Here is a 57,290-nt window from a genome sequence, read left to right on the forward strand (position 1 = left end):
CCCCCCGCCCCCTCGCCTCCGGGCTGATCGCGCTCGTCGCGACCGGTGCCCTGCTCTTCGGCGCGACCCCGGCCCTCGCCGCGGAGAACCCGCAGAAGCCCCTCTCCTCCTCCGAGGAGGCGCCGGCCGGCCTCGCCCCCGCGAGCGAGTCGCCCGAGGCCGCCCAGCAGACCGCCCGCGCGGCCGTCAGCTACTACAACGCCCTCGTCGGCGGTGAGGAGCTGGCCGCCGGCCAGCGGATCGTCTCGGGCACGAACGGCTACTCGTTCCGGATGCAGACCGACGGCAACGCCGTGGTCTACGACCCGCAGGGCCGCCCCACGTTCGCCACGAACACCCAGGGCCGCGGCGACCACCTGGTGATGCAGACCGACGGCAACATGGTCGTCTACTCCGCCAAGGGCGGCCCCGTGTGGAGCACCAACACGATCAACGAGGCGGGCGCCTCCGTGATCATGCAGCCCGACGGCAACCTCGTCGTCTACCGCGAGAACGGCTCGCCCGCCTGGGCGAGCAGCGTCCGCCGCGTCATCGCCGAGCCGGTGACCGACACGCTGTTCACGGAGCAGACCCTCCGCCCCGTCCACCAGCTCACCTCCGCCGACGGCCGCTTCAGCGCCGTCATGCAGAACGACGGCAACTTCGTCGGCTACGGCCCCCAGGGCGCCGTCTGGGGCACCGGCACCGGCGGCTCCGGCAACCGCATCACCATGCAGAAGGACGGCAACGCCGTCATCTACGGCTCCGACGGCTCCGTCAAGTGGTTCTCGGGCACGCGCGGCAAGGACCTCCGCCTGGGCATCAACAACGCCGGCTCGCTGATCATCGTGAACTCGTCCGACGACGTGATCTGGACCAGCCAGGCCGCCTTCCCCTCGACCACGCTCTACGCGGCGAACTCGCTCGAGGCGGGCAGCTTCCTCCGCTCCGCGAACGGCGTCTACCGGGCGGTGATGCAGGCGGACGGCAATTTCGTCGTCTACGGCAAGAACGGCCCGATCTGGGCGTCGAAGACCACCCGCGCCGGCGGCTTCTTCGCCATCGACACCAGCGGGCAGATCGCCGTGGGCACCGAGACGACGAGCGGATGGTCGGTCGTCCCGCCCGCCGCGTCGGTCGGCCCGTACAAGCTCGTCATGCAGGACGACGGCAACCTCGTCGAGTACGACAGCCGCCGCGCGGTCTGGGCCAGCCGCGGCTGACGCCCGTCCGCCACGACGCCCCCTGGTCCCCGGACCGGGGGGCGTCGTGGTCTCCCCCGCCGTGGGACGATCCCCCCGACCCCGCCGCCCTCCTCGACAGGACCCCTGCGATGACGCACCTCCCCTCCGGCCGCTCCCTGGCCGTCTCCCTCGCGGCGATCGCCGCCACAGGCGCCCTCCTGCTGGGGTCGCTGTCCGCCTCCGCGCTCGAGGTCCCGCCCTCGGCGCCCTCCGCCGTCGCCTCCGCCGCGGTCCTCCGCGCCGGCGAGCAGCTCGCGCGCGGCGAGCGCCTGGTGTCCCCCGACGGCGCCTCCTCCCTCGTGATGCAGAACGACGGCAACGCCGTGGTCTACGCCGCCGGCGGCCGTCCCACCTGGGCGTCGGGCACGCAGGGGCGCGGCGACAGCCTGCGGATGCAGGACGACGGCAACCTCGTCGTGTACGCCGCGGACGGGCGCCCCGTCTGGGCGAGCGGCACGGTGGCCGACCCGGGCGGCGAGCTGCGGATGCAGGACGACGGCAATCTCGTGATCTACCGCCGCAGCGGCTCGGCCGCCTGGGCCAGCAGCATCGGCGGGCGGATCGACGAGCCGCGCACCGACACCCTCCGCCGCGGGAGCACCCTCTACGCGGGGAACCGGCTCGCCACCCAGGGAGGCACCACGGCGGTGATGCAGGCGGACGGCAACCTCGTCGTCTACGGGCAGGGCGGAGCTCTCTGGGCGAGCGGCACCCGCGGCCGGGGCAACGTCCTCCGGATGCAGGACGACGGGAACGCCGTGGTCTACGCCGCGGACGGCGCACCCCTGTGGGCCTCGGACACGTCCGGCGAGCCGGGCGCCACGATGGTCCTCCGCGAGGGCGATCTCCGGATCGCGGACGACTTCGGCGTCCTCTGGAGCAGTGCTGCGCTCGTCGTGCGCGACTCGCTCTCCCCGAGCGGCCTCGTCGTCGCGGGCTCGCGGCTGACCTCGGCGAGCGGGCAGTGGCGGGCCGAGATGCAGCGCGACGGCAACTTCGTCGTCTACGGGCCGAACGGCGCGGACTGGGCGACGAACACCTCCTCCGCCTCCGGTGCCGCCTTCTCGATGAGCTCCGAGGGCCGGCTCGACGTGGCCGACTCCCGGATCCTCTGGCTGCGGTTCCCGAGGATCTCGTTCGGCATCGGCCAGAGCGGCGTCGCCCTGCCCTACCGCCTGGTGCTGCAGAACGACGGCCGCCTCGTCGAGTACGACGGCCTCGGACGGGCCGTCTGGGCCAGCCGGGGCTGACGCGCGACGCATGATGGAGGGGTGAGCGACCCCGGCGACTTCATCCGCTCGGCCCTGGAGTACGAGGGCGACGTCTGGCGCGCGCAGGACGTGCGCGAGCGCCTGGGCGCGGGGCTGGACTCGACGGGAGCCTCCGTCGGGGCGGTCCGCGGCACCGTCCGCGACGCGCTGAGGAAGTTCCGCTCGCTCGAGCACGACGACCTGACCGCCCTCTCCTCCGAGCTCTGGGAGACGGCGGTGTTCGAGCCGCGGCTGGCGGCCGTCGTGCTGCTGCAGTCGCGGGCCGAGTGGCTGCGAGGCTCCGACCTCACCCGGCTCGAGGGCTTCGTCCGCGACTCCCGCGTGGACGAGCTGAGCGACCCGCTGGCCCGCGACGTCGTCGCTCCGCTCCTGGCCGGGCTGCGCGGTGCGGCGCGGACCCGGGCGGACGCGGTACTCGACCGCTGGGAGGCGGAGGGCGGGCGCCTGGCGCGCGCGGCCTCCCTGGCGCGGGCGCCAGCCCGGTCGGACCGCGGCTGAGGGCCCCTCGACCCGATCGCCCTCGCGGAGCCGGACCCCTGCTCAGGCGGCCCCGTGCTCCTGGATCGCCGTGCCGTCCGCCACCCGGATCCGCGTGTCGAACACCAGGCCGGGATCGACGCGGTGCGCGATCAGGACCACCGTCCGCCCCTCGGCGGCGCGGAGCAGATCCGCGAGCAGCGCATCGGCCACGGGAGCGTCCACCGACGCCGTCGGCTCGTCCAGCACCAGCACGCGGAAGTCGGCCAGGAGTGCGCGCGCGAGCGCGATCCGCTGCGCCTGGCCGCCCGAGACGAGCGTGCCCCGCTCCCCCACCCGCGCGTCGAGACCGCCCCGCGCAGCGGCCCAGGGCCCGAGCCCGACCCGCTCCAGCACCGCCTCGAGCACGGCGTCGGCGGCGTCGGGCCGTGCGAAGAGGAGGTTCTGCCGGATCGTGTCGTCGAAGAGGTACGGCTGCTGCTCCACGAGCCCGACCCGCTTCCGCACTTCCGCCTGCGGCAGCGTGCGCGCCTCGACTCCGCCCAGCACGTAGCTGCCGGTGTGGTCGAGGAAGCGCACCAGAGCGTGCGCGAGCGTGGTCTTCCCGGAGCCGCTGCCGCCGGTGACGAGCACGCGGGAACCCTCCAGCAGGTCGAGCGAGACGCCGCTGAGCGCCGGCGAGTGCGCACCGGGCCAGCTCACCGACAGGTCGCGCAGGACGATGCCGGCACCCCGGGGGGCCGGCGCGTGCGGGTCCACCTCCGCATCGGTCGCGAGCGCCGGCGACGCCGCCTCCGCGTCCAGGTCGGCCAGGCGCTGAGCGCTCGAGAGCGCGGTGCGCGCCGCCTGCACGGCGAGCGGCGCGGCGGCGGCGACCTCGAAGACCGCGAGCGGCACGAGCGCGACGACTCCGAGGGCCGGACCGCCGAGGTCGCCGATCGCCGGGATCCCCAGCGCGAGGCCCGCCCAGACCGCACCGCCCGAGCAGAGGGCGAGGACGGCCGCGGCCAGTCCGGCGGACGCGGCCCGTCGTCGCGCCGCCCGGGCGAGCGACTCCTCCGCGCGCGCGACGTCCGCCAGAGCGTCACCGGCCGCATCGAAGGCGATGAGCACGTCGAGGCGGGTGACCAGCAGGTTCAGGCGCTCGGCGAGCTCCCCGCGCAGCGGCGCCAGCTCGCGGTCCGCCTGCGCGGAGAGCCGGCCGGCGCCCAGCGCCCCGCCGGCGAAGGCGAGGACGAGCAGCGCCAGCAGCACGGCGCCCATCGCCGGCAGCAGCAGCCAGACGCCGACCACGGAGACCGTCGCGACCAGCGCCGCGACGATCAGCGGCTGCACGACGCGAAGCGGCACGTCCTGCTGGGCGTCGACGTCCGACACCACCCGTGAGATCAGATCGCCGCGGCGCACGCGGCCCAGCCCGTCCGGCGCGACCGGCACCAGGCGCCCGTAGACGCCCGCCCGGAGCTCTGCGAGCGCGCGGAAGGCGGCGTCGTGGCCGGTCAGCCGCTCGAGGTAGCGGAAGAAGGCCCGCGCCAGTGCGAAGGCCCGCACGCCCACGACGGCCATCGAGAGGAACAGGATCGGCGGCTGCTCGGCCGCGCGGACGATCAGCCAGGCCGAGCAGGCCAGCAGCGCCACGACGGAGGCGGAGGAGAGCAGCCCGAACGACAGGCCCGGCAGGAAGCGGCGCGGCCCCGGCATCGCGGCGCGGAGGACGTCGGAGCGGTTCACCTCGCGACCACCCCCGACGGCGCCAGGGCGATCACGGCGTCGGCCGCCGCGACGGTCGCGGGCCGGTGGCTGGCGATGACCACGATCGTCCCGCTCTCCGCCAGCGTCCTGAGCCCGGCGAGCAGGGCCCGCTCCGACTCCTCGTCGAGGGCGGCGGTCGGCTCGTCCAGGGCCAGCACGGCGCACTCGCGCTCGAGCAGGCGGTGCACGGCGCGGGCGACGGCGACACGGGCGCTCTGCCCGCCCGAGAGGCCTGTCCCCTCGGCGTCGAGCCGGCGCTCGGGGTCGACGTCGGCCGCGGCGATCGCCAGGGCCCGCCGCACGCGCTCGGGGTCCGGCGAGAGCGCTCCGAGCCCGACCGCGGACGCGACGCTCCCCGCGAGCAGGTCGGGCCGCTGGCCCGCCCAGGCGAGCGTCGACCGCAGATCCGCGACCGGCGACCCGCCGAGCAGCAGCGTGCCCGAGAAGGGCACGAAGCCCGCGAGCGCGGCGAGCAGCGTCGACTTCCCGGATCCGCTGGGCCCGGTCACCACGGTGATCGACCCGACGGGGAGCACCGCGTCGACAGGAGCGAGCGTCCGCCCGCGTCCGTCGTCGACCGCGAGTCCCCGCAGCTCGAGCGCCCCTCTCGCCGCCGGGGCCTTCCCGCGAGGGGGCAGGGCCGCCGCGCGCTCGAGGACGGCGAAGGCGCGGTCCGCCGCCTGCACCCCGTCGGCCGCCGCGTGGAACTCGGCACCGACCTGGCGCACCGGCAGGAACACGTCGGGCGCCAGCACCAGGACGAACAGCCCGACGGCCAGCCCCAGCGAGCCGTCGACGAGCCGCAGCCCGATCGAGACGGCGACCAGTGCGACCGAGAGCGAGCCGGCGAGCTCGAGCACGAAACCGCTGACGAAGGTCACCCGCAGCACCTTCATCGTGTGCACGCGGTAGTCCTCGGTCAGCGCGCGGATCCGCGTCGCCTGCCGCTCGGCCCGCCCGAAGATCTTGAGGGTCGCGAGGCCGCCGACGGTGTCGACGAAGCCGGACGCGAGGGCCTGCAGCCGCTCCCACTGCCGCGCCTGCACGGCCTGCGTCGCCCAGCCGATCAGCACCATGAAGACCGGGATGAGCGGCAGGGTCACCACCAGGAACAGCGCGCTGAGCGGATCGGCGAGGAAGACCGCGAGCGTCAGGAGCGGCGTCGCCACCGCGGTGGCGATCAGCTGCGGGAGGTAGCGGGCGAAGTAGCCGTCGAGGGCGTCCAGACCGCCGCCCAGCAGCGCGACGACCCCGCCCGAGCCGCCCTCGGAGCGGCCCGCCGGGCCGAGCTCGACCAGCGCGGCGAGGACCGCCTGCCGCAGCTGGGCCTTCGCTCCTGCTCCGTGGCGCACCGCGTTCACCTCGGTCGCCCAGGCGAGACCCGCCCGCACCGCGACGACCGCGAGCAGGGCGGCCAGCAGCGGCGCGAGGTCGTCGGCGCTCCTTGCGTCCACCGCACCGGCCACCAGCTGCGCCACCAGCCACGCGAAGGCGACGATCGCGAGAGTCCTGGCCAGCGCGAGCGCCCCGCCGAGCAGGAGGAACACGCGGGCCGCCCGGGCGTAGCGGAGCAGGCGCGGATCGAGGGGCTTCACGTCAGTGGGCGTCGACTGGGATGTGCGCGCGGCTGATGCGCTTGCGGAAGATCCAGTAGGTCCAGGCCTGGTAGCCGACGATGAGCGGCACGAACACCAGCGCGGTCCAGCTCATGACGGTCAGCGTATAGGGCGTGCTGGAGGCGTTCTCGATCGTCAGCCCGTAGGCGGGGACGTTCGAGGCGGGCATCACCGCGGGGAACAGCGTCGCGAAGAGGGCGAGCACGGCCAGCGCTGTGGTGCCGGCCAGCAGCGCGAAGGCGCGTCCCTCCCGGCCCCGCGTGAGGGCGAGCCAGCCGCCGACGAGGGTGGCGGCCGCCCCCGCCGAGAGCGCCCAGGAGGCGGTGCTCCCCTGGCCGAGGTTGGTCCAGGCCAGGAAGACCGCGGCGACGACCACGGTGAGCAGCCCCGCGCGGGTCGCCAGGCGGCGCGCCCGCTCGCGGATCTCCCCCTCCGTCTTCAGCGCGACGAAGACGACTCCGTGCGTGAAGAAGAGCAGGAGGGTCGTCGCTCCGCCCAGGAGCGCGTAGGGGTTCAGCAGGTCCAGGACGGTGCCGATGTAGTTGTGGTCGGCGTCCATCGGGACGCCCTGCACGATGTTCGCGAAGGCCACGCCCCAGAGGAAGGCGGGCACCGCGGAGCCGACGACGATCATCGTGTCGAAGCGCCGCTTCCACTGCGCCTCCGGACGCTGGTGCCGGTACTCGAACGAGACACCGCGGGCGATCAGCGCGAGCAGGATGAGCAGCAGCGGCAGGTAGAACCCGCTGAAGAGCGTGGCGTACCACTCCGGGAACGCGGCGAACAGGGCGGCGCCGGCGACGATCACCCACGTCTCGTTGAGGTCCCACACCGGGCCGATCGTGTTGATCAGCACGCGGCGGTCGGTGTCGTCGCGCCCGAGGAAGGGGAGCGACATGCCGACGCCGAAGTCGAACCCGTCGAGGACGAAGTAGCCGATGAAGAAGAACGCGACGATCCAGAACCAGAGAACGGCGAGATCCATGGAGGTGCCTCCTAGTAGACGGTGCCGACGAGCTGCGGGCGACCGCTCTCCTCGTCGACCTCGGGAGCGTCGTCGGGGCCGGCCTGCGCGGCCCGCTTGATCAGGCGGAACTCGACCACGGCGAGAGTGCCGTAGATCGCGGTGAAGGCGAGCAGCGAGATCAGGACTTCGACGCCGCTCACTCCGGGCGAGACTCCGTCGGCGGTCTTCAGCAGCCCGAACACGAGCCACGGCTGGCGGCCCATCTCGGTGAAGACCCAGCCCACGATCATCGCCATCAGGGGCAGCGGGGCGGCCCAGATCGCGACCTTCCACATCCACTGCTTCGGCTCGCGGCCCTTCCGGGTGAACCACAGACCCGCCGCGGCGACCCCGATGGCGAGGACGCCGAGCGCCATCATCCAGCGGAACGACCAGTACGTGACCCAGATGATCGGCGTGTAGTCGCCGGGTCCGTAGACCCGGGTGTACTGCGCCTGGAGGTCGTCGATGCCCTCGACCGTGCCGGTGAAGGTGTGCGTCGAGAGGAACGAGAGCAGGTAGGGGATGCGGATCGAGAACAGCTCGCTCGAACCGTCCGGCGTTCCCCAGGTGAAGACGGAGAAGGAGGCGTCGACGCCCGTGGAGGTCCGGTAGAGCGCCTCCGCGGCCGCCATCTTCATCGGCTGCGTGTCGACCATCGCCAGGCCGAGCGAGTCTCCGGTGAACAGGGTCAGGCCGCCGCTGACGAGCATCATCCAGGCGCCGAATCTCAGGGCCGGACGCATGGTCTCGAGGTGCTGGTTCCGCGAGAGGTGGTAGGCCGCGACGCTGATGATCACGGCCGCGGAGACCATGAAGCAGGCGAAGATCGTGTGCGGGAAGGCGGCGAGCGCGACCTTGTTGGTCAGGAGCGCCCAGATGTCGGTGAGCTCCGCACGGCCCTTGGTCTCGTTGATGCGGAAGCCGACCGGGTTCTGCATGAACGCGTTCGCCGCGATGATGAAGTAGGCCGAGAGCGTGGTGCCCAGCGTGGTCAGCCAGATGGTGGCCAGGTGCAGCTTCTCGGGGAGCTTGTCCCAGCCGAAGATCCAGAGGCCGATGAAGGTGGCCTCGAGGAAGAAGGCGAGCAGGCCCTCGAACGCGAGGGGCGCCCCGAAGACGTCGCCGACGAAGCGGGAGTAGTCGCTCCAGTTCATCCCGAACTGGAACTCCTGGACGATCCCCGTCACGACGCCCATCGCGAAGTTGATCAGGAAGAGCTTCCCGAAGAACTTCGTCAGCTGCAGGTAGTGCACCTTCCCGGTGCGCACCCAGCAGGTCTGGAAGATCGCGACGGTGAGCGCCATGCCGATCGTGAGCGGCACGAACAGGAAGTGGTAGATCGTCGTCAGACCGAACTGCCATCTCGACAGCAGGAGCGGATCCAGGAGTTCGTTCACAGCTCCGAGAGTAGGTCGGCGGGAGAGGTCCGACGGCCTCCGATCCCAGTACTGGGGCGGATGTGCGGCCTTCCACGAGCTCCTGACGACACCCTTTCCGGGGTGGCCCCGGGAGCCCCGCCGAGCACTCCCACCGACCGGTCGCTCGACGTCGAGACGGACCCTCTCGACGTCGAGGGAGTCTTCCGTGCGGCGACTGCCGAGCAGGGCTCGCCTCCGTCGGACGTGCTGCCGCCGATTTCTCGACGCCGAGCGATCGGGCGGACGGCGACCCGCTGAGGGATCGTCTCACCCACCTTCAGTGGATTCTCAGTCGCACATCCGCGAGATCGGCGGTGGGAATCCGTTCAGGGCGCGCCGTCGGCGACGGACACACCCGCAGCAGGCGCTCGAGGAGGCCCGTGCGGAGGCGCCGCCGGTGGGCGACCCGCGGTCAGCCCGCGTCGACGCGCGAGCGGGAGCCGGAGAACCAGGCGGGCGCCTGGAAGCCGTACTTCAGGACGGGCAGATCGCGCGTGAGGCGCCAGTAGCCCAGCGCCGCCGCGACGCCGGACCCGCAGACCAGGAGCGGCACGACCGGCCCGATGACGTCGAGCCAGCGCTGTCCCTGGAAGAGCAGCAGGGCGCTCGTGGCGAGCGAGACGAAGAGGACGTGCACCACGTACACCGGGAGCGTGTTGCGACCGATGAAGGTGATCCAGCCCGCGCCGCGCCGGTTCGAGAGGAAGCGGGCGACCACGAGCCCGGCGAGGACCGCCAGCACGCTCACCACGACCAGCCCGATCGTCAGCAGCGGGAAGCGGACGCGGGCGGCGAGGATCACGCCGGCGAGCACGAGGAAGAGCACGCCGAAGCCGAGTCCGCTGACGATCCCGCGGCGCTCCACGAACGCGATCACCGCGTTCCGCAGGTACAGGCCGAGCAGGAAGAACATCAGGTAGCGGGCCATGCCGTCCCAGGCGATGTTCCCGGTGCCCTCGGAGGTGCTGGAGCGGACGGCGTACCAGACCACGGCGATCGCAGTCGCGATGCCGATCTGCACTCGCCAGTCGATCCGGCCCTGCGCGAGCTTGGCGGCCACGAAGAAGATCGTGAGGGCGTAGAGGAACCAGAGCCCGTTGTGCGGCATCACCGGCTGGAGGAGCAGCGCCAGCGGGTCGGACTCGTCGGTACCGCCCGGGTTGGGCACCACCAGGAAGAAGAGGAACCGCACCACGGACCAGAGCAGGAAGGCCCAGACCAGCAGGCTCAGCCGCGAGCGCCAGAGCTCCGACCACGACCGGGTGAGCACCGAACCGGCGAACAGCCCCGAGGCGAGGAAGAACAGTGGCATCCGGAAGGTGATGAGGAGCAGGTTGATGTCGTTCCACGAGTCGGGGGCGATCCCGGCGGTCGTGGTCCACTGCACGGAGTGGGCCAGGGCGACCAGGATGATCGCGATGCCCTTCGCCGTGTCCACCCAGGTGATGCGTGCGCGTGCCATGAGTCCTCGTCGTGATCGTCCATCGGAAGTCGGCCGGCGGCGACGATGACGATGGCGATGTGCAAGTGTGGCACGGCTGTGCATCCTCTGTGACGTTCTGGACGGATCCGATCTCGGCGATCCGGTGACGCGGAGACGGCCATCGGGTGCTCCGATCCTCGGCCGGCCTCCTCGTGCACGACGCGCGCCCGCCGATGCCCGAAGATCGAGCCATGACTCGAGCGACGACCTCCGGCTCCGCGCCCGGCCCCCGCCGCATCCGCCTCCGCCTCCTGGTCGCGCTGCTGGTGCTCGCGCTGATCCTCGCCGGCGCAGGCATTGCCCTCTCGCTCGCCTCCCGGAGCGGTAGCGCGGGCGCCCCGGCCGCGGGCTCCCCCGAGCCCGGACCGACCTCCTCCGTCGACATGGCCGAGCGCGTCGCCGGTCTCGAGAAGCGCTTCGCCGCCGGGTTCCCGCAGCACAGCATCGTCCTCACGGGCAGCTCCACGATCGGCCGCTGGACGACCTCCAAGGAGGACCTGCGCCCGCTCGAGACCTACAACATCGGGATCGGCGGCACGACGGTCGCCGACCACCTCGCGTGGCTGGACCGCATGGTCGCCCCCTTCGATCCCCGCGCCGTGATCGTGTACGTGGGAGCGAACGACATCAGTGGCGAGGAGGGCTCGCGGACCGGCGCGCAGACCGCCGACTCGGTCGTCGAGTACCTCCAGCGCGTCGAGGAGGTCGCCCCCGACGCCGAGCTGTTCTACGTCGAGATCGCGGAGACGCCCGCCCGCGCCTCCGTCGGCGCCGAGGTCCGCGCCGCGAACACCGCGGTCAGCGCCTACGCCGAGACGGACGACCGCGTCACCTTCGTCCCCACCGCCGACGCGCTCGTCACCTCCGACGGCGCGGTCGACCCCTCCCTCTTCGTCGACGACGGCCTGCACTTCGACGAGGCCGGCTACGCCCGGTTCTCAGAGGCGGTCCGCGCGGTGGTCCTGCCCGCTCTGGAGTGAGCAGGCGGACCGCCGTACTGCGGCCCGCTCCGCGTGAGCGGTCCGGGGACACCGCGCCCGGAGCCCCCAGTGTTGACCCTGAAGGGGGACACGGCCACTCCCTCGCGCGCGCCTATCCTGGCCCCGCGTCATCGCCGACAGCGCCCTCTGCACCGCCGCAGACCGCCGCTCGCTCAGCAGCGCCGACCGTCTCGGAGTCACCGATGCCCCGCTCGAGGATCCGCCCCCGTGGTCTCGCCCTGCTCGCCGTCCTGGCGGTCACGGCCGCCGCGCTCGTCGCCGGGCCCGCGGCTCCGGCGTCCGCCGCTCCCGTCGTCCCCGCCGGCTTCACCGACTCGCGGGTGGCGGCCGTCCCCGCACCGACAGCCCTCGCCTTCACGACCGACGGGCGCACCCTCGTCTCCTCGCAGACCGGCGCGATCCGGGTGATCCGCGGAGGCAGCCTGGTCCCCACCCCGGCCCTCGACCTGCGCTCGAAGATCTGCGCCAACGGCGAGCGCGGTGTGCTCGGCCTCGCGGTCGACCCGGCGCCGGGATCCCGGACCGTCGTCGTCTACTACACCGCGAAGGGCTCCGACTCCTCGTGCCCGACCAACGCCGGCGGCACGGTGAATCCCGCGGGAGCTCCGCGCAATCGCGTCTCCTCGTTCCAGCTCGGCACCGACGACCGCATCGACCCGGCCTCCGAGCGCGTCCTCCTCGACGGCATCTACTCCCCCGCGAGCAACCACAACGGCGGCGACCTCGCCATCGGCAAGGACGGGCTGCTCTACGTCAGCGTCGGCGACGGCGGCTGCGACTACCGCGGCGGAGTCGGCTCGCCGGGCGGCAGCGGCTGCGGCGGCCGGAACGACGCCGCCCGCGACCCGAACATCCTGAACGGCAAGATCCTCCGGGTCACCCTCACCGGCGGCGTCCCGGCCGGCAACCCGTACCTGGGCACCGGGACCGCCTCCTGCCGACTCGCCCCGGCCGCCGCGGGCGTGCGCTGCCGCGAGACGTTCGCGAGCGGCCTGCGCAATCCGTTCCGGATGGCGTTCGACCCGAACGCGACCGGCACCGTCTTCCGCATCAACGACGTGGGCCAGGACGCCTGGGAGGAGATCGACCAGGGCGTCGCCGGCGCCGACTACGGCTGGAACACCCGCGAGGGCCACTGCGCGAAGACCGGCTCGTCCTCGAACTGCGGAACCGCGGTGCCCGCCGGGCTCACCGACCCCGTCTTCGACTACCCGCACAGCAGCGGCTGCGCCTCGATCACGGGCGGCGCCTACGTCCCCCGCGGCGTCTGGCCGGCCGCCTACGACGGCGCGTACCTCTTCGGCGACTACGTGTGCGGGAAGATCCGGACCCTCGGCCGCACCGGCGCGGCCGGCGACCTGGTGACCGGCCTCGGCGGCAGCAGCGCCGTCGCCATGGCCTTCGGCCCCTCGCGCGGGACCCAGGACCTCTTCTACACGAGCTACGCGAACGGCGGTGAGGTCCGGCGCCTCGCCTACACCGCCGCGGCGAACCGCGCCCCGACCGCGGCCCTCTCCGCCGCCCCCTCCTCCGGTGCGGCTCCTCTCGCCGCGCGGCTGAACGGCTCCGGCAGCAGCGACCCGGAGGGCGGGGCCCTGACCTACCTGTGGTCGTTCGGCGACGGCACCCCCGACCGCATCACGACCGGCCCGACCTTCACCCACAGCTACGCCGCCGGCAGCTGGACCGCGTCCCTCCGCGTCCGCGATCCGAAGGGAGTCGTCTCCGCACCCGCGACGACGAGGATCACCTCGGGAGACAGCGCGCCGACCGTGAGCATCACCGCACCCGCCGACGGAGGGGTGTTCGTCACGGGCCGGAGCTACGGCCTCCGCGCCACGGCGACCGACGCCGAGGACGGGGCCCTGCCCGCCTCGGCGCTCACGTGGACCGTCCAGCGCCGCCACGCGCAGCACACGCACCCCTTCCTCGGCCCGCTGACGGGGAACGACCTCTCCTTCGTCGCCCCCGGCCCGGAGGACCTCGCCGCCGCCGCGGACAGCGACCTCCTGATCAGCGTCACGGCGACGGACTCGAGCGGAGTGTCGACCACGGCGACGCGGACGTTCTCGCCGCAGAAGGTCTCCGTCACCCTGGCCACCGCTCCCGTCGGCCGGACGGTCGTCGTCAACGGCACCGAGGTCGCCGGCGGCACGACGGTCGTCTCGTGGGCGGGCTCGGCACTCCAGCTGGAGGTCCCGGACCAGACCGACGCCTCGGGCACGGCCTACCGGTTCTCCTCCTGGTCCGACGGCGGCGCCGCCTCGCACAGCGTCGTCACTCCCGGGAGCAGCACCACGCTGACGGCGACCCTCGCCGCCACCGGGCTCCCCGGCGCTCCGACCGCGGTCACCGCCACGGCGGGCTCGGACGGCACGGCGACGCTCGCGTGGTCGCCCCCCGCGGGCACCGGGGGCTCGGCGGTCACCGGCTACCGGGTGTCGCGCGACGGGTCCGACACGAGCGGAGCCGGAGCCTGGAGCGCCGTGGTCGCCGCGACCAAGCGGTCGCAGACCTTCACGAAGCTGGTCCCGGGCAGCAGCTACACCCTCTCCGTGCAGGCGGTCACGGCGAACGGCACCGGCCCCGCCGCCTCCGCACGGGTCGCCGTCCCCTGAGCGCTCCACGCCCACCGGCCTCCCGGGCGCAGCCCTGCCGCCGCCCAGCCGTGCGCCCCTACGATCGAGCCATGCCGAGCATCCGGAGCCGCTGTCGGCCCCAGCCCCCGATCGAGTCCGCGGCGGGCGGGGGCGCCCGGTGAACGACACCCTCACCGGGATCCTGGACTTCGTGGTCGGCGTCCCCCCGGTCTGGCGGACGCTCCTCGCCGGGCTCGCGATCTTCTTCGAGACCACGATCCTGGCGGGCCTCGTCGTCCCCGGCGACACGATCGTGATCGTCAGCGCGACCGGCGTCACCAGCCCGCTGCAGTTCGTGGCGCTGGCCGTCACCGTCGTCATCGGCGCGCTCTGCGGCGAGTCCGTCGGCTTCTGGCTCGGCCGCTGGTTCGGGCCGCGGATCCGCGCATCGCGTCTGGGACGCCGACTCGGCGAGAAGAACTGGCTGAAGGCCGAGCGCTACCTCGCACGGCGCGGCGGGTTCGCCGTGTTCCTCTCGCGCTTCCTGCCGGTGCTGCACTCGCTGATCCCGCTGACGGTGGGGATGAGCGGGATGCGCTACCGGACCTTCATGGCCTGGACGATCCCGGCGTGCGTGCTCTGGTCGTCCGCCTACGTCGGCGTCGGCGCCGCGGCGGCCGGCAGCTACCGGGAGCTCTCGGAGAGCCTGCACGGCGCCGGCTACGTCTTCGTGGGGGTCATCGTCGTCTTCGCCCTGCTCGTGCTCCTCGGGAAGAAGCTCCTGAACAGAGCGGAGGCGCGCCACCTCGACGAGTGACGCGCCTCCGGGCGTGGATCCGGGGAGGATCAGTCGACGAGACCCGCCGACTTCAGCCACTCGCCCGCGATCGCGGACGCGGACTTCTGCTCGTTGACGCTCTCGGAGTTGAGGGCGACCAGGTCGTCCGCGGTGAGCTTCGCGCTGACCGCGTTCAGCACCTCGGCCGCGTCGTCCGTGATCTTGCTGGAGACGATCGGCACGACGTTGTCGGCGACGAACAGTCCGTCCGGGTCCTCGAGAGCGACGAGGTCGTTCTTCTGGATGTTCGGGTCGGCCGTGTAGACGTTCGCCAGCTGGATCTGGTCGCTGGTGAGCGCGTCGACGGTGGTCGATCCGCCGCTGTCCTCGATCGCCTGGAAGGTGGTCGTGATGCCGTACTTCGACTGCAGGGTGTCGGGCCCGTAGGGACGCGTCTGCAGCTCGGAGTTGCCGCCGACCACGATCGGGTCGGTGACGTTCTTGAGCGACGCGATGTCGGTCAGGTCCCACTTGTCGGCGAAGGCCTGGGTGACGGTGTAGGAGTTCTGGTCGCTGGCCTCGGCGGCGTCGAGGGCGCGGAGACCGTCGGGCAGCGCGTCGCCGAGCGCGGAGTACACGTCGTCGGCGGTGGTGGCCGTCGCGTCCGGCTCGAGCGCCTGCAGGAGGCTGCCGTCGTACTCCGGGAAGACGTCGATGGATCCGCTCTCGATCTCGGGCAGGTAGATCTCGCGCTGGCCGATGCGCAGCTGGCGGTCGACGGTGAAGCCGTCGTTCTCCAGAGCCTGCGCGTAGATCTCGGCGAGGATCTCGTTCGAGTAGTAGTCCTGCGAGCCGACCACGATGGTCTCGCTGCCCGCAGTCGCACCCGATCCCTCATCGAGCGGATCGCTCGAGGAACACCCTGCCAGTGCCACGACGGCACCGACCGCGAGTGCGCTCAGCGCGACACGGCCCTTCGTGAAATGTGCTGTGAACATTGCTATTTCCCTTCTTCGATGGGGATTCCCACCACCGCGCGTCGTCGGGGCGACGACGTGCGGGAACCTGTGCGGCCGGCGGTGCCGGCCAGGCCGAGCACGACTCCGCGCGGCACGGCGAGCCGCTGGAGGAGGGCGAAGAGGACCTCGCTGAGGAGCGTCAGCACGATCACCAGGATCGAGCCGGCGAGCATCTGCGGGTAGTCCCCCGACTTCACTCCGCGGAAGATGTACTGGCCGAGTCCGCCCGCGCCGATGTAGTCGGCGAGCGTGGCGGTCGCGATGATCTGCAGCGCGGCCGAGCGGAGTCCGCCGATCAGCAGCGGCAGCCCCAGCGGGATCTCGACCTTCGTCAGGATCTGCCACTCGGTCATGCCCATCGAGCGCGCCGCGTCGACCGTGCGGCGGTCGACCGCCTCCAGTCCGGAGTACGCGCCGGCGAGCACCGATGGGATCGCGAGCACGACGAGGGCGATCACCGGAGCGCCGAGTCCGAGCCCGAGGCTCATCGCCGCGAGGACGAGCACGCCCAGCGTCGGCAGGGCTCGCAGACCACCGGCGACGGGCACCGCGATGCCCTTGCCGCGCCCGGTGTGCCCGATCAGGTACCCGATCGGGATAGCGATCGCGGCGGCGATGACGAGCACCAGCAGGCTGATGCCGACGTGCTGGGCGACGCGGGTCGGGATCGCGTAGACCCCGGTCCAGTGCGCGGGATCGGCGATCCAGGCGAAGGCCTCGGCGATGAGGTTCACGACGTCACCGCCCTCTCGACCGCGAGCGGCCTGCGCGAGCGGCGCGTGCGGTCCAGGGCCGTCCAGGGCATGAGGAGACGGCCGATCAGCACCAGCAGCCCGTCGAGCACCAGCGCGAGGACGATCGTGAGGACGATGCCCGTGACGATCTCACCGGTGATGCCGCGCTGGAAGCCGTCGGTGAAGAGCAGGCCGAGGCTCTGGATCCCGAGCACCGCGCCGACCGTCACCAGGCTGACCGTGCTGACCGTGACCACCCGCAGGCCCGAGAGCAGGACCGGACCCGCCAGCGGGAACTCGACCCGCCAGAAGCGCGCCCAGCCCGAGTAGCCCATCGCGGTCGCCGACTGGCGGACGTCGTCCGACACCGCGCCCAGTGCGTCCGAGGTGGTGCGGACCATCAGCGCGACTCCGTAGAGGGTGAGGCCCGTGATCACGTTGGCGGTCGAGCGGAGCGGGATGCCCAGCAGGACCGGCAGCAGGATGAACATGGCCAGCGACGGGATGGCGTAGAGCACGCCGAGCCCCGTCAGCAGGGTTCCGCGGCTCCAGCGGTAGCGGTTCGCGAACCAGCCGAACGGCAGCGAGACGAGGAAGCTGAGCAGGATCGGCGGAACCGACAGGGCCAGGTGCGCCAGCAGGTTCGCGACGATCGCGTCCGTGTTGTTGACGACCCAGTTCACGCGGCGGGGCCGTCCTGCGAGCGCAGCACGCCGGTCGGGCGCCCGTCGCCGTCGACCACGATGCGGGCGCCGTCGCGCTCCTCGATCCGGAGCGAGCGCTTGCCGCGGTCGGCGCCGACGAAGCCGGCGACGAACTCGCTCGCGGGGTTCGCCAGGATCTCGGCGGGCGAGCCCTTCTGCGCGATCCGGCCGCCCTTCTCGAGGATGACGACCTGGTCGCCGAGCAGGAACGCCTCGTCGATGTCGTGGGTGACGAAGACCACGGTCTTGTCGAGCTCGTCCTGGAGCCGCAGGGTCTCGCGCTGCAGGTCGGCGCGCACGAGCGGGTCGACCGCTCCGAACGGCTCGTCCATCAGCAGGATGTTCGGGTCCACCGCGAGGCCGCGCGCCACGCCGACGCGCTGCTGCTGGCCGCCGGAGAGCTGGCTGGGGTACCGGGCGGCGAGCCCGCGGTCCAGTCCGACCGTGTCCATCAGCTCGAGCGCGCGGGAGTGCGCCTGCTTCTTGGCGACCCCGTTCAGCCGCGGCACGGTCGCGATGTTGTCGATGACCTTGCGGTGCGGCAGGAGTCCGGAGTTCTGCATCACGTAGCCGATTCGGCGGCGGAGGGCGACGGCGGGCAGAGAGGAGATGTCCTCGCCGTCGATCTCGATGGTGCCGGACGTCGGCTCGATCATCCGGTTGATCATGCGGAGGATCGTGGTCTTCCCGCAGCCGGAGGAGCCGACGAAGACGGTCGTCTGCCGGGAGGGCAGCACGAGCGAGAAGTCGTCGACCGCCCGGGTGCCGTCCGGGTACTGCTTGCTGACGTTGCGGAACTCGATCACGAGGCCGCCCGCCGTCCGGCGGTGTGCGCGCCGATCTGTCCCTGGTCCACGACTGTGCCCGCTCTCGCTCCGCGCGTCCGGCCGCTGCGCGGCCCGCGGCCCCGAACGGGGCCAGGCGGCAAGGAAAACACCAATAGCAGCCGCCTGCCAACCCGGACCGCGAAGTGTTGCGGGATGTTCCGGGAGCGACTAGGGCCTTGACAGCCCGGGCGGGTCAGGACTCCTCGACGGCTCCGTAGTGCGAGGTCATGTAGTGGCGCAGCAGCGAACGGCTCTCGTCGATGAAGCGCTGGTCGCCGTGGGGGTCGATGAGGAACGCGCGGGTGAGCAGCGCGTCCGCGACCTCGATGGTCACCTCGAGGCGGAAGGACAGCTGCGCGCCGCCCGGGAGGCCGTACTCGGACGCGAGGATCTCGGCGAAGCGGCGCGCGAAGAAGCCGGCCTCGAACGCCTCGCCCGCGACCTCGGGGGCGTGGATCGTGTCGACGAAGCGGATGGAGCGGAAGCCCGGCTCGTTGCGGTGCATCTCGCAGAAGGCGTCGATCGCGCAGTCGACCGCGCCCCACCAGTTGCCCGGGTGGGTGTCGCGGATCTCGGTGATGACGCGTCGGCGGAAGCGCTCGAGGGCCCGCTCGCGCAGCGCCTGGAGGACGGCGATGCGGTCGGGGAAGTAGCGGTAGACCGTGCCGATCGCCGCTCCCGCGCGCTCGGCCACCATCGCCGTGGTCAGGCGGTCGAAGCCGACCTCGTCGACGACGGCGGCCGCCGCGTCGAGCAGCGAGGCGAGACGGGCGGCGCTGCGCACCTGCACCGGCTCGTTGCGGACCTGGGACGATTCACCGAACGGTCGGTCGACGAGGTTTCCAAGAGGCACGGCGGGCTCCTTCGGTCGTGGTTCCTACAATCGTACGCACGCCGACCGCCGGTCGGGGTCGTTTCATCGAAAGTCCCTCGTGTTTCGCGCCCCCGGACGGGCGACGGCTCCGCGGGTCCGATCCACCCGGGAGAAACCATGTGCGGACGCTTTGTCCTCTCGCAGACCACCGCCGACCTGGTGGCGCTCTTCGACATCGACGAGCCGGGCGCCGACCTGCCGGAGCCGTCCTGGAACATCGCGCCGACCCAGCGGATCGCCGTCGTCGCGGAGTCGATGAAGGGGGTCGAGGAGGGCAGCCCGCCGCGGCGCCGGCTCGCCGGGGCCCGCTGGGGCCTGGTGCCCCGCTCCGCCGCCGACCCGTCCGCCGGGCCGCCGCTGTTCAACGCCCGGATCGAGTCCGTCGCCGAGAAGCCGTCGTTCCGGGAGTCCTACGCCTCCCGGCGCGCGATCGTGCCCGCCTCGGGCTGGTACGAGTGGCGGGTCGGCGCGGACGGGGCGAAGGCCCCCGTCTACGTCTCGCCGGGCGAGGGCTCCCTCCTCCTCTTCGCCGGTCTCTACGAGTGGTGGCGCTCGGCTCAGCCGGGCGCTCCCTGGCTGCTCTCGGCGACGATCCTCACCCGCCCCTCCGCCGGGCCGCTCGCCGAGGTGCACGAGCGGATGCCGGTGCTGCTGCAGCCGGAGCTGATCGAGGACTGGCTGGACCCGGCCTCCCCCGGGGACGGCGAGCTGCTGCGCGCGGCCGCCGAGGGCGCGGCCGAGCTGGCCGAGGAGCTCGAGGTGCACGGCGTCGGGGCGGCCGTGGGCTCCGTCTCGGCGAACGGCCCCGAGCTGATCGAGCCCGCCGACGCCTGACGATCGCGTGAGAGCGCGATCCGCGGTCCGGCATCGGGTCTGACAGACTGGGCGGATGCCGCTGACGCCCGAGAGCAAGCCCCTGAGCGCAGGCAAGGCCGAGGTCATGCACCGCGCCGCCCGCCTCGAGGACCGACTCCACTCCTTCCGGATGAGGCGCGTCAAGCGCAAGGGCTACGTCCCGCGGGTCATCCCCTACACCGGCTACGGCTCGACCACGCAGCTGCGCGTCCTGGCCCGTGTCCTCTACACGCGGCCGACCCCTCCCGGGGCCGAGGAGGTCCGCCCCGTCGAGGGCGTGCGCGGCTGGCGGAGCTTCACCAGCGTCTTCGTGAGCGGGGCCGTCGTGACCGTCGAGGCCGACGGGCAGACCCATCGGGTCACGGCCGACCGAGGCGGAGTCGTCGACGCGGACCTCCCGATCACGCTCGAGCCCGGCTGGCACACCATCACCTTCTCGACCGCGGGCTCGAAGCCCGTCGAGGCGCCCGTCCTCATCGTGCGTCCGGAGTCGCGGCTCGGAGTCGTCTCGGACGTCGACGACACGGTGATGGTCACCGCGCTCCCCCGCCCCTTCGTCGCCGCCTGGAACACCTTCGTGCTCGACGAGCACGCCCGGATGCCCACGCCCGGCATGGCGGTCTTCCTCGACCGCTTCGCCCGGCAGTACGAGGGCTCCCCCGTCATCTACCTCTCCACGGGCGCGTGGAACGTCGCCCCGGCGCTCACCCGCTTCCTCTCGCGGCACCTGTACCCGGCCGGAGCGCTGCTCCTGACCGACTGGGGCCCCACGCACGACCGCTGGTTCCGCAGCGGCAAGCAGCACAAGGAGATGAACCTCCGCCGACTCGCGGCCGAGTTCCCGGACGTGCGCTGGCTGCTGGTCGGCGACGACGGGCAGCACGACGAGGAGATCTACTCCGACTTCGCGGACGAGCACCCCGACAAGGTCGCGGCGATCGCGATCCGCCAGCTCTCCACCGGCGAGGCGGTGCTCGCGGGCGGCCGCTCCAAGGCCGAGGACCGCTCGCTGACCAGCGGCACGACCTGGGTCTTCGCGCCCGACGGCGCGGGCATCTCCGAGCAGCTGACGGAGCTCGGCATCCTCTGATCCCGCACCGGCTCCGGGAACGACGGAGCCGTCCGCTCCCCGGAGGGAGGGACGGCTCCGGTCGATCGGCTCGGACTACGCCTGGTGGGCGGCCTGCAGGTCGAGGGTGATGGTGACCTTCTCGCCGATGAGCACGCCACCGGTCTCGAGGGCCGCGTTGTAGGTCAGACCGAAGTCGGTGCGGTCGATGGTGGCCTTGGCGGTGAGGCCGGCCTTGTAGTTGCCGTACGGGTCGGTGCCGAAGCCGCCGAACTCCACCTCGAAGGTGACGGGCTTGGTGGTGCCCTTGATGGTGAGCTCGCCGTCGACGAGGAAGTCGTCGCCGTTCGGGCGGACGGCGGTGGAGACGAAGTGGATCTCCGGGTACTGCTCGGCCTCGAAGAAGTCGCCGGTGCGGAGGTGGCCGTCGCGGTTGGGCTCGTTGGTGTTGACGGAGGCGACCTCGGCGGTGGCCTCGACCTTGGAGTCGAGCGGGTTCTCGCCGGTGGTGAACGTGGCGGTGAAGCGCTCGAACTTGCCCTTGACCTTGCTGATCATCAGGTGGCGGACGCTGAACGCGACCTCGCTGTGGGTGGGGTCGATGACCCAGGTGCCGGCCTTGTAGCCGGGGATGGTGACGGTGTCGGTCATGGTTTCTCCTCGAGTGTGACGGTCGTCGCGGGGAGAGCGTCCCCGTCCGATGTATGCAAGCGCATCGACGTCGATCAGTATTCCATGTAGCGACAACTATTTCATCCACGTTCCGTCGAAGGATCGGCGGACGCTGCGTGAACACGGGGCGCCGCACCCCCGGGCGGGGGTCGATCCCGCTCCCCGGAGCGGCCGTCAGCGGTCGGCGGGAGCGGGGTTGCGGATGCCGAGGAGGGAGACGACGCCGCCGGCGACCAGGAGGACGGAGGTCGCCACGGCGGCGCGGGAGAAGCCCTCGACGTCGAGCGAGTCGCCGACCACGAGCGAGGTGGCGGCGATGGCGACCAGCCCGGCGATGCGCGAGACCGCGTTGTTCACAGCGGAGCCGACTCCGCTGTGCCCGTCCTCGACCGCGCCGAGGATCGTCGAGGTCAGCGGGGCGACCGTCACCGCGAGGCCGAAGCCGAACAGGAGGATCCCCGGCAGCAGCTGCGTGGCGTAGTCCGCGCCCTCGTCGACGAAGGAGAGCAGGAGGAACCCGGCCGCGGCGATCAGCGGTCCGACGCCCATGAAGAGCCTGGGGCCGAACCGCGCCGACAGCGACCCGGAGACCTGCGAGAGCAGGAGCAGCAGGATCGTCGGCGGGAGCGTCGCGAGCCCGGCCAGGGTCGCCGAGAAGCCGAGGGTCTGCTGCAGGAACAGGCCCAGCGCGAAGAAGCCGAAGGAGAGCGCTCCGTAGACGAACGCCGTCGAGACGTTGCCGACGGTGAAGTTCCGCGAGGCGAAGAGCGAGAGCGGGAGCATCGGGTGCGCCGCGCGCCGCTCCCACACGACGAACGCGACGAGCGCGGCGACTCCCCCGATCAGGGCGGTCAGCACGAGCGGATCCCGGATCCCGAGCCGCTCCTGCTCGATCAGCGCGAACACCGGCCCTCCCAGGCCGATCACCCCGAGCACCGCGCCGACGCCGTCGATCGGCACCCGGGTCCCCGAGTCGACCGCGCCGAGCCTGCGCAGCAGCACGAGCGTCACCGCGATCGGCAGCAGGTTGAGCGCGAAGACGTACCGCCACGATCCCGCGTCCACCAGCAGGCCGCCGAGCACGGGCCCGGCGATCGTCGCCGTGCCGGTCCAGGCCGTCCACGCGCCGATGGTCCGGGCCTGCGCGGCGCCGTGGACGGTCGCGATGATGAGGGCGAGCGAGCTGGGCACGAGGATCGCCCCGGCGGCGCCCTGGAGCATCCGCGCCACGATGAGGACCTCGGCGGTGGGGGCCAGCGCGCACAGCAGCGAGGTGACGCCGAAGCCGATCAGGCCGATCGTCATGCTGCGGGCTCGGCCGATGCGGTCGGCGAGCGAGCCGGCGACCAGGATCAGCGCGCCGAGCGTGATCAGGTACCCGTCGACCACCCACTGCTGCACCGCGAGCCCGCCGCCGAGCTCGCGGGTGATCGCGGGCAGGGCGACGTTGACGACGGTGCCGTCGAGGAAGGCGACGAAGGAGGCGAGGACGGCCACCACGAGCACCGCGCGGCGGCGCGTCTCAGCGGGGTCGGCGGAGGTGGTCATGCTCGGGCTCTGCTCACTCGATCACCGTACCGGCGGCCGCCGCTCCCGGGACCGGGAGGGCGGGCATCCGGGCCCCCGAGCGCGGCCGCACGACGGATCCAGACTCGTCGCCTACTCTCGTAGCCATGTCTGCGCAAGGAACCGCCCGCGGCGGCGTGCTCGCCCGGGTCCTCGGGATCGTCGGAGCCAGCCTCGCCGGGGGCCTGCTGATCACGGTCGGGGTCACCCCCGCCCTCGCCGTCACCGGGCTCGCCGAGAACAACCCGATCGGGCTGTTCGAGACGGTGCCCGAGTACCTCGAGCTCGGCCAGCTGGCCCAGAAGACGGAGATCTACGCGAAGCGCACCGACGGCTCGGACGAGCTTCTCGCCTCCTTCTACGCGCAGAACCGCGAGGAGGTGGCCTTCGACCAGGTCAGCCAGTCCGTGAAGGACGCGGCGGTCTCGACCGAGGACCCGCGCTTCTACGACCACGGCGGCGTCGACCTGCAGGGCACGATCCGCGCGGTGCTCAGCAACCTCGTCGGCGGGGACCTCCAGGGCGGCTCCTCGATCACCCAGCAGTACGTCAAGAACGTCCTCGTGCAGAAGGCGGAGTCGCTGAGCGCGACCGACGAGGCCGCCTCGGAGGCCGCCTACGAGGAGGCGACCGCGACCACTCCGAGCCGCAAGCTCAAGGAGATGAAGCTCGCCGTCGACCTCGAGAAGAAGTACAGCAAGGACGACATCCTCCTCGGCTACCTCAACATCGCCGGCTTCGGCGGGCAGGTCTACGGGATCCAGGCGGCGGCCGAGTACTACTTCTCGACCACCGCGGCCGACCTGAGCCTGGCGCAGGCCGCGAGCCTGATCGCCACGGTCAACAACCCCAACGGCCTCAGGATCGATCAGCCCGAGAACATCCCGGACAACACGGTCCGCCGCGACTACGTCCTCGGCCAGATGCTGAAGGAGGGGAAGATCTCGCAGGCCGACCACGACGCCGCCGTCGCCGAGGAGGTCGTCCCCGCGATCACGCAGACGCCGACCGGCTGCCAGACGGCCGGCAACGCGGCCTTCTTCTGCGACTACATCACCCGCATCGTCCAGAACGACCCGGCCTTCGGCGACGACGTGGACACCCGCCTCGCGAACTTCCAGCGCGGCGGCTACAAGATCTACACGACGCTCGACCGCGACCTGCAGGACACCGCGGCCAACGCGACGAACAACGCCGTCCCCAAGGTGCCGACCCTCGACACCAACATCGGCAGCGCGACCGTCTCGATGGAGGTCGGCACCGGCCGCATCCTGGCGATGGTGCAGAACAAGGACTACGACGCGGCCGGTGCCGTGAACGGCGCCAACTTCTCCGCCGTCAACTTCAACACCGACACGGCCTACGGCGGCTCCGCCGGGTTCCAGGTCGGATCGACGTACAAGGTGTTCACGCTTGCGCAGTGGCTGGCGAGCGGACGCACCCTGAACGAGACGATCAACGGCCGCGAGCGCACCTTCTCGGGCTTCCCCGCCAGCTGTGCGCCGGGCGGAGAGCTCGACACCTCGTACGAGGTCAACAACGACGACGGCGAGAACGGCAGCTACAGCGTGCTGACCGGCACGATGCAGTCGATCAACACCGTCTACGTCTCGATGGCGCAGCAGCTCGACCTCTGCGCCATCCGCGACCGCGCGGTCGGCTTCGGCGTGAAGGCGGCCGACGGCGGCGAGGTCGACTACAAGCCGTCCGCCGTCCTCGGCTCGGACACGCTCATCTCCCCGCTCTCGATGGTCACCGCCTTCGCCGGCTTCGCCAACAACGGCACCGCCTGCTCCGCGATCGCCATCGACTCGATCACCGACGCGACCGGTGCCGCCGTCCAGCCGCCGACCTCCACCTGCAACCAGGCCCTCAGCCCCGAGCTGACGGCGGTCGCGAACTACGCTCTGCAGCGCGTCGTCACCAGCGGCACGGCCGCTCAGTCCGACCCGGACGACGGCATCGAGCACATCGGCAAGACGGGCACCACCGACAACGCGGAGTCGACCTGGATGGACGGCGCGAGCTCGCGCGTCGCGACCGTGGTCTGGGTGGGCAACATCGACGGCCACACCTCGATGCGCGAGGTCCGCTTCCCGAACTCCGAGCTCGAGAGCCGCCCCTACGCCTCCAACATCCGCCACTACATCTGGAACTCGGTGATGACCCGCGCCGACCAGAAGTACGGCGGAGACGACTTCGAGGAGCCCAGCAGCGCCCTGCTGAACGGCCGCCAGATCGCCGTGCCGACCGTCTCGGGCCGCTCGATCGACGACGCCACGGAGGCGCTGGAGGACCTCGGCTTCGACGTCGAGGAGGGGGCGACCATCGACTCGTCGCTCCCCGCCGGCGTGGTGGCGGGCACCGACCCGGCCGCGGGCACGACCGTCGCGCGCTACTCCGACATCGCCCTGCTGATCAGCAACGGCTCGCAGGTCCCGGCCCCCGCCACCGAGGCACCGGCTCCGGCGCCGTCCGGCACGGGAGTGCCGGCGACCGAGGCTCCCCCGGCGACGCCCACCGCGACACCGACAGCGACGCCCACGGCGACTCCGACGGCGGAGGTCGAGGAGTGAGCTTCGACGCGGACTTCCTCGGCGTCCCCGCGGCGGCACCTCGCCTGAGGGTCGAGCGCCCCGTGCGGCTCCTGCCGTACACGCACTTCCAGGTGATGCTGGACCCGGAGCGGCGCCTGGCGGTCTCGACGGCCGTGAACATCGACGGCGCGCGCCTCGTCGAGCTCGGCCGCGGCGACGACTGGCACCTCGACGACCGCATCCCCGCCGACGAGCAGACGGGTCCGGAGGTGTACGCCCGCAACGACCTCGACCGCGGCCACCTCGTCCGCCGCCGCGACCCCGTCTGGGGCGACCGGGTCGAGGCCGCCGCGGCCAACCGCGACAGCTTCTGCTACACGAACGCCGCGCCCCAGGCGAGCGGCTTCAACCAGTCGCAGGAACTGTGGCTCGGGCTCGAGACGCTGGTGCTCGACTACGCGCAGACCTGGCGCACCCGCCTGAGCGTCTTCACCGGGCCCGTGCTCGCGGACGACGACCCGGTCTACCGCGGCACGGGCATCCCCCGCCGCTTCTGGAAGATCGCGGCGTGGAGCCCGGACGGATCGACGCTCGCGACGAGCGCGTACCTGCTCGATCAGAGCGAGCTCGTGGAGCGGGTGCGCGAGGGCCTGGTGCCGCTCGGCGGCTTCAGGACGTTCCAGCTGCCCGTCGCCGCGATCGGCGAGCTGACCGGTCTCGATGTGGACCTCCTCGCCGAGGCCGACGTGCTCGGCGCGGCAGGACTCCGGCCGGAGCCGTGGCGCGAGCTCGTGGAGCCGTCCGACGTGGCGAGCGGCCTCCTCCCCCGCTGAGACCCCGCCGGGGGCAGGATGGGCGGATGAGCACCCCCGTCCTCGTCGAGATCGCCTCCCGCACTGTCGTCCTCCGCGACCCGGAGGGTCCGCTCGTCCGCGTGGACGAGGCGGGCTACCTCCGCGGCGACGGCGTCTTCGAGACCCTCGCGGTCCTCGACGGACGTCCCCGCGCACTCCCCGAGCACCTCGAGCGGCTGGCCGGGTCGGCCCGGGCCGTCGGGCTGGCGATCCCGGAGGCGTCGCTCTGGTCCCGAGCGGTCGACCTCGCCGTGGCGGAGCACGACCGGGTCGACGACCTGACGATCCGCTTCATCGCCGCGCACGGCTCGGGCGACGCCGCCCGGTGCACCGTCCGCGCGGCTCCGACTCCCGACTCGAGCGCGCTCCGGGAGAAGGGCGCGGCTGTCGTCGTGCTCGACCGCGGCTACGCGAGCGGTCCGCTCGCTCCGTGGCTGCTCCCGGGCGTCAAGACGACCTCGGGCGCCGTCACCCGGGCAGCGCTGCGCGAGGCGGCCTCGCGGGGCGCGGACGACGTTCTCTGGCGCACGAGCGACGGGCTGCTCCTCGAGGGGGCGACGTCCAGCCTGGTGCTCCTCGCCGACGGGGCGCTCACGACCCCGCTCTCGGGCAGCGTGCTCGCCGGCACGACGGTCGAGCGGATCCTCGCGCTGGGCGAGCACTGCGGTCTCGCGTCCTCGCGTCGCGAGCTGCCGGTCTCGGCGCTCACCGGCGCCGATGCGGCCTGGCTGGTGTCGAGCACCCGGCGGGCGATCCCCGTCCGCTCGGTCGACGGGGCACCGCTCGCGATCGACGCCGGCCTGACAGCGGCGTTCGAGGCGGGGCTGCTCGCCGACTGACCGCGGCGGCGGCTCGGACTCCCGGCGCCTCAGGCCGCTGCGGCCAGCGCGTGGGAGGTGTGCGGGCCGACGCCGGCCTCCTCCGCGTCGCCGAGGTCGGCGAGCGTGTCGACGTCCAGCCGCAGCGTCGACGAGCCGGGCAGCACGACGACGGTGCAGCCCCCGTCGCGGTGCCGGGAGAGAGAGCCCGGGCCGAACGCCGGAGCGACGAGGGCTCCGGCCGCCAGCAGGAGCGCGGTGGTGCCGCTCCCCTCGCGGTCCGGGACGACGGCCGGGAGCGACCGCGTCGCGAGCGCCTCGGAGAGGTCCGACGGCAGCAGGGCGGGCAGGTCCCCGGTCAGCACGATCACCGGGGCGCTGGGCCGGCGGTGCAGGGCGGCCTCGGCTCCCGCGGACACCGAGGCGTCGAGGGTCCCCGGGTCGGGCACCACCACCAGCTGGGGGTGCTCCGCCCGGGCGCGGTCGGCCGCACCGGCGTCGGAGGTGACCAGGAGCAGGCTCGCCACAGGCTCCGCGGCGGCCACGGCGGCGAGCGTGTCCAGGAGGAACGCCTCGGCCAGCGCCGCGCGGCCCGGCACGTCGAGGCGCGTCTTCGAGCCGCCGCGCCCCTTGAAGACGACGACCGCACTCCAGCCGGTCACGCGCGCTCCTCGCGCGCGGCGGCTCCGGCCGCGAAGCCCTCGGCGTAGGCCTCGTCGGCGCCGAGGCGGAACATGTCCTCGGGACCCGTGCGGGTCAGCGTGCGGGCGCCGGGGCTCCCGACCCCCGTCACCAGGCGTGCGAGCCCGCGGACGACGGCGACGGGTCGACCGCTCGCCTTGCCCTTCACCAGGTCGCCGAGCGCGGCGATCTCGTCCGCCACGGCCGGCATGGTCACTCCGAGCGTGCGCCCCAGGGCGTCGACACCGCCGCGGAGGTCGTCGATCACGAGGACTCCCGCGGCTCCGATGGCCGCGTCGGTCTGCCCGACCCGCCAGGCGCGGCCGAGGGTGTCGCTGACCAGCACGCCCACCTCCACGCCGAGCCGCTCCCGGAGGCCCGCGCAGAGGGCCCGCGCCGAGGCGTCCGGGTCGACGGGGAGGAGGAGGACCGTCCCCTCCGCGACGTTGCTGGCGTCGACTCCGGCCGCTGCCTGCACGATCCCGAGTCGGTTCTCCACGATGCGGGTGACGCCGGATCCGTGCGCCCGGGTGGCGACGACGCGGACGGTCTCGGCCGTGATCGCGTCCTCGCGGTCGGTCGCGGCGACGACGCGCCCCTCCGCCTTCGAGACGATCTTGCTCGTGACGACGAGGATGTCGCCGTCCGCGGGCCGGTCCTCCTCCTCGGCGGCGGCGACGGCCGCGAGGATCAGCTCGAGCAGGTCGTCGCCGGGAGTCACCTCCGGGATGCCGTCGAGGGCCCAGGCCTGCACGCGCGTCTCGCTCACCGGTCCATTCTCCCGGCTGCCGCGGGCGCACGGGTCCACGGCCGGAGATCGCCCGGGTGGACGATCGGCGGCGCCTCAGCCGGCGGCGAGGTACGCGGCGACCGCGGGCGGCACGTAGGGGGCCACGTCGCCGCCGAGGGAGGAGACCTGCCGCACCAGCGAGCTCGACACGTGGGCGTGCGCGGGATCGGGCAGGAGGAACACCGTCTCGACATGCGCGAGGTTGCGGTTCACGATCGCCATCGGGGTCTCGTACGCCACGTCGACCTGCGAGCGGATGCCCTTCACCAGGATGCTCGCACCGACGTCGGTGCAGTAGTCGACGAGCAGTCCCATGCTCCACGAGGCGACGACGATCCGCCCCTCGACCCCCGCCTCCGCTATCGACTGCTCGATGAGCGAGACGCGCTGGGCGATCGGCAGCAGCGCCGTCTTGGCGGGGTTGTGCACCACCACCACGTGCAGCTCGTCGACCAGGCGCGCGGCCCGCTCGATCACGTCGAGATGACCGAGGGTCACGGGGTCGAAGGAGCCGGGGACGACGGCGATGCGGGCCATGCCGACAGAGTAGCGGGCGGGCACCGCCTAGCTCTTGGCGAGGAACTCCCGGTCGCGGTCCTGCACGCGGCGCTCGAGCGCGGCACGGAGCCGGTCGTGCGCGGCGAGCGACGGGTCCTCCGCGAGGAGCCGCTCGGCCAGCGCCCGCGCCTCCACGATGACGTCGGCGTCCTGCACCACCCGCAGCAGGCGGAGCGACGATCGCCCGCCGGACTGCGAGTCGCCCAGCACGTCGCCCTCGCGGCGCAGCTCCAGGTCGACCTCGGCGAGCGCGAAGCCGTCGAGCGTCGCGGCGACCGCCTCCACCCGCTCGCGCGCGACCGTCCCCGCCTCCGCCGCCGTCACGAACAGGCACACCCCCGCGACGCCGCCGCGCCCGATGCGCCCGCGGAGCTGGTGCAGCTGCGAGACCCCGAACCGCTCCGCGTCGAGCACGACCATCATCGAGGCGTTCGGCACGTCCACGCCGACCTCGATGACCGTCGTCGACACCAGGACGTCGATCTCCCCCGCGGCGAAGGAGCGCATCACGGCGTCCTTCTCCTCCGTCGTCATCCGCCCGTGCAGCGCGGCCGACCGCCGCTTCCCGAGCAGCGGATGCGCGCGCACGCCCTCCAGCGTGGCCGCGACGGTCGTGAGCGGCGCGGCGGCGTCCTCCTCGGGCGGCTGCGCGCCCTCGGCGGGCTCCCCCGGCTCGATCGCCGGGCAGACGAGGTAGACCTGGTGGCCCGAGCGGATCTCCTCCTCGGCGCGCTCCCACGCCCGCGCGATCCACGCGGGATGGTCGGCGAGCGGCACCACGTGGCTCGTGATGCCGGGGCGCCCCGCGGGGAGCTCGCGGATGGTCGAGGTGTCGAGATCGCCGAAGACCGTCATGGCCACGGTGCGCGGGATGGGCGTGGCCGTCAGCACCAGCACGTGCGGCGGGGTGGCGCCCTTCCGGCGCAGGGCGTCGCGCTGGTCGACGCCGAAGCGGTGCTGCTCGTCGATCACGACGAGGCCCAGGTCGTAGAAGGAGACCGCGTCGCCGAGGAGGGCGTGCGTGCCGACGACGATCTTCGCCGTGCCCGAGACGATCCGGAGGAGGGCCGCGCGTCGCTGCGCCGCCCCCAGTCCGCCGGTGAGGAGGGTCGGCACCAGCTCGGCCGCGAGCTCCGGACCGAGCGTCCTCGCGATCGAGCGGAGGTGCTGCCCCGCGAGCACCTCGGTGGGAGCGAGCAGCGCCGCCTGACCTCCGCTCTCGGCCGTGGCGAGCATCGCCCGGAGCGCGACGAGGGTCTTGCCGGAGCCCACCTCGCCCTGCACCAACCGCGTCATCGGGCTCTCGGCGGCCAGGTCGACGGCGATCTCGTGCCCCACCGCGGTCTGGTCGCCGGTGAGGGCGAACGGCAGCGCCGCGTCGAAGCGCTCGAGCAGCCCGCCGGGGCCGGGCACGCGGGCGGTGGCAGGGCTGCTCCGCGCCGACGCCCGGCGCTCGAGCAGCGCGAGCTGCAGGAGGAACGCCTCGTGGAAGCGCAGCGTCTCGCGCGCCTGCGACTCCTCGCCCTCCCGCTGCGGGCGGTGGATCAGCTCCAGCGCCTCGCCGAGGCCCAGCAGCGAGCGCCCGGCGCGCACCTGCTCGGGCATCGGGTCCGGCACGTCGCGCAGGCCGTCCAGCAGCACGCCGATCGCAGCCTGGAGCTGCCAGCTCGAGATCGCGCTGGTCGCCGGGTAGATCGGGATCGGCCGCTCCGCCCAGTCCTTCGCGAGCTCACCGCCTCCCGTCTCCGTCGCGGCGGCCTCCTCGTCGTCGAACAGGCGGTAGTCGGGATGAGTGAGCTGCGGGGTGTCGCGGAACATCGAGACCGTGCCCGCGAAGATCCCGCGCACACCGCGGTGCAGCTTGGCCGCGCGCCAGGGCTGTCCGAAGAACGTCAGCGAGAGCGTGCCCGAGCCGTCCGAGATGACGACCTCGAGCAGGGTGCCGCGCCGGTTGCGCATCGGGCGCTCGCGCACCTCGCGCACCTCCGCCACGATCGTCACGCTCTCGCCCACCGGGAGGCGCGAGAGCGCCGTCAGCTCGCCCCGCTTCGCGTAGCGGCGCGGGTAGTGGCCCAGGAGCTCGCCGACCGTGCGGTACCCGAAGGCCTTCTCGACCGCGCTCGCCGTGCGCGGCCCGATCAGCGGCGCGAGCGAGGCGTCGAGAGGGTCCGGGATCACCTAGCGATCATAGGTCGGACCTCGGACGCGCGAGCCGGGCGACCGGGTCCAGCGCCGAGCGGGGCACGACCGTTGCGAGCAGCCGCCGACCGGGACCCGCGGAGCCGCGGAGAGCGGCGGCCACAGCGGTCGCGTCGTCCCACGCCTCCGACTCGCTCGCGGACGGCGAGTAGCGCCGGCGCTCGACGCGCTCCCGGAGCCCCTGCAGACGTGCCGCTGCTCCGGGGTCGAGGGCGGGAGCCATGCGGGCCTCCTGCGCGCGCGGCGACTCCGTGTCCTCCACGGGGACGCCCAGGTCGCGGGCGGTCGCCAGCAGCTCGGCCCACGCGGCCTCGACGGAGCCGGAGCGCGCGGACCGGCGCCGCAGCGCCCGCTGGACGGCGCGCATCAGCCAGGGGACGAGCACGAGCAGCAGGAGGAGCACCCAGAGCGTCGCCGCGGGAGCCGCCGTGGTGCTGGAGGCGCCGACGGCGCCGGGGGTCGGCGTGGCCGACGCGGCGGTCGGAGTGGGCGTCGCGGCGGGAGCGCTGGTCGCACCGGGCGCGGTGGTCGCGGTCGAGCCCGGGGCGGTGGGGCCCGAGGACGCCGTGGCGCTCGGCAGGGTGTACGAGGCCGGGGCCCCGCGGCTGGGCGTCGGCTCGAAGGGCAGCCAGCCGACCCCCTCGAAGTAGAGCTCGGGCCAGGCGTGCAGGTCGGAGGAGAGGACGCGGTAGGTGGTCAGGTCGCTGCCGCCGGAGGGCACGACGGAGCCGGGCTGGTAGCCGATGGCGAGCCGCGACGGGATCCCGAGCTCGCGCGCCATCACCGCCATCGCCGAGGCGAAGTGAACGCAGTAGCCCTCCTTCGTCGTCAGGAAGGCCGAGAGCACGCCGACTCCGTCGCCGTCGTAGCCCTCCTCCACCGGGGTGTCCTCGGAGTAGCGGAACTCGGACGAGCGGAAGTACGTCTGCAGCGCGCGCGCCCGGTCGTAGGCGGTCGGAGCCTCCGCGGTGACCTCCTCCGCCGTGGTGCGGACGATCTCCGGCACGTCGTCGGGGAGCGAGAGGTACCGGTCGACGCCGGACGGCGCGGGAGCGGCCAGCAGCTGCTGCGGGTCGGGCTCGAGGCGCAGCGCCTGCACCTGGTAGTCGTCGCCGGAGCGGGTCACAGCGTCACCTCGGATCGAGCCGTCCTGCACGTCCTGCAGCCAGCCCCCGCCCACGCCCGTCAGCGACGAGACCGGGTACGGCACGGGGAGCCACCGGCTCCGCAGCGTCTCCACCGAGACGTCGACCTCCTCCGCCTCCCGCGGCACGCTCTCGGAGAGCCCCTCGGGCGCGATCGGGGCGTCGATCGGCGCGGTCTGCTCCGTCTCGCTCGGCGCCCAGTCGTCGCCGTCGAAGTCGGAGACGGTCAGCACGCGGAGGTAGACGGGCAGGTCGGAGTCGGTGGCGTAGCGCAGCACCGTCACGGGGTTCGGGCGGCGCAGGTCCGCGCCGAGGGCGACCACCGGGTCGATCGCCCCGTTGAAGAGGCTGCCGGAGACGCCCGAGGGAGCGGTGGTGCGCGCGTAGCCGGCCGCCGACCCGGCGACGACTCCCGCGCCCAGGACGACCACGGTCACGGCCGCGAACGCGGGCAGCACGGCCGAGGCCGCGCTCGGGCCGCTCGAGCGGCGCGGAGCGGCAGTGGCGGCGAGCACGCCCGCGTAGGCGAGCGCGGTGACGACGAGGCTCGCCCAGGACACCTCGGAGGGGTCCACGATCGCCGGCACCGCCAGCAGAGCCGCGGGGAACAGCCCGGCCAGGGCGGGGAGGCGGACGGAGAAGGCGAACAGGTCGGCCGCCCAGGCGAGCACGACCACCCCGCCGATCAGGAGGAACGAGATGCCGTCGTCGGCGACGGCCGGGAGCCCCTGCTGGGCGATGGACTCGAAGCCGCCCTGCGCGAGCGCCTCCGCCTGCGCGACGGCGCCGGGCGTGGGGATCACGAACAGCAGGGCCCGACCGGGCACGAACATCGCGGTCAGCACGCCGACCATCGTCAGCGTGCCGAGGATCGGCGGGACGACAGGATGCACGCGCAGAGCCCGGGCGGCGGCCGGGACGCCGAGCACCACGGCGACCGCGCACGCGAGGAGCACCAGCCAGTCGACGCCGACGAGGAGCCGGCCGATCCCGGCGGCCGCGGCCGTGATCGCGAGGAAGAGCAGACCGCTCAGGGCAGCCGACCCGGCGCGCGGATCGATCTCGGCGCGGCGGCTCACGCGACCACCCGCAGAGCGAGGGCCTGCGCCCACGCCTCCTCGACGGAGGCGCTCGGGTCGACGGGCACCGCGTACCAGCCGAGCGAGGCGAGAGCCGCCTCCTCCTCAGCGGTGCCGGCGACGACGAAGGCGATCGCGGGGCGCGACTGCGCGGCCAGGGAGCCGAGGGCGTCGAGGTCCGACTCGAGGAGGCGGGTGAGCACGGCGAAGACCGGGCGCACTCCCCCGGTGTCGCGCATGTCGGCCGAGATCCGGGTCACCGCGTCGACCGACTCGCGCGAGGGCGCCAGCTCGGCCAGGCGCAGCAGCACGTCGTGCGCCACCTCGCGCTCGTCCTCCGAGTGCTCCGGCTCGCCGTCCGCACCGGTCTCGACGAGGTGGGTCTCGAAGCCGCGGTCGAGCAGGTGGACCGCGAGGGAGGCCGTCATCGACACCGCCCACTCGAGCCGGTCGTCACCGCGCCGCTCGAGCACGCGCTCGGCGCGGGTCTCGAGGAGGATCCACGCGTGGGGATCCGTGTTCTGCTCGTCCTGGCGGACCATGAGCTCGCCGGAGCGGGCGCTCGCCCGCCAGTGCACCCGGCGCATCGCGTCGCCCGGGCGGTAGTCGCGGGGGATCACGTCGTCCGTGCCGGCGCCGGCCGTCGCGTGCGCGACCGGGCTCGATCCGCCTGCTCCGTGCGCGTCCAGCACGTCGCTCTGGAGCGGTACGACCCGCGGAGTCACGACGAACGGCTGCACCGCCCCCACGACGCTCTCCCGGAGCGCGAGCCCGAGGCCGTCGCCGCGCACCAGGCGCAGCGGGCCGATGCGGTGGATCCCGCGCCGCTCGGCGAGCAGACGGTAGCGGGCGCGCACACGCCCGCCCGACGGGACGCCCGGGAGCCCGAAGACCCCCTCGGCGACCGGCCGGCCGACGACGACCCCGCGCTCCACGCGCTCGAGCCGGTCGTGGGCGCGCGCCCCGCTGCGGACGGCGCGGCCGCGGTTCTCGAGCAGCACGTCGACCTCCACCACGTCGCCGGCCGCGACGGTCTGGGGAGCGAAGCGGCGCTGCACCCGGAACGACGCCGGCGCCAGGAGCAGGGAGACGAGCGCGCCCAGGGGCAGGCCCAGCAGCACCAGGCCGACGAACAGCAGCTCGCGGAACTCCGACAGCGGCGCGATCACCACTCCCGCGACGCCCAGCAGAACGAGCGCCCAGCCGCGCAGCGTCAGCGCGACCCCGCGGAGCGCGGGCAGACCGCCGAGACGGGACGACGGCGTCTCGGTCGGGCGGGCCTCAGTCGCCACGGTTGCCGAAGGGGACGGGGGTGGCAGCGACGATGCGCTGCACGATCTCGGTGACCGAGTGCGAGGATCCGGCGCCGGAGCGGCCGGGGAGGCGCGTCGCGGGCAGGAGGCGGTGGCCGAGGACGGTGACGGCGAGCGCGTCGACGTCGTCCGGCACGACGAAGTCGCGGTCGCTGAGGGCGGCGAGCGCTTTCGCGGCGGCGATCAGCTGGAGCGTGGCGCGCGGGCTCCCCCCGAGCCGCAGCTCGGGGTCGACGCGGGTCGCCTGCATGATCGCCACCACGTACTCCTGCACGGGCGGTGCGACGTACACGGAGCGCACGTAGGCCATCATCCGCTCGAGCTCGGCGAGGCCGACGACGGGCCGCAGCTCCTCGAGCGGGCTGGCCGAGTCGCGGGTGCGGATCATCTCGAGCTCGGCGCGCTCGTCGGGGTAGCCGAGCGAGAGGCGGGCCATGAAGCGGTCGCGCTGGGCCTCGGGCAGCGAGTAGGTGCCCTCCATCTCGACCGGGTTCTGCGTCGCGATCACGGCGAAGGGGCGCGGGAGGAGGTGGGTGGTGCCGTCGACCGAGACCTGGCGCTCCTCCATGCACTCCAGCAGCGCCGACTGCGTCTTGGGCGAGGCCCGGTTGATCTCGTCGCCGATCAGGATGTTCGCGAAGACCGGGCCCGGCTTGAACTCGAAGTCGCGGGTCGCCTGGTTGTAGACCGAGACCCCCGTGACGTCGGAGGGGAGCAGGTCGGGCGTGAACTGGATGCGCGCGACGCTGCCGCCGACCGAGGCCGCCAGCGACTTCGCCAGGACCGTCTTGCCGGTGCCGGGGACGTCCTCCATCAGGAGGTGCCCACCGGCGAGGAACACCGTCAGCGCCATCGAGACCTCGGCCGACTTGCCGTCGATCACGCGGGTGAGGTTCCCGAGGACGGCGCCGCAGTGCGCCGTGAACTCCTCGCGGGTCAGGGGCGTCTCGGGTGCCGCTCGGCGGCCGACAGCGGAGCGGGTGTCTTCGAGCGACGTCATAGCTACGGATTCTCGCAGTCTTGACGGGAAAAGGGTCCAGGTTCCGCGAGTTCGCAGTGTGCCGCCAGGCGGGAGCCGCGCGGCGGCCACCGGACGCCGCAGGCAGGGGTGCCGCCCTATGCTCGGTCCGGTGACCAGGATCATCGCCGGATTCGCCGGCTCGCTCACCCTCCGGGTCCCGCGCGCGGGCACCCGCCCCACCAGCGACCGCGTGCGCGAGGCCGTCTTCTCGGCCCTCGAGGCCCGGGACGCCCTCGACGGCGCGACAGTGGTCGACCTCTACGCGGGCTCCGGCGCCCTCGGGCTCGAGTCGGCCAGCCGCGGAGCGAGCGCGGTCGTCCTGGTCGAGCGCGACCCGAAGGCCGCGCGGACCGCGGGCGAGAACGCACGGGCGATCGCGACCGCGGCGGCCAAGAACAAGCGGCCCGCCCCGCGGATCGAGGTGGTGACCGGCTCCGTCCGCTCCTTCCTCGACGGCTCTCCGGCCCTCAACACCGACACGGTGTTCCTCGACCCGCCCTACGACCTCGGCGAGGACGACCTGGCCGCCGATCTCGCCGGCGTGCTGCCTCTGCTGCGCGAGGACGCGGTGGTCGTCGTGGAGCGGAGCTCCCGCAGCCCGGAGCCGCGCTGGCCCTCGGGCCTGGAGCGGGAGCGGAGGAAGGACTACGGCGAGACCACGATCTGGTGGGCTTCGCCTGCTTCGCCTGCTTCGCCTGCTCCGCCTGCTCCGCCTGCTTCGCCTGCTTCGCCTGCTCCGCCTGCTCCGCCTGCTCCGCCTGCTTCTCCCGCTTCTCCCGCGGCCGGCTGACCGGCCTCAGCCCGCCGCGCCGTCCCAGCCGAGGTACGGGTCCCAGCCCCCGCGCCCCTCGAGCGCGACCCCGCCCAGGCGCACCTCCGGGTCCCCCTCGCGGACGACCCCGAGCGGGACGAAGCCCTCCGGCAGCGCCGCGGCGGGCGGGAAGCACGCGAGCATCGCGTGGTCCTCGCCGCCTCCCAGCACCAACGCCCTCGCCAGGTCGAGGTCCACGCCCTCCACGCCCGTGAGCCCGCGCGCGTGCACGTCGACCGCCGCGGCATCGAGGTCGATCGCCACTCCGCTCGCACGCGCCATCCGACGGGCGTCGAGCACCACGCCGTCCGAGACGTCCATCATCGCGGTGGCGGTCCCGCCCGCGGCCTCGCCCGCGGAGATCGGCGCGGTCGGGCGCAGCTGCGCCTCGAGGAGGGACGGATGCCGCTCGCGGAGCCGGGCGGCGAGGTCGGCCGACGGCTCCCCGTCCCGCCGCGCCTGCTCGAACAAGAGGCGCAGCCCGAGTCCCGCTCGTCCCAGCGGACCGGCCACGGCCAGCACGTCCCCCGGCCTCGCACCGCTGCGGAGCACCGGCGGCCGTCCGTCGAGCGAGCCGAACGCCGTGATCGAGAGCGTGAGCGTCGCCGAGGCGGAGAGGTCTCCCCCGACGACTCCGCACCCCGGCGCCATCGCGGCGCAGCCGGCCGCGAGCCCGCCCGCGATCCCCTCCAGCACGTCGACGCCCAGCGACTGCGGCGCCGCGAGCGCGACGACGAGCCCGGTGGGCCGGGCCCCCATCGCCGCGACGTCGGCGAGGTTCGAGGCCGCCGCCTTCCAGCCCAGGTCCGCCGGGCTCGACCAGGCCAGCCGGAAGTCGGGGCCGTGCACCATCATGTCCGTGGTCACCACGAAGCGGCCGTCGGGAGCGCGCAGCACCGCGCAGTCGTCGCCGGGCCCGACCAGGGTCTCCGCTCCCGGGCCGCCGAGCCGGGCCAGCACCCTCGCGAGCACCTCGCCCTCGCTGAGCTCGGCCAGGGTGGGACTCCGATCCTCTGCCATGGTTCACACGCTAGCGTTGACGGCGATGTCCCCCCGCCGACTCCGCTCCCCCCTCCTCGCTGCTGCCGCCGTCCTGCTGCTCTCGGGCTGCTCGGCCGCCGTGGCCCTCGAGCCCGCCGCCGACGCGACGAGCACGGGCTGCGCGGAGGTGTCCGTCCGCCTGCCCGACGTGGTGGCGGAGCAGCCCGAGCGCGAGACGAACGCGCAGGGCACCGCCGCCTGGGGTACGCCGGCCGCGGTCATCCTGCACTGCGGAGTCGAGGTGCCCGGCCCGACGACGGACCTCTGCGTGAACGTCAGCGGCGTCGACTGGATCATCGACGAGACGCAGAAGGACGAGGACATCTACACGCTGACCACTTACGGGCGCGATCCCGCGGTGCAGATCACGGTCGACCAGAGCCGCGCGTCGGGGTCCTCCGCCGCGCTCGACCTGGCGAACGCCGTCTCCTACGTCCCGCAGACGCGCGAGTGCACCGACGTCTCGGACGCCGACACCCTCGATCCGACGGATACGCCCACCGGCTGAGCTTCAGCGTCAGACGCCGAGGGCTCGACTCGCTGCGGTGAGCGCACCATCGGAGGTCGCCCCGAGCTCGCGCGCGCGGGACGCGTACACGGCGGCCGCGGCCTGCAGCTCGCGCTCCAGCGCGTCGACACCGCCCGCGACGACCGTGCCCGCCCGGCCGCGCGTCTCGACCAGGCCCGCCGACTCCAGCTCCCGGTAGGAGCGGGCGACCGTCCCCGCGGCGACGCCCAGCGTCTCGGCCAGCGCGCGCACCGGCGGCAGCCGCGTGCCGACCGGCAGCTCGCCCGCGGCGATCAGAGCGGTGATCTGCTCACGGATCTGCTCGAAGGGCGCCGCGGCCGCGCCCGCCTCGACGCGGAGCGCGAGCGCCGACGTCATCGGGCGGCGACCGGGACGCGGTCGAGCGCCGAGTCGAGCAGCTCGCTGATCAGGTCCGGGTAGTCCACGCCGCTCGCGCCCCACATGCGCGGGAACATCGAGACCGGCGTGAAGCCGGGCATGGTGTTGATCTCGTTGACGACGAAGCCGTCGGCGGTGAGGAAGAAGTCGACCCGGGCGAGGCCCTCGGCTCCGATCACGTCGAAGGCGCGGATCGCGAGGGACCGCATCTCGGCGAGCTCACCGTCGGTCAGGTCGGCCGGGCAGACCAGCTCGATGCCGGACGCCCCGAGGTACTTCGCCTCGAAGTCGTAGAAGCCGCGGCCGGAGACGACCACCTCGCCGGCGACGGAGGCGCGGGCCGGAGCACCGCGGCGGCCGCCGAGCACGCCGATCTCGACCTCGCGGCCGACGATGCCCGACTCGATCAGCACCCGCGAGTCGTGCGCGAACGCCTCCTCCAGCGCGGCCTCGAGCTGCTCGCGCTCGTCGATCCGGCTGACGCCCACGCTCGAGCCGGCCCGCGCCGGCTTCACGAACGCGGGCAGGCCCAGCTCGTCGAGGGCCGAGGAGGCGTCGCCCGGGTCGGCGCGCCACTCCGCCTCGGTCACGAGGTACCAGGGCGCCACCGCGAGGCCCGCGGCCCGCAGCACCGTCTTGGTGAAGTGCTTGTCCATGCCGAGCGCCGACGCGAGCACGCCCGAGCCGACGTAGGGCAGCCCGACGAGCTCGAGCATCCCCTGGACGGTGCCGTCCTCGCCCCACGGGCCGTGCAGGATCGGCAGCACCACGTCGACCTCGCCGAGCGAGCGCGTCGCGCCGTCCTCGGTCGTCACGGTGAGCTCTCGCGAGAGGGCCGACTCCGGCCAGCGCACACGGGAGCCGTCGTCCTCGACGCGGGGCAGCGACGCGGCGTCGAGAGCGAACTTCTCAGGACGGTCCTCCTCGAGCACGAAGGCGCCGTCGGAGGTGATCCCGACGGGGATCACCTCGAAGCGGTCACGGTCGATCGCCCGCAGCACCCCGGCCGCCGTTGCGCAGCTGATCGAGTGCTCGCTGGAGCGCCCCCCGAACAGAACGGCCACGCGGAGCTTGCTGGTCATCGAGGTTCCTCTCACCCTGTGGCTCGTCCGAATCCGTGGTCAGGTGCGGCGCGATGTCCTTCGGATCGAGCGTACCGGCGAGCACCTGCGACACCTGCTCGACGATGGGCATGTCGACTCCCCTGGCGCGCGCCAGCTCGAGGACCGGCGCGACGGAGGCGAGCCCCTCCGCCGTCTGCTGCATCGACTTCACCACGTCGGTGAAGCTGTAGCCCTGGCCGAGCAGGCGTCCGGCCGTGTTGTTGCGCGAGAGCGAGGAGCTCGACGTCGCGATGAGGTCGCCGAGCCCCGCGAGCCCGGCCATCGTCTCGGCCCGTCCGCCGTAGGCCACCGCGAAGTCGGTCATCTCGGCGAGGCCGCGCGTGATGATCGACGCCTTCGTGTTCTCGCCGTAGCCGACGCCGTCGACGATGCCGATGGCCACGGCGATGAGGTTCTTCAGCACGCCGCCGAACTCGGTCCCGATCACGTCGGTGTTCACGTAGGAGCGGAAGTAGCGGTTGGTCGCCGCGAGAGCCACCTCCTGCGCGGTGACGAGGCTCTCGGAGGCGATGACCGCCGCGGTCGGCTGCTCCTTCGCGATCTCGAGGGCGAGGTTGGGCCCGGAGGCGACGGCGATCCGGTCGGGCGAGACGGGCAGCATCTGCGCGATCACCTCGCTCATCCGCTGGCCGGTGCCCTTCTCGACTCCCTTCATCAGGCTCACCAGCACCGTGCGCTCGGTGAGGAACGGCGTGATCGCCTCGAGGTTGCTCCGCAGCGACTGCGACGGGATGGAGAGGTAGACGTGGTCCGCGCCCTCCAGCGCCTCCTCGATGCGCGGCGTGGCCCGGATGTTGCGCGGGAGGTTGATGCCGGGGAGGTAGTCGCTGTTGCGCTTGGCCTCGGTGATCTCGCGCGCGAGCTCGGCCCGGCGCGCCCACATCACGACGTCGGAGCCGCCGTCGGCGAGGATCTTCGCGAACGTGGTGCCCCAGCTGCCGGCGCCGAGCACGGCGACGCGGCGAGGCACGGGGAGGGGCGCCTTCCTACTGCTCGGACTCAAAGCGACCCGTGCCCTTCTGGTTGTGCTCGGAGGGGTTCCAGCGCTTCTCGGGCGCCGCCTCGCCGCGCAGCTCCTCGAGCAGGGCGGTGATCGCGGCCATCACGACCGCGGAGGCCTCGGTGAGAGTGGCGGAGTCGAGGCTGCGGCCCCGGAAGGCGGACAGGTCGACGGGGTCGCCGACGAGGACGTCGACGCGCTTGCGGCGGAAGAGGGTGATCCGCTTGGAGTAGCGGCCCATCAGCTGCTGGGCGCCCCAGTGCGCGACGGGGACGACGGGCAGGCCGTACTGCAGCGCCATCCGCACGGCCCCCGTCTTGCCGCGCATCGGCCAGAGCTCGGGGTCGCGGGTGAGGGTACCCTCCGGGTAGATGATGACCGACCCTCCCTCGTCCACGAGCGCCTTGGCGGTCTTCAGCGGCTCGCTGCCGCGGACCGAGCCCGAACGCTCGACGGGGATCTGGCCGGAGCGGCGCAGGATCGCTCCGAGCACGGGCACCGAGAACAGCGAGGCCTTGGCGAGGAACCGCGGTGCGCGGCCGGAGCGCCACAGCGTCCAGCCCGTGATGATCGGATCGATCTCGCTGTAGTGGTTCGGCGCGAACACGAAGGCCCCGGTGCTCGGGATCTTCTCCGCGTCGCGGATCCGGAGGTCGACCGAGGCGGTCATCACGGGGATCACCGCCGCCGCGAGGAACCAGAAGATGGACGGACGGCTTCGCTCAGACACCCGCCCATCCTCGCATCCCGGCTCCCGTGCCCGAAGCCGAGGGAACCCCGACCCGTCGAGGGAGCCTGCTGGTGCAGGTTCCCTCGACGGTCCGGGGTTCCCTCGATCAGGCGTCGAGCGAGAAGTCGGCGCCCAGCAGCTCGAGCTTGGTGAGGAAGTTCTCGTAGCCGCGGCTGATGATGCCGACGTTCGAGACCGTGGAGGTCCCCTCGGCCGAGAGAGCAGCGATCAGGTGCGAGAAGCCGCCGCGGAGGTCCGGCACGACGATGTCGGCGCCGTGCAGCTTCGAGGGTCCCGAGATCACGGCCGAGTGCATGAAGTTGCGCTGCCCGAAGCGGCAGGCCTGCCCGCCGAGGCACTCGCGGTGGATCTGGATGGTCGCGCCCATCTCGACGAGCGCGTCGACGAAGCCGAAGCGCTGCTCGTAGACGGTCTCGTGCACGATCGAGACGCCCTTGGCCTTCGTGAGCGCCACGACCAGCGGCTGCTGCCAGTCGGTCATGAAGCCGGGGTGCACGTCGGTCTCGATGATGACCGGCTTGAGCTCGCCGCCCGGGTGGTAGAAGCGGATGCCGTCCTCGGCGATCTCGAACGCGCCGCCGACCTTGCGGAAGACGTTGAGGAAGGTGGTCATCTCCTGCTGGCGGGCGCCGCCGACGAAGATGTCGCCGTCGGTCGCGAGGGCCGCGGCCGCCCAGGAGGCCGCCTCGTTGCGGTCGAAGAGCGCGCGGTGGGAGTAGCCGGTGAGCCGGTCCACGCCCTCGATGCGGATCACGCGGTCGGTGTCGACCGAGATGATGGCGCCCATCTTCTGCAGGATGTTGATCAGGTCCATGATCTCGGGCTCGATCGCCGCGCCCGAGAGCTCGGTGATGCCGGAGGCGCGCACCGCGGTCAGGAGGACCTGCTCGGTCGCTCCGACGCTCGGGTAGGGCAGCGACACCTTGGCGCCGTGAAGGCCCTCGGGGGCCGACATCCGGATGCCGGAGGGCAGCTTCTCGATGACCGCTCCGAAGTTGCGGAGGACCTCGAGGTGGTAGTCGATCGGGCGGTCGCCGATGCGGCAGCCGCCGAGGTCGGGGATGAACGCCTCGCCGAGGCGGTGCAGGAGCGGGCCGCAGAAGAGGATCGGGATGCGGCTGGAGCCGGCGTGCGCGTCGATGTCGGCGAAGTGCGCGGACTCGACGTTCGAGGGGTCGAGGATCAGCTCGCCGACCTCGGAGCCCTGCTTCACCTTGACGCCGTGCACCTCGAGGAGGCCCTTCACGACGCGGACGTCGCTGATGTCGGGCACGTCGCGGAGGGTGGAGGCGGTCTCGCCGAGGAGCGCCGCGACCATCGCCTTGGTGACGAGGTTCTTCGCTCCCTTGAGCTCGATGCGCCCCACCAGCGGCCGACCGCCCTTGATGGTGATCCGCTCCGTCGTCATCCCCACGCGGGCTCCCGAGGCCTTGGCGTCCTGGAGGGCCTTGGCGTCCTGAAGAAGTGTGTTCACGCTATTTCACCGGCAATGTCTTGGGCCGCCAGCTCTCGCGGCGGGTCTCGAATTCGGAAATGAGCGCTTCGTCGCGCAGGGTCAGGCCGATGTCGTCCAGGCCCTCGATCAGGCGCCATCGAGTGTAGTCGTCGATCTCGAAGTCGAAGGCCTCGCCACCGGCGGTGACCGTACGCGCAACCAGATCCACCGTCGGTTCTATTCCCGGGGTGCTCTCGATGATGTCCCACAGCCGCTCCACGTCGGCCTCGGACACGACGGCGGCGAGGAGTCCCTGCTTGCCGGCGTTGCCGCGGAAGATGTCGCCGAAGCGGGGCGAGATCACGACCCGGAAGCCGTAGTCGCGCAGCGCCCAGACAGCGTGCTCGCGGCTGGAGCCGATGGCGAAATCGGGGCCGGCGACGAGGATGCCGGCACCGCGGTAGCGCTCCTGGTTGAGGACGAAGTCCTCGTCCTGCCGCCAGCCGTGGAAGAGTGCGTCCTCGAATCCGGTCTTCGTGATGCGGCGGAGGTAGATGCCGGGGAGGATCTGGTCGGTGTCGACGTTGGCGCGCTTCAGTGGCGCGGCGAGGGCCGTGACGGTCTCGAACTTCTGCACGGTCAGACTCCTGCTCTCTCGCGGACCGGCTCCAGGTCGGAGGGACTGGACAGGGTGCCCCGCACGGCCGTGGCCGCAGCGACCAGGGGCGAGACGAGGTGGGTCTTCGCCCCCTTGCCCTGACGACCCTCGAAGTTGCGGTTGGAGGTGGAGGCCACCCGCTCCCCCTGGACGAGCTGGTCGGTGTTCATCCCGAGGCACATCGAGCAGCCGGCGAAGCGCCACTCCCCGCCGAACGCGGTGACGATCCGGTCGATCCCCTCGGCCTCGGCCTCGAGCCGCACCCGGGCGGAGCCGGGTACGACCATCACGCGGACGCCGGGGGCCTTGGTGCGCCCCTCGACGATCGCGGCGAAGGCCCGCAGGTCCTCGATCCGGGAGTTGGTGCAGGAGCCCATGAAGACCACGTCGACCGGGATCTCCTTCATCGGCGTGCCGGGCTCCAGCGCCATGTACTCCAGCGCTCGCAGAGCGCTGGCGCGCTCGTTCGGATCGTCGAGGACCTCGGGGTCCGGTACTGCCTCCGAGAGCGAGACGCCCTGGCCGGGGTTCGTGCCCCAGGTGACGAACGGCTCGAGCGCGTCGGCGTCGATCACGACCTCGGCGTCGAAGACGGCGCCCTCGTCGCTCGGCAGCGTCCGCCAGTAGGCGACCGCGGCGTCCCAGTCCTCTCCCGAAGGAGCGTGCGGACGGCCGCGCAGGTACGCGAAGGTCGTCTCGTCCGGCGCGACCATGCCGGCCCGCGCACCCGCCTCGATCGACATGTTGCAGATCGTCATCCGGCCCTCCATCGAGAGCGCCCGGATCGCGGAGCCGCGGTACTCGAGGATGTACCCCTGGCCGCCTCCGGTGCCGATGCGGGCGATGACCGCGAGGATGATGTCCTTGGCCGTCACCCCCTCCTTCAGCGTCCCCTCGACGGTGATCGCCATCGTCTTGAAGCGCTGCAGCGGCAGCGTCTGCGTGGCCATCACGTGCTCGACCTCGCTCGTGCCGATGCCGAAGGCGATAGCGCCGAAAGCGCCGTGCGTGGAGGTGTGCGAGTCGCCGCAGACCACAGTGACGCCGGGCATCGTCAAGCCCAGCTGGGGGCCGACGACGTGCACGATGCCCTGCTCGACGTCGCCCAGGGAGTGCAGGCGGACGCCGAACTCGGCGGCGTTGCGGCGCAGCGCATCGATCTGGGTGCGGCTGATCGGATCCTCGATGGGGCGTCCGATCTCGAGGGTCGGCGTGTTGTGGTCCTCGGTGGCGATGGTGAGGTCCGGCCGGCGCAGCGGGCGCCCCGCGGCACGCAGGCCGTCGAACGGCTGCGGGCTGGTCACCTCGTGCAGCAGGTGCAGGTCGATGTAGAGCAGGTCGGGAGCGCCGTTCTCGCCCGCGACGACGACGTGGTCGTCCCAGACCTTCTCGGCGAGGGTGCGCGGCCCCTCGACCCCCCTGCCGGTCCGAGCTCCGCTCGACGCGGTCGCGGCTGTTCCGGGTGTGGTCTCGATCATGACGGTTCCTTCTCCTCCTGGAGTCGCTGCTCGGCCGGGCGAGGCACCGCGACGAGGGAGGCCGTCAGATCGAGGTCTCGTCGCGGCACGGAAGGAGGTGCGGGCCGCTCAGCATGGACCGAGAATAGCACCGCGCTCCCCCGCTCCCGGGAGCCGGCGGCGCGCGGTCGACGGGCTCAGGCGCGGGCGTCGAGCACCGCGTCGACGACGACGACGGTCACGTTGTCCCGACCGCCGGCCTCCACCGCCGCGCCCACGAGCGCCTGAGCGAGGTCGGCCGGATCCCCGGAGTCGCGCCGCGCGAACAGCGCCGCGATCCGCTCGTCCGGGAGCTCCTTCGTGAGTCCGTCGGAGCAGAGCAGGTAGCTGGCGCGCGGAACGACGGGGAGCGTCCAGACGTCCGTCTCGACCTCCTCGTCGGCGCCGAGGGCGCGGGTGACGATGTTGCGGTCGGGGTGCGACTCGGCCGACTCCCGCGTGAGCAGACCCGCCGAGACGAGCTCCTGCACGGCCGAGTGGTCCACGGTCAGCTGCTCGAGCTCCGTCCCGTCCCAGCGGTAGACGCGCGAGTCGCCGACGTTGAACAGCGCCCAGCGCGCAGGCCCGGCCGGCTCGGGGAGGACGAGCATCAGCCCGGTGAGGGTCGTGCCGCAGAGCGCACCGCCCACGTCCAGTGCGCGCACCGCCGAATTGGCGCCCTCGACCAGGTCGAACACCGCGTCGACCGGTCCGAGGGCCGTCGGCCGGTTCTCGTGCAGAGCCCCGACCGCGGCGGCGCTCGCGAGGTCGCCGCGGGCGTGCCCGCCCATGCCGTCGGCGACCGCGAGCAGCAGTTCGTCGGCGAGGAGGGAGTCCTCGTTGACCCGGCGGACGGCTCCGACGTCGGTGCTGCTGCTGACGGCGAGTCGCAGCGCCCCCTGGGGCAGGTCGACGGTGGTGGTCGTCATCGCGGGATCACTTCTCCTCGGCGGCCGAGCGGGCGTCGTCCGAGACGACCTCGGGGTGCCCGCCGTGCATCTCGATGTGGCGGTGCTCGCGGCGCATCTTCGCCAGGCTCGCGAGCGTCGCGACGGTCATGCTCAGGACGATGACCACCAGCGAGGTGATCGTGTCGATGTCCCACACCGGCACGGGCTCGCCGCCGTTGAGGAAGGGCAGGTCGTTCTCGTGCAGGGCGTGCAGGACGAGCTTCACGCCGATGAAGGCGAGGATGAACGCGATGCCGTACTTGAGGTACTCGAGCTTGTCGATGAGGCCGCCGAGCAGGAAGTAGAGCTGGCGGAGCCCCATCAGGGCGAAGATGTTCGCGGTGAAGACGATGAACGGGCTCTCCGTGATGCCGAAGATCGCCGGGATCGAGTCGAGCGCGAAGAGAAGGTCGGTCGAGCCGATCGCGAGGAACACGATCAGCATCGGGGTGAAGTACCGGGTTCCGTCCTTGACCGTGCGGATCTTCGAGCCGTCGAACTCGTCCGAGATCTTCACGCGCTTGCGCAGGAGGCGGATGAGCAGGTTGTCCGTGCCCTCGTCCTCGTCCTCCTTGCCGAACGCCTGGTTCCACGCCGTGTAGACCAGGAACGCGCCGAAGAGGTAGAAGATCCAGCTGAAGCTCTCGATGAGCTGCGCGCCGAGGAGGATGAAGATCCCGCGGAAGACCAGCGCGATGATGATGCCCACCATCAGCACCTCCTGCTGCAGCTTCGCCGGCACCGCGAAGCGGCCCATGATGATGACGAAGACGAACAGGTTGTCGATCGAGAGGCTGTACTCGGTCAGCCAGCCCGCGACGAACTGGCCGGCGAGCTCGCCGCCGCCGAGGATCAGCATCGCCAGCGCGAAGATCAGCGCGAGCGTGACGTAGAAGCCGACCCAGAGGCCGGACTCCTTCAGGCTCGGCACGTGCGGGCGCTTGTAGACCAGCAGCAGGTCGGCGGCGAGGATCAGGCTCAGGACGACGAACGAGCCGATCACGAACCAGACGGGCAGATCGAGCATGAGGGCCTTCCGAGTGGGTGGGGGGCCGAAAGTCTCTCCCCGGGGAGCGGACGGCCGTGCCGGTCCGCGTCACCCGTCCCGCCCCCGGCGCCGCGCAGGGGCGGTGCGTACTGACGGGAGCGGAAAGGCGGGATACTCCCCTTCGCGGATGCGATCCTAGCGCCGATCCACTCGGATGCCGCCTCGGGGCGGCGGAGCGGGGACGTGACGATCGACACAGCGCGTCGAGCGGGTGCCGGGGGGCGAGCACCCAGGGTGTTAAACGAGAAGAACCCCCGGTCAGACCGGGGGTTCTTCTCGTGTTGCCGTGGTGACCCCAGCGGGATTTGAACCCGCGTTACCGCCGTGAGAGGGCGACGTCCTAGGCCGCTAAACGATGGGGCCGCGTTTTTGCAACTCGAAGAGTGTTGCACACGGATCCGCATCGATGCAAATCGAGCGCCCGGCCCACCCGGTCTCCTCGCGGCCCGGGCCTTGCCCGCCGCCCGCCGAGGCGGTTGGCTCGGGGCATGAGACTGACGAAACTCGAGCACGCCGCCGTCCTGATCGAGGAGGACGGCGCCCGCCTGGTGATCGACCCCGGGTCCTTCACCCGGCCCGTCGAGGGGACGGCCGGAACCGTCGCCGTGGTGCTCACCCACGAGCACGCCGACCACTGGACCCCGGAGCAGCTGCAGCGCCTGCGCGACGCGGCCCCGTCGCTGCGGATCCTCGGCCCGGCCGGGGTCGCCGCCGCCGCCGAGGGCTTCGACGTCGAGACGGTCGCCGACGGCGATGTCGTGACGGTGGGCCCGTTCGAGCTGCGCTTCTTCGGCTCCCGTCACGCGGTGATCCACCGCAGCATCCCCGTGATCGACAACGTGGGCGTCCTGGTGAACGGCCGGGTCTACTACGCCGGCGACTCGTTCACAGTGCCGGAGGGCGTCGATGTCGAGATCCTCGCTGCTCCCTCGGGAGCACCGTGGATGAAGATCGCCGAGGCGATGGACTACGTGCTCGAGCTCGCCCCGCGGCACGCCTTCGCGACCCACGAGCAGGTGCTCTCGGAGGCGGGGCGCTCGCTCGGCCACGACCGGCTCGGCTGGGCGGTGCGCGAGGGCGGCGGGCAGTACCACGCGCTCGAGCCCGGCGACGTGCTCGAGCTCTGACGCCGGGTACGCCGACGGCCGGGTCGGGGTGAGTCCCGGCCCGGCCGTCGCGCCGTTCCGCTAGCGGATCAGTAGTACTCGCCCTGGCGGTAGTCCCAGGAGTTGAACTGCTCGGCGAGGTTCAGCATGATGCGCTCGTAGTCGAGGCCGCGGCGGATCAGCACGGGGCCCGGGGTGATCGAGCGCTCGCCGCCCTGCACGGGGATGAGGGCGCCCGAGGCGTCCACCATCGAGACCATGACGCCCTGCTCGTGGCGGGAGTCCTCGTCCTTGTCCGGCTGGATCGAGGAGACGTAGGAGTCGGCCGAGACGATGACGTCGGCCTCGTTCTCGATCCGCTCGCCGATGTTCGCGACGCGGCCGCGGTTGCCCACGCCCGAGGGGTTGGCCGAGCTGGCGAAGGTGAGGGTGCGGTCGCGCTCCCACATGGTGGCGACCAGCTGCTCGGCCGGGCGGCCGAAGCGGATGACGAAGCAGCTGGTGCCCCGTCCGTCGCGGACCAGCTCGCGGGCGTCCTCGTCGATCAGGTCGACGGCCTCGGCCTTCCACGGGAGGATGCAGCCGAGCAGGACGTCCTGGTCCCAGTGCTTCTGGTAGAAGGCGAGGACCTCCTCGTTGAGCTCGGCGAGCTCGGTGAGCTGCTCGATGCTGGAGCAGAGCACGACGCCCGGCTTGTTGCGGTTGCGCTGCTTGGCCGAGAACTTGCGCTCGAGGCCCGCTCCGTCGGTCGTCATCAGGATGTAGCCGACCTTGGTCGCGCAGACGACCAGTCCACCGGGGGCGTAGAGCGCGTCCACCGCTTCCGCAGGAGCCTGCTCACGCCATTCGATCACCGTCGTGCTGGTCATTCTTTCCCTTTCGTGGTGTCCAGAGACGCCATGGGCGGGGCCCCGGCCGAGCGGAAGCCTAGCGGATCGCCTCCCGTCGTCCGCGGCGGTGATGCCGCGAACGGACGCGCACCGGGCTCCGGATCGACTCCGGTGCCCGGTGCGCGCCCGTCCGCGCCGCGCGCGCCGACGGGACGGCTCAGGCGAGGGCCGTGAGCGAGCCTCGCGCGAGCGTGTTGACGGTCAGATGGAAGCCGACCAGCGAGGCCGGAGTCGACTCGTCGACCGGCAGCGTCGGCACTCCGAGCGCGTGCACCGTGAAGAGGTAGCGGTGCGGGCGGTCACCGGGCGGCGGGGCCGCACCGGCGTAGGCGAGCGACCCGAGGTCGTTGAGCGCCGGGCGCCCCACGTCCGTCGAGCCGGCGGCCAGCTCGGTGACCTCCTTCGGGATGTCGACCAGGACCCAGTGGTGGATGCCGCCGAGGGTCGGCGCATCGGGGTCGAACACGGTCACGGCGTACGACTGCGTGCCCTCGGGGCCGGCGCTCCAGCGCAGGGACGGGCTGGTGTCGCCGCTCCCCTGGGCCTCGGCGAGCCGCTCGCCGTCGGTCACGTCGTCGCTGGACACCTCCAGGGGCGCCGTCGCGGGCAGGAAGTCGAGCGGGTGCGGGGGCGTGCTCCTGGTCAGATCGGTCATGTCGTTCTCCTTCTCTCTCAGTCGGTGACTCGGCCGCGGACGCCGTCGAGCCAGTAGTCGGAGTGGCGGTCCGCGGTCGCCGCGTCGCGGAACGAGTACGTCTTCAGCAGCCAGCGGAAGCGGGTCTTGTCGCGGTCCTGGACGTCGACGAGCTGACGGCTGTGCAGGCCGTCCTGGTTCGCGATGATCAGCAGGTCCGCGTCGCGGATCCGGTGGTACTGCTCGCTGACCTTCGAGAGCGCATCGCGGAACTGCCAGAGCGCCCACAGGTGCGGCAGGTCGTCCGGGTCGGCCGGCACCGTCCGGGTGTCGTAGTAGCGGAAGCTGTGCTCGTTCTCGAGCAGAGCGTGCTGGTCCGACACGATCTGGTTCTTGTTCTGGGCGCGCGAGAGCTCGTCGAACGGGGTGATGTAGACCGCCTCGCGCAGGAGCGCCTGGTTCTCGGGTGAGATGAAGCGCAGGATCTCGCGGCCGTCGACGTACTTCGTGTAGACGAGGTCGGTCTCGGGCGTGCGCAGCCCCAGGAGCGAGATGAAGTCGGCGCGCACCGGGTGCGCGGTCCGCTCGTTGTGCCAGTACAGCTCGCCGTCGGTCTTCTGCGTCTGGGTGTTCGAGAAGCGGTTGTCCGCGTAGACGTCCTGGAAGAAGTCGCCGTTGTTGCGGGTGGCGTACGCCAGCAGCGGCGATCCGAGGTACTGCGACTGCAGCTCGAGCAGGCCCTCGCCGACGAAGGTCAGCTTCTTGCGGTATTTGTCCTCGAGCGCGTCGTCCTGGTCGAGCCAGGGGATCTCGTCGTCGACCGGGTTGTTCGAGATCAGGTGCGCGTAGGTGATCTTCTCGTCGCGCTCGCGCCGGATGCGGGCGAGCGCGTCGACGAAGCCCTGCGGGACGTCGCCGCTGTCGATCAGCGCGGCGATCGCGTCGCGGAAGCGGTCGTAGTCCTTGTAGGGATCGATGGCGATCGCCAGCAGCGACTGCTGGAGGGCCGATCGGTCGGAATCGGAGAACGTGTAGATGGGCTGCATTGCTTCACTCCTTGCACGTGGATGAGGGACGCCGCCCGCGGGCTCGTCCCGGACTTCCTCTGTCACTCCGCTTCTGCGGTGACGGCCCTCCTCTCCTGTCGCCGCATCGAGACGGCCCCGATCGTCTGCGCGAGGACCGCGAGGACGACGAGGACGACGAGGGTCGGCGCGGTCCCTCCCGTGTGAGGGACGAGGATCCCGGCGCCGATGAGCAGGACGGCCTGGAGGATCCCCTGGTTGCGCTCCAGTCTTCGCATCACCGCGACCCGGGCGCCGTCCTCGAGCCCGTTCATCGCGGGCGCCAGGGCGATCATCGTCGCGGGCCTCACGAAGCCGCCCGCGATCCCGAGCAGGGCGAGGCCGGCGATCGCGGCACCGAGCACCCCGAGGGTGGTCAGGGCGAGGCCCAGCACCTGGGTGAGCGCCGTCAGCCTGAAGACCAGGGGCGTGCCGGCGATGAGCGGTGAGAGCCGGGCGGCGGCCAGGCCGGCGAGCGTGTAGAGGCCGAGCACCAGGCCGAACGCGGGCAGCGTCAGTCGCAGCTCTTGGAACAGCAGCAGCGGGACCACGAACGTGTAGGCGGCGAGCAGGACGGCGCGGTTCACGGAGTAGTAGAGGGACCAGAAGCGCACCGCGGCGGGCAGGACGGCCGGCCGCACCGCGCGCGCCGCCGCTCCCGGGGCGGCGCTCGAGCCGAGCGGCAGGCGGGCGAGGAGCACCACGGCCAGCGCGGCGCACGACACGAGCGCGCTGAGGAGGAACGGCAGCCGGTCCCAGAGCGCGAGCGAAGCGGCTCCGAGCACTCCCGCGCCGAAGGAGGCGAGGAACATCCCGCTCTGCACCCTTGTCTCCTGGCGGCGGGCATCGGCTCCATCGCGCAGCGAGGAGGCCAGCGCGGCGTCCCGCCCGGCCGTCAGCGCGAAGCCGCAGCCGGCGAGCAGCTGGCTGATCACGACGGCGACCGGATCCGCGTCCAGCACGATCACGACGAGGCCGAGGGCCTTCACGCCCTCGCCGACGACGAGCGCCCCAGCCGAGGACAGGCGGCGCGTGAGGGGCGAGAGCGGGCCGTCGGCGAGCGCCGCCACCACTCCGTAGAGCGCCAGCAGCAGCGCCACGGCCAGGATCGGGTACCCCCTCGCCAGCAGGAACACTGCGACCACGGGCAGGTGGAAGTAGGCGCGCGAGACGATCCGGTAGACCGTTATCAGGCCGGCGGCGCCGCGGCCGCGCGATGCGTCCCCGCGCCCGAGGTCAGACAAGGGAGGGCACGACGACGCGCAGTGCGTCGGCCCCCACGTCGCCCTGGCGGATGATCGACGCGCCGCCTACCAGGGAGACGATCGTGCTGCTCATCGTGGAGTCGGGGGCGGTGGTGCTGCGGATCAGGTAGTCGCTGTCGCCGCCGAGGTGCTCCGCAGCGAGGGCGAAGTCGACGAGTCCGGTCGACACCGTGCCGCTGATGTTGGCGGAGGTGGCCGCGAGCGGCAGGCCCGCGAAGACCGAGAGCAGGTTGATCGGGGCGCTGAGGTTGTGCACGACCGACACCGTGTCCTGGCCCGAGGTGACCCAGTCCGGGACGACGGGCTTGCGGCGCAGGATGACGTTCAGCGGCCCCGGCCAGAACGCTGCGACGAGGGCGTTCATGTCGGCCGACTCCGGGGCGAAGGCCCAGGTCGCCCAGTCGCGGGGCGCGGAGACGAAGAGGGTGAGCGGCTTCGCCCCGTCCCGCTTCTTCATGTCGTAGAGGCGGGAGCAGGCGATGCGCGAGAAGGGGCTGGCGAACACGCCGTAGTTCGTGTCGGTCTGCGCGATGACGGTGGCGCCCTCGCGGAGCTCCTGCCCGACGCGCCGGAGCTCGTCGAGATCGGACGCGTCGATGATCTGTGCCGTCATAGGTGGTTCTCCTGCTGCGCTCGGGCGCGTCCGGCGGGACCGGATCGCGTCGCTGTCGGGGGTGGTCCGCTGACGGCGGCGTCCCACGGAGGACGCCTGGCGGGGGGAGGGTGCTGAGCCCGTCCCGATGCGGGTGACCACGGAGGAGAGATGCGGCTGCGTCCTCCCCCCGAGGACGTCTGCCCGGCGAAAGTAGCACGGTGCGAATCCGGCTCGAGTGTTCACGACTCTGCGTGACGAAAGAAGTCGACGACGCCGGGGAGCAGGGTCGACGATCGGTATGTTCCGCTGACGCGCCGCATCTCCGCGGCGTTCTCCGGCTCCGCGGATCCGCGCGATCGTCCGTTCGACGGCGCACCACGCCCAGGGCCGCACGGCTCGCGGCGACCCGGTCTCCGGCCCCCCTCCCCGACAGAAGGACCGCCCATGATCGACTACTGGCCCGTGCTCCTCATCCTGCTCACGATCGTGGCCGTCGTGGTCCTGATCGTCGTGCTGAAGGTCGAGCCGGTGATCGCCCTCCTCGTCTCGGCCCTCGGGCTCGGCCTCGTCTCGGGGCAGGGCGGCGAGGGGACGGTGACGGCGATGACGTCCGGATTCGGCGCGGTCCTCGGCGACATCGGCCTGCTGATCGCGCTCGGACTGCTGCTCGGGTCGCTCCTGGAGGCGCTGGGCGTGGCTCCGCTGCTCGCCCGCTGGCTCGTGGCGCGCTTCGGTCGGCGCGCGCTCCCGGTCGCGTACGCGCTGACCCTCGGCGTAGCCTTCCCCTCGATCTACTCCGACGTGCTCGTCGTGATGAGCGCACCGCTGACCCGTCTGGCCTCGCGGGGGCTCGGCGCCGGAGGCTACGGCCTGCTGGCCGGCTCCTCCATCGTCGGGATGATCGTGGGCGTGGTCTTCGTCGTCCCCGGAGCCGCGGCGCTGGCCACGGCGGGCATCGCGGGCGCTCCCCTGCCGTCGATGGTCGCCATCGGCGCCCCGCTGGGCATAGTCACCATCGTGCTGACCGTGCTGGTGTACAGCGCCCTGGTGAAGCGCGGCGGCTGGCGGGACGAGCGCGACCTCGAGGGAGGGGCGGTCTCCGGACCCGCTCCGGAGTCCGAGGCGGGCGCGGCCACGGGAGGCACGGCGCTCGCGACGCGGCGGGTGCCGCTCGCGCTGGCCGTCGCCCCGATCGCCCTCACGATCGTGCTGATCGCCACGAACTCGCTCACCCAGCTGGCCGAGCTCGACGTCCCGCTCCTGCGGTTCCTCGGTGACGCGCACATCGCGCTGCTGGCCGGCCTGGTGCTGGCCTACGCGACGGCACTGCGGATGCTCCCGAAAGGCACCGTGTCCACGGCACTGGGCGGAGCTCTGACCCGCAGCGGCCCGATCGTCATCCTGACCGGAGTCAGCGGCAGCCTCGCCGCCGTGGTCGGAGGAACCGGGGTCGGCGACGCGCTCGCCGGCGCCTTCGACGGGCGGGCACTCTCGCCGATCCTCCTCACCTGGGTCGTCGCGGCTGTGCTGCACGCAGCGATCGGCTCGGTCTCGACGGCCGCGATCACCGCGGTCGGCATCGTCGCTCCGCTGATCCCCGTGCTCGACGTGAACCCGGCGCTGATCGCCCTGGCCGCCGGCTCCGGCGCGCTCTTCCTCGGGATGGTCAACGCCAACGCGTTCTGGCTCTTCAAGTCCGTGCTCGGCCTCACCGTGCGGGGCACGTTCACCGCCTACTCGCTGACGCTCTCGATCGCCTCGGTCATCTCGCTGCTGGCGCTGCTGGTGGCGGGAGCGTTCGTCTGAGCGTCGGCCGGTCCCCAGGAGGCGACGGTCGCGAGGTCGGCGCCGAACTCGACCCGGAGGCGGACCGGCGGGCCGCCGCGCAGCACGTCCGGCAGCCACAGGCGCGCGTCGTCCCACATCCGGTCGAACGGCACCTCCTCGACCGGGACGAACGCGGCCGCGAGCTCGCTGGACGCGGCGACGTCGCCCGTCGTCCGGCGGCAGAGGAAGACGTGGGAGCGCTGGCTCCACGCGGGCCGGTGGGGGAAGGAGTAGTCGAGCACACCGCGTGGCTCCAGGTCGGCCGGGAGGGCGACGAGCCCCGCCTCCTCCTGCAGCTCGCGGACGGCCGCGTCGACGGGCGACTCGCCGGGCTCGAGCTTGCCGCCGGGGGCGACCACGCGGCCCTCGCCGAGGCCCCGGCGCTTCCGGCCGAGGAGCACCTCCGCACCCCGCGGGCCGTCGCGGAGGACGTAGACGACGCAGACCTCGGGCAGTCCCACCGCGCACCTCCGCTCCGGCGGGCCGGGGGCCCGGCACCGCCGTCGTAGGCTAGCCCGGTGACGACGACCGCGCTCGAGCGCTTCCAGGCCCTGCTGCGCGTCGACACCGTGTCCCACTCGGACGAGTCGGCGACCGACTGGAGCCGCTTCCACGCCTTCCGGGAGCTCGTCGCCGAGCTCTACCCGGCGCTGCACGCGGCGCTGGAGTCCGAGACCGTCGCCGGCCACTCCCTCCTCTGGCGCTGGCGAGGCGAGGAGCCGGGCGAGCCGGCCGTGCTGATGGCCCACTACGACGTGGTCAGCGTGACGGCGGCGGAGTGGTCGCACGACCCGTTCGCGGCCGAGACCGTCGTCGGAGCGGACGGCCGCACCTCCGTCGTGGCGCGCGGCGCCCTCGACGACAAGGGCTCCCTCGTCGCCCTCCTCGAGGCGGTCGAGGCCGCCGTCGTCCGGGGCGAGCGGCCCCGGAACGACGTCTACCTCCTCTCCACGCACAACGAGGAGACGGCCGGCGACGGCGCCCCCTCGGTCGTAGCCCTGCTCGGAGCACGCGGGGTCCGCCCCCGCCTCGTGCTCGACGAGGGCGGGAACGTGCGGCGCGGCATCCTGCCCGGCGTCACCACCCCGATCGCCGTGATCGGCGTCACCGAGCGCGGGATCATGAACCTCGAGCTGACCTGCCGCGACGTCGGCGGCCACGCCTCCGCTCCGCCGCCCCCGCCCGGGCTGCTCGCGACCCAGCGGCTCGCGAGGGCGATCCACCGCCTGACCGAGAACCCGTTCCCCTCCACCCTCCCGGAGCCCATCGCAGAGCTGGTGCGCGCCGCTGCCGACCACGCGGACGCGGCCCACGCCGTCTGGTACGCCCGCCCGCACGAGCACCCGGACGCCGTCATCGGCGCGCTCGCCGCCCACTCCAACCGCTCGGCCGCGATGCTGCGGACGACGGTCGCGATCACCGAGCTGCGGGGCAGCACCGGGGCGAACGTCCTCGCCTCCAGCGCGAGCGCCACGGCGAACGTGCGGATCAACCCCGGCGGCACGGTCGCGGGAGTGGTCGAGCGCATCCGCGCCGTCATCGACGACCCCGAGGTCGAGGTCGAGGTGAAGGTCGCCCACGAGCCCTCCCCCGTCTCCCCCACCGGCGAGCCCGGCGACGGAGGGCCGTACGACCTGCTGCGCGCGGTCGTCCAGGAGTCGTTCCCGGAGGCGGTCGTCGCGCCCTACGTGCAGACCGGCGGCAGCGACGCGCGGCACTTCCACGCGATCAGCGACCACGTCTACCGCTTCATCCCGTTCGAGATCAGCCCGCGGCAGCAGCTCGGGATCCACGGGGTCGACGAGTCGGTCGAGACCGACCAGTTCGAGCGCGCGATCGCGTTCTACGCGCGGCTGCTCGCCCGGCTCTGATCCGGGTCGGTCGGCCGGGCCTCCGGCAGCGCGCCCGGCGGGGATCCGTCCCGTGCGGTGGTCCTCCGGGGTCCGGGAGGACCGCGCAGCGACCGGCAACCTGGGAGAACCGTTCGATGACGCGCCGACCGGTGTTGGCCGGGAGTTCACCCCGCGATGATGGACTGGTTCCAGCGGGGTCGCCTCCGCTGAGACAGAGCGCAAGTGCCGACGCCGGGTCGCGTGATCCGGCTCCCGCCGATCGTGGAACCCGAGGATCATGTCCCTCCGCCAGGCCGAGTACCCCCGGCCCAACCACTTCATCCTTCACCTGAGCGACACCCACTTCATCGCCGGAGACGGCGGCCTCTACGGCTCCGACGTCGACAGCGAGGCCCAGCTGCGGCTCCTGTTCGACGAGCTGGAGGCGTCCGGCGGACGACCGGAGGCGATCGTCATCACCGGCGATCTCGCCGACAAGGGCGAGCCGCAGGCGTACGCGAAGCTGCGCGCCGTCGTCGAGCCCGCGGCCGCGCGCCTCGGCGCCGAGGTGATCTGGGTGATGGGCAACCACGACGACCGCGGCGCGTTCCGCTCGGGGCTGCTCGACCAGCTCCCGACCACGCAGCCGGTCGACCGCGTGCACGACGTGAACGGGCTCCGGATCATCGCTCTGGACTCCACCGTGCCCGGCGCCCACTACGGCGAGATCTCGGATGCGCAGCTCGACTGGCTGGCGGAGGAGCTCTCCAGCCCGGCCCCCCACGGCACGATCCTCGCGCTGCACCACCCCCCGGTGCCGAGCGTGCTCGACCTCTCGGTCCTCGTGGAGCTGCGCGACCAGCCCGCCCTCGCGGAGGTGCTCGAAGGCTCCGACGTCCGCAGCATCATCGCGGGCCACCTGCACTACTCGTCG

At 72.7% G+C, this 57,290-nt stretch carries 52 protein-coding genes and 1 tRNA gene (1 of these 53 running past the window's edge); 17 read left to right on the top strand and 36 right to left on the bottom strand.

What is annotated here, in order from left to right:
• From C5D44_RS09655 to C5D44_RS09665, 3 genes are all read left to right on the top strand, one after another.
• On the top strand, positions 1–1,202 hold a 1,202-nt coding region (locus tag C5D44_RS09655), incomplete at its 5' end, for a hypothetical protein (RefSeq protein ID WP_104281520.1).
• A 110-nt stretch (positions 1,203–1,312) separates the two neighbouring features.
• On the top strand, positions 1,313–2,473 hold the full coding sequence (locus C5D44_RS09660; protein WP_104281521.1) for a hypothetical protein: 1,161 nt from the start codon (positions 1,313–1,315) through the stop codon (positions 2,471–2,473).
• 21 nt (positions 2,474–2,494) lie between these two features.
• Positions 2,495–2,992, top strand: coding sequence for a DNA alkylation repair protein (locus C5D44_RS09665; RefSeq protein WP_104281522.1), 498 nt, complete (start codon positions 2,495–2,497; stop codon positions 2,990–2,992).
• 42 nt (positions 2,993–3,034) lie between these two features.
• Here the strand turns inward: C5D44_RS09665 and cydC are convergent, their stop codons facing one another.
• The 5 genes from cydC to C5D44_RS09690 all read right to left on the bottom strand — a co-directional run bounded on the left by cydC (position 3,035) and on the right by C5D44_RS09690 (position 10,228).
• Entirely contained in the window at positions 3,035–4,702 is a 1,668-nt protein-coding gene (gene cydC / locus C5D44_RS09670) for a thiol reductant ABC exporter subunit CydC (RefSeq protein ID WP_104281523.1), read from the bottom strand.
• Positions 4,699–6,318 carry a thiol reductant ABC exporter subunit CydD gene (gene cydD / locus C5D44_RS09675; protein ID WP_104281524.1) on the bottom strand — a complete coding sequence of 540 codons (1,620 nt, stop codon included), beginning with the start codon at positions 6,316–6,318 and terminating at the stop codon, positions 4,699–4,701. The genes cydC and cydD overlap by 4 nt, the downstream gene beginning before the upstream one ends.
• Before the next feature lies 1 nt (position 6,319).
• Positions 6,320–7,324 carry a cytochrome d ubiquinol oxidase subunit II gene (gene cydB, locus C5D44_RS09680; RefSeq protein ID WP_104281525.1) on the bottom strand — a complete coding sequence of 335 codons (1,005 nt, stop codon included), beginning with the start codon at positions 7,322–7,324 and terminating at the stop codon, positions 6,320–6,322.
• An 11-nt stretch (positions 7,325–7,335) separates the two neighbouring features.
• A complete protein-coding gene (locus tag C5D44_RS09685; protein WP_104276557.1) occupies positions 7,336–8,745 on the bottom strand; it encodes a cytochrome ubiquinol oxidase subunit I in 1,410 nt (469 codons plus the stop codon).
• 433 nt (positions 8,746–9,178) lie between these two features.
• Complete coding sequence (locus C5D44_RS09690; protein WP_181118481.1) at positions 9,179–10,228, bottom strand: acyltransferase family protein; 1,050 nt, start codon at positions 10,226–10,228, stop codon at positions 9,179–9,181.
• Between the two features lie 212 nt (positions 10,229–10,440).
• Here C5D44_RS09690 and C5D44_RS09695 point away from each other — a divergent pair, with 212 nt between their 5' ends.
• The 3 genes from C5D44_RS09695 (at position 10,441) to C5D44_RS09705 (ending at position 14,646) form a co-directional block, all read left to right on the top strand.
• Positions 10,441–11,229 (top strand): GDSL-type esterase/lipase family protein, encoded by a 789-nt coding sequence (locus C5D44_RS09695; RefSeq protein WP_181118482.1) that lies wholly within the window; start codon positions 10,441–10,443, stop codon positions 11,227–11,229.
• Between the two features lie 203 nt (positions 11,230–11,432).
• On the top strand, positions 11,433–13,868 hold the full coding sequence (locus tag C5D44_RS09700; protein ID WP_181118483.1) for a PQQ-dependent sugar dehydrogenase: 2,436 nt from the start codon (positions 11,433–11,435) through the stop codon (positions 13,866–13,868).
• A gap of 139 nt (positions 13,869–14,007) precedes the next feature.
• On the top strand, positions 14,008–14,646 hold the full coding sequence (locus tag C5D44_RS09705; protein ID WP_104276553.1) for a DedA family protein: 639 nt from the start codon (positions 14,008–14,010) through the stop codon (positions 14,644–14,646).
• A 29-nt stretch (positions 14,647–14,675) separates the two neighbouring features.
• Here the strand turns inward: C5D44_RS09705 and C5D44_RS09710 are convergent, their stop codons facing one another.
• The 5 genes from C5D44_RS09710 to C5D44_RS09730 form a co-directional block, all read right to left on the bottom strand.
• Positions 14,676–15,605, bottom strand: a complete 930-nt coding sequence (locus C5D44_RS09710) for an ABC transporter substrate-binding protein (RefSeq protein WP_104223111.1) — start codon at positions 15,603–15,605, stop codon at positions 14,676–14,678.
• Between the two features lie 2 nt (positions 15,606–15,607).
• Complete coding sequence (locus C5D44_RS09715) at positions 15,608–16,360, bottom strand: ABC transporter permease (protein WP_104276552.1); 753 nt, start codon at positions 16,358–16,360, stop codon at positions 15,608–15,610.
• The gene (locus tag C5D44_RS09720) at positions 16,357–17,043 is read right to left on the bottom strand and encodes an ABC transporter permease (RefSeq protein ID WP_104276551.1); all 687 of its coding nucleotides are present in this window, start codon (positions 17,041–17,043) and stop codon (positions 16,357–16,359) included. Before C5D44_RS09720 ends, C5D44_RS09715 begins: the two co-directional genes overlap by 4 nt.
• A complete protein-coding gene (locus C5D44_RS09725; RefSeq protein ID WP_104276550.1) occupies positions 17,040–17,870 on the bottom strand; it encodes an ABC transporter ATP-binding protein in 831 nt (276 codons plus the stop codon). The genes C5D44_RS09720 and C5D44_RS09725 overlap by 4 nt, the downstream gene beginning before the upstream one ends.
• A gap of 214 nt (positions 17,871–18,084) precedes the next feature.
• Positions 18,085–18,744: a TetR/AcrR family transcriptional regulator gene (locus tag C5D44_RS09730; RefSeq protein WP_104276549.1), complete on the bottom strand. Its 660-nt coding sequence runs from the start codon at positions 18,742–18,744 to the stop codon at positions 18,085–18,087.
• 138 nt (positions 18,745–18,882) lie between these two features.
• Between C5D44_RS09730 and C5D44_RS09735 the strand changes: the two genes are divergently transcribed.
• On the top strand, positions 18,883–19,599 hold the full coding sequence (locus C5D44_RS09735) for an SOS response-associated peptidase (RefSeq protein WP_104281528.1): 717 nt from the start codon (positions 18,883–18,885) through the stop codon (positions 19,597–19,599).
• A 55-nt stretch (positions 19,600–19,654) separates the two neighbouring features.
• Positions 19,655–20,710 carry an App1 family protein gene (locus tag C5D44_RS09740; RefSeq protein WP_258067939.1) on the top strand — a complete coding sequence of 352 codons (1,056 nt, stop codon included), beginning with the start codon at positions 19,655–19,657 and terminating at the stop codon, positions 20,708–20,710.
• 75 nt (positions 20,711–20,785) lie between these two features.
• Here C5D44_RS09740 and C5D44_RS09745 read toward each other — a convergent pair whose 3' ends face one another.
• Together C5D44_RS09745 and C5D44_RS09750 are read right to left on the bottom strand one after the other, a co-directional pair.
• A complete protein-coding gene (locus C5D44_RS09745) occupies positions 20,786–21,340 on the bottom strand; it encodes a YceI family protein (RefSeq protein ID WP_104237910.1) in 555 nt (184 codons plus the stop codon).
• A 195-nt stretch (positions 21,341–21,535) separates the two neighbouring features.
• On the bottom strand, positions 21,536–22,909 hold the full coding sequence (locus C5D44_RS09750) for a DHA2 family efflux MFS transporter permease subunit (protein WP_104281529.1): 1,374 nt from the start codon (positions 22,907–22,909) through the stop codon (positions 21,536–21,538).
• A 125-nt stretch (positions 22,910–23,034) separates the two neighbouring features.
• Here C5D44_RS09750 and C5D44_RS09755 point away from each other — a divergent pair, with 125 nt between their 5' ends.
• From C5D44_RS09755 to C5D44_RS09765, 3 genes are read left to right on the top strand one after another with little or no spacing between them, the layout of a single operon-like run.
• Complete coding sequence (locus tag C5D44_RS09755; RefSeq protein ID WP_104281530.1) at positions 23,035–25,503, top strand: penicillin-binding protein; 2,469 nt, start codon at positions 23,035–23,037, stop codon at positions 25,501–25,503.
• Positions 25,500–26,297, top strand: coding sequence for a DNA/RNA non-specific endonuclease (locus tag C5D44_RS09760; RefSeq protein WP_258067940.1), 798 nt, complete (start codon positions 25,500–25,502; stop codon positions 26,295–26,297). The genes C5D44_RS09755 and C5D44_RS09760 overlap by 4 nt, the downstream gene beginning before the upstream one ends.
• A 26-nt stretch (positions 26,298–26,323) precedes the next feature.
• Entirely contained in the window at positions 26,324–27,157 is an 834-nt protein-coding gene (locus tag C5D44_RS09765; RefSeq protein WP_104281531.1) for an aminotransferase class IV, read from the top strand.
• 29 nt (positions 27,158–27,186) lie between these two features.
• On the opposite strand, the gene cofC is transcribed toward C5D44_RS09765, so the two are convergent.
• The 7 genes from cofC to C5D44_RS09800 form a co-directional block, all read right to left on the bottom strand.
• Entirely contained in the window at positions 27,187–27,798 is a 612-nt protein-coding gene (cofC, locus tag C5D44_RS09770; RefSeq protein ID WP_104281532.1) for a 2-phospho-L-lactate guanylyltransferase, read from the bottom strand.
• Positions 27,795–28,586, bottom strand: a complete 792-nt coding sequence (locus C5D44_RS09775) for a coenzyme F420-0:L-glutamate ligase (protein ID WP_258064989.1) — start codon at positions 28,584–28,586, stop codon at positions 27,795–27,797. The genes cofC and C5D44_RS09775 overlap by 4 nt, the downstream gene beginning before the upstream one ends.
• A 75-nt stretch (positions 28,587–28,661) precedes the next feature.
• A complete protein-coding gene (coaD, locus tag C5D44_RS09780; RefSeq protein ID WP_104223138.1) occupies positions 28,662–29,144 on the bottom strand; it encodes a pantetheine-phosphate adenylyltransferase in 483 nt (160 codons plus the stop codon).
• A 27-nt stretch (positions 29,145–29,171) separates the two neighbouring features.
• Complete coding sequence (locus C5D44_RS09785) at positions 29,172–31,343, bottom strand: ATP-dependent DNA helicase RecG (RefSeq protein ID WP_374953931.1); 2,172 nt, start codon at positions 31,341–31,343, stop codon at positions 29,172–29,174.
• 7 nt (positions 31,344–31,350) lie between these two features.
• Positions 31,351–33,588 (bottom strand): DUF3488 and transglutaminase-like domain-containing protein, encoded by a 2,238-nt coding sequence (locus C5D44_RS09790; RefSeq protein WP_104281533.1) that lies wholly within the window; start codon positions 33,586–33,588, stop codon positions 31,351–31,353.
• Positions 33,585–34,880 carry a DUF58 domain-containing protein gene (locus tag C5D44_RS09795; protein ID WP_104281534.1) on the bottom strand — a complete coding sequence of 432 codons (1,296 nt, stop codon included), beginning with the start codon at positions 34,878–34,880 and terminating at the stop codon, positions 33,585–33,587. The genes C5D44_RS09790 and C5D44_RS09795 overlap by 4 nt, the downstream gene beginning before the upstream one ends.
• On the bottom strand, positions 34,870–35,901 hold the full coding sequence (locus C5D44_RS09800) for a MoxR family ATPase (protein WP_104281535.1): 1,032 nt from the start codon (positions 35,899–35,901) through the stop codon (positions 34,870–34,872). Before C5D44_RS09800 ends, C5D44_RS09795 begins: the two co-directional genes overlap by 11 nt.
• 130 nt (positions 35,902–36,031) lie before the next feature.
• On the opposite strand from C5D44_RS09800, the gene C5D44_RS09805 reads away from it, so the two are divergent.
• Positions 36,032–36,712 carry an RsmD family RNA methyltransferase gene (locus C5D44_RS09805; RefSeq protein WP_104281562.1) on the top strand — a complete coding sequence of 227 codons (681 nt, stop codon included), beginning with the start codon at positions 36,032–36,034 and terminating at the stop codon, positions 36,710–36,712.
• Positions 36,713–36,718: 6 nt separating this feature from the next.
• Here the strand turns inward: C5D44_RS09805 and thiL are convergent, their stop codons facing one another.
• On the bottom strand, positions 36,719–37,753 hold the full coding sequence (gene thiL, locus C5D44_RS09810) for a thiamine-phosphate kinase (protein WP_104281536.1): 1,035 nt from the start codon (positions 37,751–37,753) through the stop codon (positions 36,719–36,721).
• Positions 37,754–37,778: 25 nt separating this feature from the next.
• Here thiL and C5D44_RS09815 point away from each other — a divergent pair, with 25 nt between their 5' ends.
• Positions 37,779–38,282: a DUF3515 family protein gene (locus C5D44_RS09815; RefSeq protein ID WP_104281537.1), complete on the top strand. Its 504-nt coding sequence runs from the start codon at positions 37,779–37,781 to the stop codon at positions 38,280–38,282.
• Positions 38,283–38,291: 9 nt separating this feature from the next.
• Here the strand turns inward: C5D44_RS09815 and C5D44_RS09820 are convergent, their stop codons facing one another.
• The 10 genes from C5D44_RS09820 to C5D44_RS09865 form a co-directional block, all read right to left on the bottom strand.
• Complete coding sequence (locus C5D44_RS09820) at positions 38,292–38,660, bottom strand: GntR family transcriptional regulator (protein WP_104281538.1); 369 nt, start codon at positions 38,658–38,660, stop codon at positions 38,292–38,294.
• Positions 38,657–39,763: a D-alanine--D-alanine ligase family protein gene (locus tag C5D44_RS09825; protein WP_104281539.1), complete on the bottom strand. Its 1,107-nt coding sequence runs from the start codon at positions 39,761–39,763 to the stop codon at positions 38,657–38,659. The genes C5D44_RS09820 and C5D44_RS09825 overlap by 4 nt, the downstream gene beginning before the upstream one ends.
• Positions 39,660–40,775 carry an NAD(P)H-dependent glycerol-3-phosphate dehydrogenase gene (locus C5D44_RS09830; RefSeq protein ID WP_181067828.1) on the bottom strand — a complete coding sequence of 372 codons (1,116 nt, stop codon included), beginning with the start codon at positions 40,773–40,775 and terminating at the stop codon, positions 39,660–39,662. Before C5D44_RS09830 ends, C5D44_RS09825 begins: the two co-directional genes overlap by 104 nt.
• A 16-nt stretch (positions 40,776–40,791) precedes the next feature.
• Entirely contained in the window at positions 40,792–41,535 is a 744-nt protein-coding gene (locus tag C5D44_RS09835; protein WP_374953930.1) for a lysophospholipid acyltransferase family protein, read from the bottom strand.
• Positions 41,536–41,641: 106 nt separating this feature from the next.
• Positions 41,642–42,964: a UDP-N-acetylglucosamine 1-carboxyvinyltransferase gene (gene murA / locus C5D44_RS09840; RefSeq protein ID WP_181118484.1), complete on the bottom strand. Its 1,323-nt coding sequence runs from the start codon at positions 42,962–42,964 to the stop codon at positions 41,642–41,644.
• Positions 42,965–43,031: 67 nt separating this feature from the next.
• Entirely contained in the window at positions 43,032–43,628 is a 597-nt protein-coding gene (gene leuD / locus C5D44_RS09845; protein WP_104281540.1) for a 3-isopropylmalate dehydratase small subunit, read from the bottom strand.
• Positions 43,629–43,630: 2 nt separating this feature from the next.
• Complete coding sequence (gene leuC, locus C5D44_RS09850; protein ID WP_104281541.1) at positions 43,631–45,127, bottom strand: 3-isopropylmalate dehydratase large subunit; 1,497 nt, start codon at positions 45,125–45,127, stop codon at positions 43,631–43,633.
• Positions 45,128–45,303: 176 nt separating this feature from the next.
• A complete protein-coding gene (locus C5D44_RS09855; protein WP_104276532.1) occupies positions 45,304–46,074 on the bottom strand; it encodes a PP2C family serine/threonine-protein phosphatase in 771 nt (256 codons plus the stop codon).
• Between the two features lie 7 nt (positions 46,075–46,081).
• Entirely contained in the window at positions 46,082–47,122 is a 1,041-nt protein-coding gene (locus C5D44_RS09860) for a TerC family protein (protein ID WP_104281542.1), read from the bottom strand.
• A gap of 308 nt (positions 47,123–47,430) precedes the next feature.
• Positions 47,431–47,506, bottom strand: a tRNA-Glu gene (locus tag C5D44_RS09865).
• Between the two features lie 125 nt (positions 47,507–47,631).
• Here C5D44_RS09865 and C5D44_RS09870 point away from each other — a divergent pair.
• Positions 47,632–48,270 (top strand): MBL fold metallo-hydrolase, encoded by a 639-nt coding sequence (locus tag C5D44_RS09870; RefSeq protein ID WP_104281543.1) that lies wholly within the window; start codon positions 47,632–47,634, stop codon positions 48,268–48,270.
• 68 nt (positions 48,271–48,338) lie between these two features.
• Here the strand turns inward: C5D44_RS09870 and C5D44_RS09875 are convergent, their stop codons facing one another.
• From C5D44_RS09875 to C5D44_RS09895, 5 genes are all read right to left on the bottom strand, one after another.
• A complete protein-coding gene (locus tag C5D44_RS09875) occupies positions 48,339–49,118 on the bottom strand; it encodes an L-threonylcarbamoyladenylate synthase (protein ID WP_104223084.1) in 780 nt (259 codons plus the stop codon).
• Between the two features lie 178 nt (positions 49,119–49,296).
• Positions 49,297–49,794: a YbhB/YbcL family Raf kinase inhibitor-like protein gene (locus C5D44_RS09880; RefSeq protein ID WP_104281544.1), complete on the bottom strand. Its 498-nt coding sequence runs from the start codon at positions 49,792–49,794 to the stop codon at positions 49,297–49,299.
• A gap of 17 nt (positions 49,795–49,811) precedes the next feature.
• Positions 49,812–50,819: a TauD/TfdA family dioxygenase gene (locus C5D44_RS09885; RefSeq protein ID WP_104281545.1), complete on the bottom strand. Its 1,008-nt coding sequence runs from the start codon at positions 50,817–50,819 to the stop codon at positions 49,812–49,814.
• A 62-nt stretch (positions 50,820–50,881) separates the two neighbouring features.
• Positions 50,882–52,081 carry a hypothetical protein gene (locus C5D44_RS09890; RefSeq protein ID WP_104281546.1) on the bottom strand — a complete coding sequence of 400 codons (1,200 nt, stop codon included), beginning with the start codon at positions 52,079–52,081 and terminating at the stop codon, positions 50,882–50,884.
• A complete protein-coding gene (locus tag C5D44_RS09895; RefSeq protein ID WP_104281547.1) occupies positions 52,074–52,715 on the bottom strand; it encodes an L-threonylcarbamoyladenylate synthase in 642 nt (213 codons plus the stop codon). Before C5D44_RS09895 ends, C5D44_RS09890 begins: the two co-directional genes overlap by 8 nt.
• A gap of 426 nt (positions 52,716–53,141) precedes the next feature.
• Between C5D44_RS09895 and C5D44_RS09900 the strand changes: the two genes are divergently transcribed.
• Complete coding sequence (locus tag C5D44_RS09900; RefSeq protein ID WP_104276525.1) at positions 53,142–54,503, top strand: GntP family permease; 1,362 nt, start codon at positions 53,142–53,144, stop codon at positions 54,501–54,503.
• Here C5D44_RS09900 and C5D44_RS09905 read toward each other — a convergent pair.
• Positions 54,431–54,985: an 8-oxo-dGTP diphosphatase gene (locus C5D44_RS09905; protein WP_181109952.1), complete on the bottom strand. Its 555-nt coding sequence runs from the start codon at positions 54,983–54,985 to the stop codon at positions 54,431–54,433. The genes C5D44_RS09900 and C5D44_RS09905 overlap by 73 nt on opposite strands.
• 57 nt (positions 54,986–55,042) lie before the next feature.
• Here C5D44_RS09905 and C5D44_RS09910 point away from each other — a divergent pair, with 57 nt between their 5' ends.
• Together C5D44_RS09910 and C5D44_RS09915 are read left to right on the top strand one after the other, a co-directional pair.
• Positions 55,043–56,395 carry a M20/M25/M40 family metallo-hydrolase gene (locus C5D44_RS09910; RefSeq protein ID WP_104281548.1) on the top strand — a complete coding sequence of 451 codons (1,353 nt, stop codon included), beginning with the start codon at positions 55,043–55,045 and terminating at the stop codon, positions 56,393–56,395.
• 259 nt (positions 56,396–56,654) lie between these two features.
• Positions 56,655–57,290, top strand: partial view of a phosphodiesterase gene (locus C5D44_RS09915; RefSeq protein ID WP_104281549.1) — the 5' portion only. It continues 318 nt past the right edge of the window; the window shows 636 of its 954 coding nt (coding positions 1–636); the start codon lies at positions 56,655–56,657; its stop codon lies beyond the right edge, outside the window.

It is taken from the genome of Rathayibacter sp. AY1B5 (assembly GCF_002932795.1).
Taxonomy (GTDB): domain Bacteria; phylum Actinomycetota; class Actinomycetes; order Actinomycetales; family Microbacteriaceae; genus Rathayibacter.

Bases quoted from the DNA above. Each gene is read 5' to 3' on its own strand.
- C5D44_RS09745 (WP_104237910.1), bottom strand. From the start codon at position 21,340: ATGACCGACACCGTCACCATCCCCGGCTACAAGGCCGGCACCTGGGTC.
- leuC (WP_104281541.1), bottom strand. From the start codon at position 45,127: ATGATCGAGACCACACCCGGAACAGCCGCGACCGCGTCGAGCGGAGCT.
- C5D44_RS09895 (WP_104281547.1), bottom strand. From the start codon at position 52,715: ATGACGGCACAGATCATCGACGCGTCCGATCTCGACGAGCTCCGGCGC.
- C5D44_RS09755 (WP_104281530.1), top strand. From the start codon at position 23,035: ATGTCTGCGCAAGGAACCGCCCGCGGCGGCGTGCTCGCCCGGGTCCTC.
- C5D44_RS09820 (WP_104281538.1), bottom strand. From the start codon at position 38,660: ATGACGTCGGCGCTCGCGCTCCGCGTCGAGGCGGGCGCGGCCGCGGCG.
- murA (WP_181118484.1), bottom strand. From the start codon at position 42,964: ATGACGACGGAGCGGATCACCATCAAGGGCGGTCGGCCGCTGGTGGGG.
- C5D44_RS09825 (WP_104281539.1), bottom strand. From the start codon at position 39,763: ATGACCAGCAAGCTCCGCGTGGCCGTTCTGTTCGGGGGGCGCTCCAGC.
- C5D44_RS09875 (WP_104223084.1), bottom strand. From the start codon at position 49,118: ATGACCAGCACGACGGTGATCGAATGGCGTGAGCAGGCTCCTGCGGAA.
- coaD (WP_104223138.1), bottom strand. From the start codon at position 29,144: ATGGCCCGCATCGCCGTCGTCCCCGGCTCCTTCGACCCCGTGACCCTC.
- C5D44_RS09885 (WP_104281545.1), bottom strand. From the start codon at position 50,819: ATGCAGCCCATCTACACGTTCTCCGATTCCGACCGATCGGCCCTCCAG.
- C5D44_RS09690 (WP_181118481.1), bottom strand. From the start codon at position 10,228: ATGGCACGCGCACGCATCACCTGGGTGGACACGGCGAAGGGCATCGCG.
- thiL (WP_104281536.1), bottom strand. From the start codon at position 37,753: ATGGCAGAGGATCGGAGTCCCACCCTGGCCGAGCTCAGCGAGGGCGAG.
- C5D44_RS09880 (WP_104281544.1), bottom strand. From the start codon at position 49,794: ATGACCGATCTGACCAGGAGCACGCCCCCGCACCCGCTCGACTTCCTG.
- C5D44_RS09750 (WP_104281529.1), bottom strand. From the start codon at position 22,909: ATGACCACCTCCGCCGACCCCGCTGAGACGCGCCGCCGCGCGGTGCTC.
- C5D44_RS09855 (WP_104276532.1), bottom strand. From the start codon at position 46,074: ATGACGACCACCACCGTCGACCTGCCCCAGGGGGCGCTGCGACTCGCC.
- C5D44_RS09660 (WP_104281521.1), top strand. From the start codon at position 1,313: ATGACGCACCTCCCCTCCGGCCGCTCCCTGGCCGTCTCCCTCGCGGCG.
- C5D44_RS09710 (WP_104223111.1), bottom strand. From the start codon at position 15,605: ATGTTCACAGCACATTTCACGAAGGGCCGTGTCGCGCTGAGCGCACTC.
- C5D44_RS09695 (WP_181118482.1), top strand. From the start codon at position 10,441: ATGACTCGAGCGACGACCTCCGGCTCCGCGCCCGGCCCCCGCCGCATC.
- C5D44_RS09870 (WP_104281543.1), top strand. From the start codon at position 47,632: ATGAGACTGACGAAACTCGAGCACGCCGCCGTCCTGATCGAGGAGGAC.
- C5D44_RS09860 (WP_104281542.1), bottom strand. From the start codon at position 47,122: ATGCTCGATCTGCCCGTCTGGTTCGTGATCGGCTCGTTCGTCGTCCTG.
- C5D44_RS09735 (WP_104281528.1), top strand. From the start codon at position 18,883: ATGTGCGGACGCTTTGTCCTCTCGCAGACCACCGCCGACCTGGTGGCG.
- C5D44_RS09700 (WP_181118483.1), top strand. From the start codon at position 11,433: ATGCCCCGCTCGAGGATCCGCCCCCGTGGTCTCGCCCTGCTCGCCGTC.
- C5D44_RS09815 (WP_104281537.1), top strand. From the start codon at position 37,779: ATGTCCCCCCGCCGACTCCGCTCCCCCCTCCTCGCTGCTGCCGCCGTC.
- cydB (WP_104281525.1), bottom strand. From the start codon at position 7,324: ATGGATCTCGCCGTTCTCTGGTTCTGGATCGTCGCGTTCTTCTTCATC.
- C5D44_RS09765 (WP_104281531.1), top strand. From the start codon at position 26,324: ATGAGCACCCCCGTCCTCGTCGAGATCGCCTCCCGCACTGTCGTCCTC.
- C5D44_RS09900 (WP_104276525.1), top strand. From the start codon at position 53,142: ATGATCGACTACTGGCCCGTGCTCCTCATCCTGCTCACGATCGTGGCC.
- C5D44_RS09800 (WP_104281535.1), bottom strand. From the start codon at position 35,901: ATGACGTCGCTCGAAGACACCCGCTCCGCTGTCGGCCGCCGAGCGGCA.
- C5D44_RS09740 (WP_258067939.1), top strand. From the start codon at position 19,655: ATGCCGCTGACGCCCGAGAGCAAGCCCCTGAGCGCAGGCAAGGCCGAG.